We start from the raw sequence: 57,671 nt of genomic DNA on the forward strand, positions 1-57,671 counted from the left end.
CCACGGGGTTACTGCCCGGCTTTATTTCGCTTAACTGACTGGCATTAGTCCAAGGATGTCTTTTTTGTGCCTGAAATCCAGGCAATCAAAGCTTCAGCATGCCCCAGGCAAGCGATGCTGATTATTTCTGCGCGGCCAACGCCCTACGCGCCGCCTTTTCATTTTTCATGGCCGCGATTTCCCGCTCACAAGCATCCACATCGAAAGAATTGTCCCACTTGGCAATGGCGAGGGTGCCGATGCCATTGCCGATCAGGTTGGTCACCGCCCGCGCTTCGTTCAGGAAACGGTCAATACCCAGGAGCAGGACCAGGCCGACCAGCGGAATGGAGTGGATGGTGGTCAGCGTTGCTGCAAGGGTGACGAACCCGGCCCCCGCGACACCCGCCGAACCTTTCGAAGTCAGCAGGAAGACGCCCAACAGAATCATCTGATCCATAAACGTCAGCGGTGTGTTGGTGGCCTGGGCGATGAAGATCGCGGCCATGGTCAGATAGATGCAGGTGCCATCGGCATTGAAGGTGTAGCCAGTCGGCAGCACCATTCCTACCACTGACTTTTTGCAGCCCAACTTCTCCAGCTTGACCATCATCCGCGGCAGCACAGCCTCGGTCGAGCAAGTCCCGAGGGTAATCAGAATTTCGTCCTTGAAGTAACGGAGGAACTGCAGCAGCGGCATGCCCGACCATCGAGCAACGGTGCCCAGCACAACCACAATGAACACCAGGGTGGTGACGTAGAGCGCTACCAGCAGTTGGCCGAGGGACAGTAGCGTACCGATGCCATACTTGCCGATCGTGAACGCCATGCCCGCGCCAGCGCCAATCGGAGCCAGCCGCATGACCATGGCCACAATCTTGAACAGCCCTTGCAGAAACAGATCGATGGTATTGATCAGCGGTTTGCTGGTCTCACCCATTTGAACCAGCGCCACCCCCATCAAGACAGAAAGCAGAATGACTTGCAGCATGACGCCATTGGAAAACGCACCGACAAAGGTTGGCGGGATGATGTTCATGAAGAAATCAATTGTGCCGCCCTGGGCAGAAGCGGCCTGGCTGTACTTGGCGATAGCACCGCCATCGAGTGTCTCGACATGGATGTTCATCCCCACGCCGGGCTTGGCGATGTTGACCACGACAAGGCCGATCACCAGCGCGATGGTTGAAAGAATCTCGAAATAGATCAGCGATTTTACGCCAATTCTTCCAACCTCTTTGATGTTGCCCATCTTGGCAATACCGACCACCACGGTGCCAAAAATAATCGGGGCCAACAGCATTTTGATCAGCCTGATAAAACCATCGGCAAAGGGTTGAAGCTTGGCGCCGAACTGCGGTTCGAAGTGACCAATTGCGGCGCCGACCACGATGCCGATCAGCACCTGCACATACAGCTGGCTATACCAGCGGGACTTGGAGATTTCCACGGGAGCACCTCATTTTATTGTTGTGATGGGCGTGTGGTGTGGCGTCAGTGGGTGACGCCTGATAACGGCGGCCTCAGGCGAAGAGGCCGCCGTTCGGGCTATCAGCCCTCGCCCAGTTCGCGCATGACGGCGTACAAGGCGGACTTGGCTTCGAAGCCGACGCCTGGAATATCCGGCAGCGCCACATAGCTGTTTTCGACGCGAATCCCGTCAGCAAAACCGCCAAACGGCTGGAACACATCCGGGTAGGATTCGTTACCACCCAGGTGCAGGCCCGCGGCGATATTCAGGGACATCTGATGGCCCCCGTGGGGAACGACACGACGCGAAGACCAGCCCATGTCTTCCATCACTTCCAGCGTGCGCATGTACTCGACCAGACCGTAGGACAGCGCGCAGTCGAACTGGACGTAGTCACGATCGGAACGCATGCCGCCATGGCGCAGCAGGTTGCGGGCGTCTTGATGGGAAAACAGGTTTTCGCCGGTAGCCATCGGCAGGTCGTAGTGCTTGGCCAACTCAGCCTGCAAGGCGTAGTCGAGAGGGTCGCCGGCTTCTTCGTACCAGAACAGGTTGTAGGGCTTCAAAGCCTCTGCATAAGCAATGGCCGTGTCTTGGTCAAAGCGACCGTTGGCATCCACTGCCAGGCGACGCCCGTCACCGACCACCTTGAGTACCGATTCGATGCGACGAATATCCTCAGCCAGAGGCGCCGCGCCGATCTTCATCTTGACCACGTCGTAGCCGCGATCCAGATAGCTGCGCATTTCGTCCTGAAGCTTGGCGTCGTCCTTGCCTGGGTAGTAATAACCACCAGCGGCGTAGACCCAGACCTTGTCGTCGGCCACGCCGCTGCGGTAACGGTCAGCCAACAGGCGATACAACGGCTTGCCTTCGATCTTGGCGACGGCGTCCCAGACGGCCATGTCGATGGTGCCCACGGCCACCGAACGTTCACCATGGCCACCGGGTTTTTCGTTGGTCATCAGGGTTTTCCAGATGGCGAACGGATCGAGGTTATTGTGCTCTTTATCGATCAGCGACTCGGGGTCGGCTTCGGTGATGCGCGCCAGGAAGCGGTCACGCATCAAAGCGCCTTGGCCATAACGACCGTTGGAGTTGAAACCGTAGCCGATGACCGGTTTACCCTCGCGAATCATATCCGTGACGACAGCGACGACCGAGCAGGTCATTTTGGAAAAATCGATGTAGGCGTTGGCAATTGGCGAGGCAATGGAAACGGTTTTTTCACGGATGTCGACGATACGCATGATGGGGTCCTCTTGTTGTAGGTGACCCCACGTTATGCTTTGCGATGACACCCGCCCAATGCTAATAATGCCGCGCCCCATGCACAGGAGGCATTGCCCTTGGAACTCGTTTGGCTAGAAGATTTTTCAGCGCTGGCAGAGTACGGCAGCTTTGTACGTGCCGCTGAAGCACGCCACGTGACCCAACCGGCTTTCAGTCGCAGAGTCCGCGCATTGGAAAACTGGATGGGTGTCGAACTGTTCGTTCGCACGCCACAAGGCGCCACGCTGACCGAGGCGGGGAAGCAGATTTTGCCAAGCGCCCAAGAGACGGCCAGGCGCTTGTACCGAATGCGCAGCGAAGCCCAGGAAGTGGCGGGCATGGCGATCAAGACGCTGCAATTCGCGGCCACCCATTCGCTGTCGTTCACGTTTTTCCCAAGATGGCTGCGGAGCACGGAAAACGGCGCCCCCATCGAGGCGGTACGACTGCATTCCGATAGCATGGCGGCCTGTGAGCAAATGCTGATTCAAGGCCACGTGCAGTTCCTGCTTTGCCATCGTCATCCGGATGTTCCACCGCTGTTGGCCCCTGATCAGTTCATCGGCAAAAAAGTGGGCGAGGATGTGCTCGTTCCGCTGGCGAGCGCTTCTGCCAACTTCGCAAATGCGCCCGCATCGCTGCCCTACTTGGCGTACACCCAGGAGTCCGGTCTGGGACGCATCGTCGCTCATCGACTTCAGGGCAAGGAAGAGTTCCTGCACCTCAAGCCGCTGTTCAGCAGCCACCTCGCAGCGGTGCTCATGTCCATGGCGCTGGAAAACAAAGGGGTGGCCTGGCTGCCAAGAAGCCTGACCGAGCAGGAAGTCGCCGACGGACGTCTTGTGCGGGCGCTCGATGAAAGCTGGGATATCCCGTTGGACATTCATCTCACTCGCCCAACGGGTGCCATTAGCCAATCGGCGGAGGAGTTTTGGGCGAAGTTAAAGGATTGCTGAAGTTGCTTCGCAGGCGTCGGGCCATTGCGCCTCGACAGCCATGTCAGGTGTGATCGCGCCTTGTCTGGGGCGCCAACGGCCCCGAAAACGTAGAAATCGTAGATTTATCACTGAGGTGAGTCATGTTTAAGAATGGCATAAGGCCCGTACACCCTGGAGAAATTCTCAAGGAAGAGTACCTGGAACCGCTTGGCCTGACGGCTGCTGCGCTTGCAAGGGCTTTGCACGTGTCTGCCCCCACCGTAAATGACATCGTATTGATGCGCCGTAGCGTCAGTGCGGATGTGGCTTTGCGCCTGGCAGCTGCATTGGACACGTCGGCGCAGTTTTGGCTGAATTTGCAGACTGCGTATGATTTACGTACAGCCGAGATTGCAAAAGGGGAGCAAATTTATAAAGAAGTAGAGAGGATTCCTCACTGCGCATAGCATTTACAAAAAAGGCATTTAGTGATTATCGCAAGTGCCTTTTTTGTGCTTGGAGAATTGGCTCTCCCCTAATGCGACGAAACATAAACAGACGGCTCAGCAGGCGCCGGCAACGCATGATTGCTGAAGTTGCTTCGCAAGCGTCGGGCCATTGCGCCTCGACAGCCATGTCAGGCGTGATCACGCCTCATCTCTGCCCATTCGATCAACGCCTGGATCGACGGCCCGAGTGCATGCCCCATGGGCGTGAGCTTGTACTCCACTTTAGGTGGCACTTGTGGGTACACGGTCCGCTGCACAATGCCGTCCTTTTCCAACTGTTTTAGCTGTTGGATCAGCATCTTCTGGTTAATCCCTTCAATCAACTTCTCCAGGTCCGAGAAACGCAGCGCGCCCTTCGCCGCGAAAAGCTGGCACAAGATAATGATCTTCCACTTCCCTTCCAGTACGCGAAGCGTTTCGGTTGTTGCCTCGGCCCATTTCCGACGATTTTGCGGATCGCCGCAATCCCATTCCCGTTCCATTTCTTCCTCGATGGTGAGTTACACACCTTTTGGTAGGTACTTACCATTATCACACCAGCCTCCTAGAATCGGTGCAAGACAAATGACTCAGGAGGCTTAGCCATGAAAATCGGCATCATCGGAACCGGTAACATCGGAGGCACCCTCGCTCGCAAATTCAAGGCAGCCGGTCACGACATACGTGTTGCGAACTCTCGAGGCATCAACGGCGTTCGCGCATTCGCCGAAGAGATTGGAGCCAAACCGGTGGACATTCGCGGCGCAGTCGATGGCGCGGATGTGATCGTGCTATCCATACCGCTACCGGCGTTGAGCGCACTGCCTGCTGATCTGTTTGCCGCAGTACCCGACAGCGTCCCGGTGGTGGACACGAGTAACTACTACCCTGGCCTACGTGACCCTAACATTCCTGAAATTGATCAAGGGATGACGGAAAGCGTTTGGGTTTCTAAGCAGATTGGGCGACCTGTCATCAAGGCCTTCAACAATATTCTGGCCTATACCTTGGCGGAGTTGGGCAGTGCCCAAGGCACTCCAGGTCGCTTGGCCGCAGCAGTGGCCGGCGACGATCCCAAGGCTAAGGAAACGGTGATGTCCCTGGTCAACCAAGCGGGCTTTGATCCGGTCGACGGAGGTTCCCTGGAAGAGTCCTGGAGACAACAACCTTGTACGCCAGGCTATTGCTGTGACTACGACGCCGAGACTCTGCGCGACGCACTATTGGCCGCCTCCAAAGGGCAAGCCGCTGCGAAGCGAGAGGAGTTTCCTAAACACTTTGAGCGGCTCGGGCCCAACCCTGGCCATGCCGACATTGTCGCCATGAACCGCTCCTTCAACGCACTGGATTGACGCAGTCCGAGGCTAATGCCTGTCAGTTACGTGGATACCACGGGCAAACACACAAACCGTGGCGAGGGAGCTTGCTCCCGCTGGGCCAGTCCGACGCTTCGGGCGAAGCGGCTCCAAGATTTTGCGGTCGCTGTGCAACCGAGCGGGAGCAAGCTCCCTCGCCACAGTTCTCTCTCTAGCCGTGACGATGCGTCGAATGGACGGCTGGCTCAAACTCGTTGATATCTGCAAACCAAATGTAGGGAAATGCAGTCGCTAAAAGGCCAAAGCTCCTACATAAAGCTAGGAAAGCGGTGTCTTGTGACGCTTGAGCGGGACGGCCTATAGTTCCTTGTCGCCTCAATGGCGACTCGGGTTTGGCGACCCGACAACGAGGTAGCTCCTTTCAACTGAATGAGGTCCTACCAATGAATCGATACATGCCCATCACCGGCATCGACTGCACCCCCGCTACCCTGCTGATCGACACCGAAGCCCCGCTTGATGTCCTCTTCGAAACCGCTGACTACCGCATCCGCACCGTGACCCAACTGCTGGAAAACATCGCGTTCCGTTCGGAGATCAGTTCCGACACGCTGGTGCTTTCCGATTTTTGCAAAATGCTAACGATCGCGTTGCGCGACGGGTGTGATGTGATGGATGTGATTGGCATACGATTGCGGGCGCAGGCGGCGGAGTAAGTGATGACGGGCGCCTATGGCCATAACGTAGCCCCCACCGTCGGGAGCGACTACATCTATCTACTCCGATGAGCTGTGGCGCAGTTCGTCAAGAACTGCGCCACAATCGCGCCAAAATCTTCTCAAACAGCGCCAACACACTCATGCCTTCGACCACCGACATATAACAGTATCCTGGCATCCAGGAGTGGGCGAGCCTCTCAGAGCTCTTGGCCTGGCACCCTGAAATTTCCCGGCGAACGGCGCAGCGCATCCTTGCAAACCTGGCCGAAAGCAGCCAAATCACTGCACAGGGAGAAGGCAGGGCACGGCGTTATTTCGCAATAGGACACCCGGCTGAGACCCACACCCTGCCCTATTTTCAGCCTTTTACCGACATCAATAAACGCACCTCCCGACTGGCAGCGAATCTCCCCTTGTTCCGTGCCAATCTTTGCCCGCTGACCTTTCTGGATGTACCGGAGCAGGCCTACAGCCGAGCCACATTGGGTGTGTACGAAATGACCCGGGTAGAGCTGCTTCGCGACCTGTATATCTGGGCCTACGAACGCTCAACACTGGAATATCTGGCAATCAAGCAAGACCTTGCGGAACCGGACCCTTTACGCCTGGCATGGCGAGACCTCATCAAGAAGACCATTCGGGAAATCGTCACTCACCCAGAGCTTGACCCGTTGTTCTGTATTCAACGCTCGGTAGCGGGATATGTTTCAGAAAGAGAACAGCCGGAAGTGCAAGCACTGATCGTCGAAAAACTCCGTCGCCTGCACGAAGGGGTGCTCGCGCGCTATGGGTTACGGCCATCAGAGTTCATGTCATGGAAGTCGCGCCATGGTCACTGATGGGAGATCACTGAGATGATATTTGCCCTCTGCGTCGTCGCGTTGAACGCCACCATCGGTGTACTCATCAAAGTGTTGATTAACACCTTCACGATAGACAAGCTGACGGCCCTTGGGCCAGTCACCTATCCAGCCACACGGCCATCCACCTCTTAAATAGATGGAAAATATTTCCTTTTTCAGATGGAGCATGAGTTTTGTACAAGAAATTTACAGGGATCGTTTTTCTGCTATTGAGCGGCTGCTCACTGCATCCGTATACCAAGGACGAACTGCTGAACACTGGCGTAACCAGCCCCGAGTACTGCCTGACACAGGAGCGAGCGGAGGTGGAAAAACGGGTACAAAGCTATCTGAACCACTGCTTTCACCCACAAGTGACCGAGCTCACGACGGGTGGGAGACTCGTCAATACCATCCAATTGAAAGTCGACAGCAATGCCGACAGAAGCGACATGGTGCTATGGGCGCCGACAATCTACGGCAGCCAGTTCTATATGAACGTGATCGTCTCGGAAAAGAACCCTGCCTGCAAAACCACCATGACTGCCGTGGCCTCAGGCTGGGCCTTTGAGCGAAACTTTCCGAAGATCCTGGAAAGCGCGAAGGGGGAAGACCCGTGGTGCCCGCTGTAACCACAAAAGAAGGGGATAGCAAAATAAAACTGCGCCATGGGCGAGCGATCAACAATCCGGCTTCTGTGGCGAGGGAGCTTGCTCCCGCTGGGCTGCGAAGCAGCCCTTAGAAAAAGAGAGAAAAAGGGGACGGATTTATTTAATAACTGAGCAAGCAAATAAATCCGCCCCCTTTCTCCTACATGAATTACTACTCATTAGGTATATAGATACAGAATTAGCAACGAAAACAAACGAAAATATTATGGAGGACCACATCCTCATATAAACGCATCTCAAATCTTAAGTCAGAAACTGAAACGGTCCTGAAATACTGTCTGCTCCCCTATTCTGACGACACATTGCCGTGCCACCTCGACGGGTACTACCTTGCCTAAAACCGGCATCATGGCCTTGTAGAACACCTTGTCACAGGCTTCATCTTTACTAAACGGTTGGGCTCTGCCCTCAGCGTCCGCAGTAATGTGGCAGCCCGCTACTAAATCAGCAGGCAGGTCTTTAAAGGCGACAGGCTTTTGAGTAGTGCCCGCCTGCGCCTCGATCATTTCATTGCAACCACCGGTTACGGCCCCTTCCTTAACGGTTTTTACAAAAGCAACGCGCTCGTAATCGGTACCGCTGAAAACAGTCTGATCGTTGACGCTAACGCGATACTGCGAAGGCTGGAGCATGATGGACTTGATGCAAAACTGTGTTGTGACCGGCTGATTATTCACCGAGGCCGTTGCCGACTTGCAGCCCGGGACGGCGTTGGCGAAGCCACCGTTTTGCGCGCTATCTACGACAGGAATACGCTCCTGAGGCTGCGTGATGTCATAGGCATGCAGTTCACAGCCTCCACCCACAAACTGGAGTTCCGCCAGATAAACCTTACCCTTCTCCGGTGTGAAAATGGTGCTGATCGGACCGCAACGATAGCCGCGGTTGATACTTTCGCCAGTGGCGTAACCCGATACCTCGAATGGCTGATCGGGATCAGCTTGCACTTCCAACTGAGGGAAATGCTTCAAGGTCGCGCTGTGGGCCGTTTCGTTGAGCTTGGCAATCCAGCCGAACACTTTGCCGCGACCGGAATCCACCACTGTCCCCTGCACATCCATACGCCGGTCTGGGTCCGTCGCTCGCCTGATTGCAAATTCCACAGGGACGACATTGCCCGTCGCTTTCATGATCACCTTGGCGTGCTGCGCATCGACGACAACCTTTTTCTGCTGGAATTGGATACCGTCGCGAAGCAGGTTAGGAGAAGAGTCCCGGACGTTGGATTTGCAGCCGGATAACGTCAGAATCAAGCCAAAAATTAGCAGTGTTGTTTTCTTCATGAATGCTCCAAACGCGTCATTGACGCTTAAAAAGAAAAATAGAAAAAATTCTTATGCATCAGCACGATAAATAAACTCAGCTTATTGGATCAGGGGAGTACTGACCCAGTCGACTCAGAAGACATAATTTTGATGACCGAATCTAAGACTTTTGCAGAGTATCCGATCTCAACGCCTCACACTTCCCGACTGGCAAACAAAACAACGCCAAACGTACGTATAAATAGCAAAACAACAAATCTGCCGCCATTTTTTACCACCTTTTAATAACATACTACGACCTATCCTCACTATGTCTCTCTACCAAACCTAGCAAATACTCTTCCATCACATCAAAACGAATTGCGGTTGCATATAAGCGTTTCGGGTCTTGCCGGGAGCTCCCCCTAATTAAAGCTGGGACATCGTCACTCAACCACAATTCCTTGTGAGGATAGATCGCATATAAATCCCCCTCAATATCCTCCACAACCATATGCCCATGCCAAGGATCTTCATACAACTTTCCAGAAATCGATTTAACAAACAAAAGAGCCTGCTCACCAACCTTAAGGGCTACATCCCCCCACGTACCACCAGATCGAATGAACTCAATTTCCGAATTAAGAAAACCGCGAACAATTCCTTCCCCTGTAGAATATATCCGCCCAATTTTCGCCCGCAAGACCTGCGGGCGTGGAGCGCCAGTCACATGAACAAAAACAAGATCATGCCTCAACACCTTATCAAGTAAAAAATCTGACTGCTTGTTCATTTCACTGGTCTCCACGAAAAAAAAGAGGTCAGATTTATTTATAATCCGAGCAAAGCCAACAAATGTGCCCCTCTGCGTTTCACAAAATAAATCTGTCCCTTTTTGCTTCAAGTCTTACCCCATGTTGATGAAAACACGTCGATCAGCAAGGGCTGAGATCAGGAAGAATGGACACCCGAAGAAGGTTAAGTAAGTGCCATTCAAACCTGTCCCCTTTTTTGCTTCATCATCGTTTTGAGTAACGATCTTCTAATCTTTCAGCAGACCTTAGAACACCATCCCCCTCATCAGGAAAGAAAGCAGAGTAAACATCAGCTGCAATTTTCATCAGGGAAACGTAGTCGGGCACTGGAATACTTGAAGTTTCCACTTCGCCCAAAAAGAAACTCACCTCACTGAAAGCGTCTGGATCGTCCCAGTCCTGATCAAGTGAGTAAAAAAATCCTTCACTCACAGAGAAACCAACTCCCCGCGAAGCGTCATAGATAAACGCTGGAAAATTACTCCTCCCTCTTACTATAGAGGCCTCTATCAATTCGTAAAGGTCTTCATAATCCAAGCCAGTTGAAGCAAATGATTCCTTGAGGCTCTCAAGCCATGTCAAGCTAGCCATCAGTTTGTCCTCGGCGGCATAGTGATGAAGGAATTTGTTATTTCTCCAGTCTTACTATTACGTGTCACTTGGAAGTGATAGCCATCAACTTTAATACTAGCTTCTCTCAAAGCTGGATTGGCTTTAAACAAAGACTCAGCTTGGACTGCCGCTCGACTAGACATATCAGCCACTTTAGTATCCAGCAGAACCTTTGGATCGTAAGTCGTTTTTGTGGATGTAGGCTTATACCCACCTATCAATTCGCCCTTAGTGTTAGTTCTAGGTAACTGATAGCTATACTCAACAAGGCCAGGATAGCGGACATCCGTAATTTTGTTGGATATTTTCGCGCCAGTTATTTCAACCGATTCTAGGAAGGCATCGCTGTTGTGAGCGCCAGAAATCGTCCCCGCCTTACTATTTCGCACGCCAATCTGGGTGTTATGACCGAGAACTGACTCGCCAAAGCCCTTTGGAAATGTAGAAACTGCTTGATCTCCAACCGTGGCTGTTCCTTTTTCCCCGCTTAGAAGCTCATCTGCTGTACCACCCAGATTGGGAGTAGCGCCACCTTTCAAAGCAGAGGAGAGTTCTCCGGATAGTGCCTTACCCCCAACGTGCGCGGCTAGCAGCTCTGCCAGCGACTGAGCAGCCTTATAGCCGAGATCCCCGGTCGGGCTCGCTTCTCCGGGATACTGAGCAGGATCAAATGAAGCGAGAACTCGCTCACCCTCTGCTGAGATATAAGGAGCATTGGTCTGGTCGAAAGATTCAGCTGCGCTTGCAAACGCGAGAGTTCCCACCGATCCCAAGGCGAATGGTGCCGCGCAACCTACAACGCTTACGCAGGCAGGGGCGGAGCCGACCATACCCATATAAGAGAGCGCGCCCGCTCCCGCCTCCACGGCCGCACTCCCCGTCCACCCTAGGTCGTTAATTAACTCATCATGAGCACTGAGGGTGTCGTCTATCCGATCTCCAAAGCCATAATCAAACTGTCCTGTGCTTTTAAGTAACGCGAGTTCCTCAGTAAACCCTTGCCCTAGCGTTTCCAGTTTCACGAGCTCATCGTAGTGTTTATCACTCGACGGAACGGACTTACTGCAGTGGGTCAATGCACATGCAGCTGCATCGAGGCGGGCTTTGTTATCAGGGTTGCGTCGACGCTGCTCATCCAATGCAACGGTTTGCATTTCATGCAACGAATGGTTGTACTGCGTAGCGTTTCTCGCCACCCAGGCACCTTTCTCTAGCTTGCTGGCATCTCCATCCGCCTGCGAAGCTGCCGCAAGCAACCCAACCATCTGGGAGCTCATGCTCAGCAGGTTTTGATCACCTTTAACCAGATCGTAGAGATGCCCAACTAGCGCCTCGTTAGCCCCCGCTGCCAAGGCTCCGATTTTGAAATCACCGCCAGTAGCTTCGGCGAGAAGCCCGCCCACCATTGAATGAATCACAATTTTCTGTGGCGTACCGGTGGCGAACACACCCTTCGTGTAGTCGCCCACCGCGTTGAAGCTTGCTGCCGCCAAGGTGTTGAACAGCGCGCTTTTCAACGCATCGCTGGCACTCCCTCCCTGTCCAAGCGCCTTGCTCAGCAACATGGAGGTTCCGTTCTGCAACGTTTGGTTGGCGGCAAATTGACCGACGCCTTTCCAAGTGCTCAGTGAGCTCGACGTGCTTACTTTGTCGATTGCCGTATTCGTTTCAGTGCCAGTCCAACCATCAAAATATGCAGCCGTCAGCCCTGCTGTAACGCCAGCGATGGCATACCCCTTCATGGCATCTGAAGAAGTCACGTCCTTGAACACGGCGCCAAGATTGCCGCGATTATTGACAACGCTGACGGTCGCGTTTGTTGCAGCTCCCGCTGCAACGGCGCCTGCCGCGGCTGAAATACCTGCAGCCGTCTCCGCCGTAATTGTTCCGGCGGCAACCATCCCTCCAGTCGCGGTTCCCATTGCGCCTGCCGCTAACGGTCCAACGACCGCTGCCATCACAATCGCAATGATGATCTGCGAAGCCGGCCCCAAGCCGGAGTTGCTGTACTTGAAGCTGTCGTGGATCTCTTTGACTTGACGCCAGTCCACATCACCGCGTTTTTCCGCGTCCTTGAGCCATGCCAATTGCGGATCAGCCTTGACCATCGCATCGATGGATTGGCTGACGGTTTGCTGATTGACCTGGTTGATATCGATCTTCAAACCGTTGACGGCTTTGATCGCAACACTGCCCTCAGCAATAAACTGGCTTTGACGCAAGGTTTCGTCGGTCTTGCCCTTACCCTTGGACGAGACCCAGAACGCGTTGTTGTCAGTCTTCTCGTGGCTCTCCTGATGTAGATCCTTCACGCCTTCGAAGGTAATGGAACCGCTACTGTCCAGCGTGATGTCCTTGCCGCTCTGCAGTTTCGCCACCTGATACAGCTGGTCGCCGCCGCTGACCAATCGCAGGTCGCCCCCGGTAGTGATTTCACTGCCGATGTTTTTCACATCGGTCACTTCATCCCGCTGAGTCTTCTTACTCCCCCAACCACCTTTCTTCTTCATGTCATACAGCGAATAGTCGCGGTTCTGCGCAGCCAGCAGCTCAAGCTTGCCACCCGCCACGAAGTAGGCCTGGTTTGCAGCGTTGACCTTGCTGGCGATCATCGCCAAATCCTGCCCCGCGCTCATTACAACGTTGCGCCCCGCATTAACCGTCGAGGCCACCTGACTGACGTGGTCCTCTTGGCGGGTGACCTTCTTGCTCTTGCTGTAGGAATGCTGCTCATCCGCCGCCGAGGCGAAGGTCAAGTTTCCTTGGGCGGCCATGGCAACGTCGCGCTTGGCATCAATCTGAGTGCCGACAACGGTGAGGTTGCGACCAGCGTTGACGGTCAGGTCGCGGCCGCTGTCGAGGCTGGAGCCGTATTGCTTGATGTCTTGGTCGCGATGCCTGCCGCGAGTGCCGCTGGTGATGCGTTCGGCGGCGATGAGATTGACATCGCGCGTGGCGTTTAGGGTGGTGTCGGCGCCACTTTTCAGCACGCCGCCGACGCTGTTGATGTCACGCCCTGCGCTGATGGTCAGGTTGTTGCCGGCTTCGATACGAGCGGCGCTGTCGATGAAGTCGGTGCGTTCGCTGCGGTAGCCGCTGTCGCTTTCGTGGGTGGTAACGGTACGCTCGTTAGTCACGTCGCCAGTCAGAGCAACAACACTGACATCCCGCCCAGCAATAACCCCACCCGCCCTGTTAGTCAGGTTATTACTCGCCAACGCATCCAGCCGACCACCCGCTTCCATCAACCCACTGTTGACCAAGCTGTCGCCCGCCGTCGCCCTCAGGTTGCTGGACGCACGCAAGGTGCCCGCATTGTTCAGGTTCTTACCCGCAATCAGGCTGACGTCTGAGCCCTGAATCAGCGCACCATTCGGCGCCAGACGGTGGTTGGCCTGGGCCAGATAAAGCACCGGCACCAGCACCTGTTGACTATTCACCGTCCGGTTTTCCATCCAGACGATGTCATGGGTCAGGGCCGCAACCTGTTCGGCGGTCAGGCTGACGCCCAGGGACAGGTTGAGGCTGTCCTTGCTGGCGATGGCGTTGTTCATCAGGTACTTGAACATGCCGTCGTCGGAGTTCTGGCCGTCGAGGAAGCGTTGGCCGGTGCGGGCGATCACCGCCTGTTGGATCAAGCGTTGTTCGTAGAAGCCGTCGCCCAGGCGCTTGGCGGCGGTGTCCGGCTCGTAGCCCAGGTTTGTCAGCAGGTAATCGGAGCTCATGAACCGGCGCATGTCGGTCAGCGCCGGGTTGGTCTCGATCAGGTATTTTTGCGGGTTGGCCTGGAACGAACGGTCCGGCAGGCCACGCACTTGCGTCAGGCCCGTGCTCTGGGTCGGTGTGGCCGAGCCGTCGCCGCTCATGCGGAACAGGCCGTTTTGCCCGGTGGGCAAGTCAAAACCCGGCAAGGCCAGCGGATCGACTTGTTGCTGGGTCAGGTTCGGGGGTAGCTGTCGATTGACGCTGATGCGGGTCGAGAAGGCGTTGTCGGCCTGGGTGTCGGTGCGTGGGCCGGCGCCAACGTAGTTGTAGCCGCCACGCACGACGCCGCTGTTGAGGTCGCCCTGGGTTGGAATGTCGAGGGCACCACCGGCCTGGATAATCGCGGCATAGGTTTGGCTGTCGGTGGTGGCTGTCTGAGTACGGAACTGCGTCAGCTCACGTTCGGTTCTGCCGATAAAATGGCTCATCGCCGCTTCAAGACCGCTCAGGTCATTGGTGTTGTAGCCTGGGCTCTGCAACCAGTATTTGTTGGTGAAGTCATTGGCCTCTGCGCGCCAGCTACCCGGGCGGCGCGTGCGTTGGGACCTGAAGGTGCGCGAGGTTTCAATCTCGCCGGTCTCGATGCCGATGTTGTTCAGGCTGACGAGGTTGGCGGTCAATGCACCGCCGACGCCGATGCTGCTGCTCCGGTTGGTCAGAGTGTCGCCCTGGATATTCAGGTTGCCGCCGGTGGTGATGCTGGAGGCGGCGCTGGCCGCGGTGACTTCGAACTTATCGCGCTGGACGATCTGCCAGACGTGGTTTTGCTTGGGGCCGTCGCAATCACCTGGTACGCAGGCCACTTCCCTGATCGAGGCGGTGTAGATGCCAGCATCGTTGGTGGCCAAGACCTCACGGACGTTGTCGATGGTGCTGGCCGCCAAGCGCATGTTGCCGTCGCTCTGCAGCGTGCCGGAGCTGTTGAGGATGCGGCTGGCACGGGTGCCGAGGCCGTCGCGATCGATGTTCAGATCACCGATGCTATAGATATCGGCATAGCGGTTGGTCAGGCTGTTCACGCGCAGGCTGGTATTGCCGCCGCTGAAGATCAATCCGCGTTCGTTGAGCAGGTCGCCGGTCGTTACACCCAGCGCCCCGGCGCTGCCCAGGGTGCCGTAGTTGTTGAGGGTGGCGGCAGTGACGTTCATGTCCGCCGCCGAGGTCAGGCGACCGTAGCTGTTGAGGACGCCATCGACCACGACGGTTGTGTTGCCACCGCCAGCGATGCTGCCGTTTTGCTCCAGATTGATCAGTGCCGCCTTGAGGCCCAGGGTACCGAGACTGCTCAAGCGACCGTTGCCGGTATAGGCGCCGGTCAGTTGCAGGTCGATGGCTCCATCACTGCCGATCAGGCCGTCGACGCGCCAGTTGCTGCCTCGGCCCACCATACTATTGGTGCTGAGCAACTGGCCGGTGGCGGTCTGGGTCAACTGGTCGACATCCACGACCAGGTGCCCGGCCTGGATTGCCGTGTTGTTGGTCCAGCGATCAGCCGTCACCGTCAGGTTGCCGTAGGTCACCAACTGACCGCCTGCCTGCCCCAGGTTGGCTTGGCTGATGCCGAACAATCCCAGGCCAGTGTGCAGCAGCTTGCCGCCCACGTTCTGGACGCTGCCGGTGTTGAAGCCCACATCATTACTGGCGGTTTCCAGGGTGCCGTCGTTGTTATCAAACAGACCACCGATCTTGAACACCGTGGTGCTGTTCTGGCCCAGGGTGCGCAGTTGGCCTTTCTGGTTGCTCAGGCTGGCGGCCAGAATATCCAGGCTGTCCTGGCTTTCGATGATGCCGGCGTTGTTGTTCAGCGCCCCCGAAAGATCGAAGTCGATGCGATTGGCGCTGACCTGCCCGCCACCGCTGTTGTCCATGCCCCGGCCAGTGACCCAGACCTTGCCCGTGGCGTATATCCCGCCGTTGCGATTGTTGATATCCGCCGCCGCGTTGGTGACCACGACATCGCCGGCTTGCGCAGCGATGCGTCCGCCGTCGTTGAACAGCCCAGCCAAGGCTTGGATGCTGAGTCCTTGGGCCTGGATCGTGCCGCCCTGGCGGTTCACGTCGTAGCCGTTTTTCAGCACGCCGGTGGTGCGTGCTTCCAGCGCGGCCTTGACGCTGGACAGCACGCCGCCACGGTTGTCCAGGTTGGCCGCTTCGATGTTCAGGTCGGCGTCTTGAGCGATAATCGTGCCGCCCTGATTATCAATATCGCCCGTCACAACCACGGTCACCGGGCCCGTGCCTTGCAGCGTGCCCTTGGCGTTGTCCAGGCGGGCGGCCTTGAGCTCGACGCCGGCACTGCGGCTGGCGATCAGGCCTTGGTCAGCGTTGTTGACCTGGCCGGTCGCCGTAACCAGCAGCTTGCCATTGGCGGCGACGGTGCCTTTGTTGCTGTTGTCCAGGCTGGCGGTGCGCACGGTCACGCTGCCTTGGCTGGACAACTCGCCGCCCTGGTTGTTGATCGCGCCCGCGTTGGTGATGTCGAGGTTCTTGCCGGCCATGACCAGGCCGGTCAGGTTGTCCAGGCTGCCGAGGATCAGGGTCGCGCTGTTCAGGCTGGACAGTTCGCCTGCGCTGTTGTCCAGGTAGCCCAGGTTGGCAGTTAAAATGCCTTGGCTATTGATCAGGCCGCCCTGGGCGTTCAGCACCTGATTGGCCTTCAGGTGCAGTTCGCTGTTGCCAAGGATTCGGCCTTTGTTGCGGTTATCCACAGTATCGGCTGTGACCGTGGCCTTGCGCTGCCCGCTGAGCGTACCGCCCTGGTTGTTCAGCGCTGCGGTGGTCGTGACATTCAGGTCGCGACTGGCAATGACGGTTTTGCCGCCATTGCTCAGCTGTTTTGCCGTGAGGGTGACATCGCCCGCCGTGTTGCGGCTGTTGTCGGGATTGACCCCGGCTTCGATGATCGCGTTGTTGCTCAGCGTACCGCCGCTGTCGAGGTGAATGCTGTCACGCGCCACCAGGTTTTTCTGGTTGTTCAGGTCGCCCTGGGTCTTCACGTCCAGGCGGCTACCGGCGTACACCTGGCCACGGGTTTCCAGACTTTTGGCTTCGATGTCGATGGCTCCAGCGGCGGCCGTCTGCGCCAAACTCAGATGCCCATTGGCATCGAGCTGTATATCCCCGCCACTGGCAACCATCTTGCCATCCAGCTTCACCCCGACACCCGCTTCGGTGCCCACCAACTTGATCGCCCCGGCATACATGCCGCCCAACGCGGAGGAGTCGATCGCCAGTTCGGGCTTGGCGCTGCCGTCATCGGCCCGAGCGGTGGCATTCAGGGTGTTGGCGTTGACATCATTGCGCCCGGCCACGATGGTCAGGTTCTTGGCCTGGATCTCGGCGTTGATCTTGGCGCTGCGAGTAATGATTTCGAAGCGGTCAACGTTGTTGGCGTTCAGGCCCGCGCCTTCAATGGCGACGCTGCCCTGGTCCACCTGATAGCGACCCACCTGGCCGTTTTCGATGATCGGCTTGCCCGTGGTCAGGGTCGCCTTGGGCGTATTGATAAACCCGCAACCGTTACAGGTAATGCCATAGGGGTTGGCGACGATGACATGGGCCGACTGCCCCGCCACTTCGGTGTAGCCACGCAGCTGGCTCGGGTTGCCGCCGTTGACTTCGTTGAGGATGACCTTCGCGGCCGTACCCTTGAGGTTCGGGTTGCCAAGAATAATCCCGCCCAGTTGCGTGGACTGGGCGGGGTTGGTGGCGTTGTTGAGGATCACGCCGTTGCTGCCGACGTTGTAGTCCTTGAACTGGTTATGGGACAGGCCACTGCCATTGGGCTTGGCGATGTTGACCACCGGCACGCCATTGCCGGCCTGGCCAACGCTGGTGCCCGGCGCGCTGACCACGATGCCGCCCGCCTGGGCCCACATCGGTTGCCAGAACATGACGTTGGCCAATAGGAACGCCAGGCCACGCTTGGGCATGCCCCAGAAGGCGTCGCGGGTTTTCAGGGCAGCAGAAGGCTGGCGGGCCAGGAAGGCGTATTGGCGGTCGTCCATGATCAGGTCTCGTTGCAGCAAAAATTAGATGGATACATCCAAGCGGAAGTAGATCGGCGCTTCGCGCTCGGTCAGGGCATCCGGGCGTTCCAGGGAATGGGCGAAGGTGACGCTGGCGTTCAGGTGTTCACCACGGGCGAACAACTCCAGCGAATTGCTCGACATGCGCCCGTGCTCGTCGCCGTTGTAGCGATTACCGCGAATCACGCCCTGGTCATAACCGAGGCTGGTGCCGTATTCAGCGAACACCGGGCGCATCCACTCCAGTGTCACCGGACGACTCCAACGCAAGTCGTTGCGCCAGTAGCCGCCGCTGTCGCCGGACAGCGTCTGGTCCTTGTAACCGCGAACCGACGACAGGCCGCCCAGGCTCATGCGCTGCGGGCTGAACAGCACGTCTTCGCTGCGCTGGCCGGTCATCAGGCTGCTGAAGCTGAAGGATTCGCCACCCAGCTCAAAAGGTTGCAGGTAGCTGAGGGTGGCGGTGTATTTGCGATAGCGTGCATCCGGCAGCCCAGGCCCCGGCTCGTGATCGCCCTGGGCATCGAGGGCGCCAATACCTTGTTGCAGGCCCAGGTCGAGGTTGACGAAGGCATTGCCAATCCGCCGTCCATGGTTGATGCCGAACTGCGCCTCGCTGATGCGATTGCTGCTCTCGGCGAGCTTGCTGTCTTCAATGAAGTTGTTGGTACGCAGGTACGCCAGGCCCGTGTTGAGGGAGGTCTTGCTCACCGCGTCGCGATGGACCACCCGTTCCAGGCGCACCTGGTGGTTCTGGCTGTCGCCGCTCTGCTTGAAGTTGAAGCCGTTGGCCTGGCCCACGGCGCGGTACTCGCTCTGGCTGTAGGTGTAGCTCAGGTTCCACCAGCCAAACGGCAGGTTGTAATAGAGCATGCCGTTGCGCGAGGTTTTCTGGTGATCGCTGACGGCATCGTGGCCGCCGCGCAAGGCCAGTTGGTCAGCCAGGCCCAGGGGACTGTCCCAGTCCAGGGAGGCGCCCCATTGCTGCTCGCCGGTGCTTTTCTGCCCATCGTTATGCCGTGACAGGCCGGCGCGCCAAGGTTTTTGCGGGGTGTTATTGACCCGCACTTCGCTGCCGCCGATGTTCTGCCCCGGCGTCAGTTCCATTTGTGCACGGTTGGACGGCAAGCGGTTCAGTTGATCGACCATCTGCTCCATCTCACGCAGGTTGAGCAGTTCGCCGGTTTTGCCGGGAAACGCCATCGCCAACTCGCGCTCCGACAGCTTACTGTTCTCGGCACCTTTCAATCCTTCCAGGCGCCCCTCGACCACCAGCACTTGCAGGTGACCGCTGGACAGGTCCTGTTGCGGCAAGTAGGCGCGACTGGTGACCAGGCCTTTTTCCAGGTAGTAATCGGTGATGACTTTGAGCAACTGGTTAAGCTGCGGCACGCCCAGGCACTGGTTGAGAAAGGGCTTGAGCAGGCGCTGGCGCTCGCTTTCGGAGAGGGCGTCGGCGCCCTTGAGCTCTATGGTCTTGATCGGGAAACAACGGGTATCGACAGGTGCCGTGGGCTGGGCCGGCTTCGCCTCCTTGCCAGGCAGGTCCTTGAGTTCTTCAAGACGTCGGCGCTGCTCTTCGAGCAGCCGGTCCTGACGCTCACGGATCAGGTCCGTATCGCCGGGGGTTGGCGCGGCGACGGCAATGTTCATCGCTAAAAAACACAGCGACGCGACGACTAGCCTCGTCCCTAAGGCAAATACGGACATGTTCGATCCCTCGATACAGAAATGACAGCAGGCATGCACAGCCATGCGCGCACACCAGACCCTGCATATCGCCTTCGGTTCAAGAGAGCGGAAACTTTCTACGCAAAAAAGAGACGCGTCTCACAGACAGCGTCGACAATCACAGGGGAAAAAGACTTCTGTAAGGCACGAGCAGGTTCGCAACACTGTTCATTTAAAGCAGTGAAAATCCGTGGTGAGGGAGCTTGCTCCCGCTCGGTTGCGCAGCGACCGCAACATTGTGGGGCCCCTTCGCGGCCCAGCGGGAGCAAGCTCCCTCGCCACGGGTTCATCACTTTCTTAAGTGAATGGCTTCGACCTTGGTACGCACAGTGATGCGTTTTATCGGTTGACCGTTCCCATCATCTGCCTCACCGCTTGGCCTCGTTAAAAGATTGACCCTATCGAGCGTTAATACTGCGCCTATTAGCTATCTGGCAAAGGGGAACTAGCCTGAATTCAGGCTGGTGCAATCCGGCCGGTGAAACCTGACAAAGAGATACGAAGCGCTCAGAAACGTATTGGGCTTGCCGTGGGCCATTGCACTGGCAACTAGCGCACGTAGCCGTGTCGCCACACACAATCAGTTGAGCGAACTGTGAGCCCTGCGCCCTGTGTCATTTATTTCGCCTGTCGCTATCCGAAGCCCGGCCGGGCTGGATAGCTGGATGAATACGACCAAAGGTAGCTTCCCATGGCAAACGAATCGAAATGCCCGTTCAATCACGCCGCTGGCGGTGGCACGACGAACCGCGACTGGTGGCCGAACCAACTGAATCTGAAGATCCTGCACCAGCATTCCTCGCTGTCCGACCCCATGGGCGAGGACTTCAACTATGCCCAAGCGTTCAAGCGCCTGGACTTCCAGGCCTTGAAACAAGACCTCAATGCGCTGATGACCGACTCGCAAGACTGGTGGCCGGCGGACTTCGGCCACTATGGGCCGCTGTTTGTCCGCATGGCCTGGCACAGTGCAGGCACCTACCGCACCGGTGACGGGCGCGGTGGGGCGGGTTCCGGCCAGCAGCGGTTTGCGCCGCTCAACAGCTGGCCCGACAACGTCAGCCTCGACAAGGCACGCCGGCTGCTGTGGCCGATCAAGCAGAAGTATGGTCGCAACATTTCCTGGGCCGACCTGATCGTCCTCACCGGTAACGTCGCGCTGGAGTCCATGGGCTTCAAGACCTTCGGTTTTTCCGGTGGCCGCGCCGATGTCTGGGAGCCCGAGGAAGACGTCTACTGGGGTTCCGAAAACAAATGGCTGGGGGGCGATGTTCGCTACGGCAAGCCCGACAAAGCCGCCATGCAGGATCCCGGCGAAGGCCAATTGGTCGCCGAGCCTGGCAACGAAGAAAGCCGCACTGACGACGGACGCAATCTGGAGAACCCGCTGGCCGCCGTGCAGATGGGGCTGATCTACGTCAACCCGGAGGGCCCCGAGGGCCAGCCGGACCCGGTCGCCGCCGGGCTGGACATCCGAGAAACCTTCGGCCGCATGGCGATGAACGACGAAGAAACCGTGGCACTGATTGCCGGCGGCCACGCCTTCGGCAAGACCCACGGCGCGGGACCTGCGGACAATGTCGGTGCCGAGCCCGAAGCCGCCGGCCTGGAGCTGCAAGGCCTGGGCTGGAAGAGCACCTTCGGCACCGGCAAGGGCGCCGACACCATCACCAGTGGCCTGGAAGTCACCTGGACCACCACGCCTACCCGCTGGAGCAACAACTACCTGGAGAACCTGTTCGGCTTCGAGTGGGAACTGACCAAGAGCCCGGCCGGCGCGCACCAATGGACGCCGAAAAACGGTGCGGGCGCGGGGATCATTCCCGATGCCCACGACCCGGCCAAACGGCGCAACCCAACGATGCTGACCACCGACCTGGCACTGCGCTTCGACCCGATCTACGAAAAAATCTCCCGGCGCTTCCTGGAAAACCCGGAGCAACTGTCCGACGCCTTTGCCCGCGCCTGGTTCAAGCTGATCCACCGCGACATGGGCCCGCTCTCACGCTACCTCGGCCCGGAACTGCCCAACGAAGAACTGCTATGGCAAGACCCTATTCCAGCGGTCAACCATCCGCTGGTCGACGACAGCGACGTCGCCGCCCTGAAAGGCAAGCTGTTGGCCTCGGGTCTCACGGTTTCACAGCTGGTGTCTACGGCATGGGCCGCGGCCTCCACCTTCCGCGGCTCCGACAAACGCGGCGGCGCCAATGGTGGCCGCCTACGCCTGGCCCCGCAGAAGGATTGGCCGGTCAACCAGCCTGAGCAACTGGCTCAAGTGCTGGCGATCCTCGACAAGGTCCGGAGCGCGTTCAACGCCGCTCAATCCGACGGAAAGAAAATCTCCCTGGCGGACCTGATCGTGCTGGCCGGCAGCGCCGGTATTGAACAGGCGGCGAAAAATGCCGGGCTCAGCGTGACGGTTCCGTTCGCACCGGGGCGCATGGACGCGAGCCAGGAGCAGACGGACGTCGAGTCGTTCGGTTTTCTCGAGCCCATCGCCGATGGTTTTCGCAACTACCTCAAGGGGCGGTACCGCGTGTCTGCCGAGGCGCTGCTGATCGACAAGGCACAACTGCTGACCCTCAGCGCCCCGCAAATGACGGCGCTGATCGGCGGTCTGCGGGTACTGGATACTAACGTCGGCCATACGGCGCACGGTGTCTTTACCCAACGGCCAGGGACGTTGAGCAATGACTTTTTCGTCAACCTGCTGGACATGGGGGTGGAATGGAAACCACTCTCCGACACTCAGGAAACCTTTGAGGCCCGCGACCGCAAGACCGGCCAGGTCAAATGGACCGGCACCCGTGTCGACCTGGTCTTCGGCGCCAACGCCCAGCTACGGGCCTTGGCCGAAGTCTATGCCAGCGCGGATGCGCAAGAGCAGTTCGTCAACGACTTCATCGCGGCGTGGGTCAAGGTGATGAACCTGGATCGGTTTGATCTCAGGTGAAAAGTGTCCGAGGACATGGGGTCGTGCAAGGCGCCGGCCCCATGAACTTTTCTTCACCCCACGCCCCCGCGTGATTCGGTAAAGTCGCCTCGCTCATTCAAGAAACTAAGGTTTTAGCCCGCGCTCCCAGCGGGCTTTTTTTTGCCTGGCGTTCAGGCTGACGAAGGGCGTTGCCCGACACCGGTTGTTCCAAGGCCGCTCGCCCATAAAACAGCAACGCCATCAGCCAACAGCTCAACCAGACAAAGATCCCCGCCCAGAAGGTGTGGGACATGTAGTGCCAGCCCTGTAGGACTCGCGTCGTGCCATAGACAAACCCCAAGGCCAGCGCCCCATACATCACGGCTTTGGAGTGCCGCCAGCGGTAGCGCCGGGCGATGAAATACAGCGCCAACATCGTGAAGCCGCCGGATGCATGACCGCCGGGCCAGCAGCGACCGCCGCCGGCGACCTTCAGCAGGTCGAAATTCTGGAACCATTCCCTGTGCTCGATCTTGCCGGCGTATTGGGTGGTTTCCACCGGGCAATACACGCTGGTGTGGCCCTTGAGGTAATGGATGACGCCGGTGCTGAGGGAAAAGGCGAAGACCACATAGAGAAAATCGCGACGGTGCCTGTGGGCAAAACGCAGCGGTTTGGTCAACCTGGCCTTGTCCAGCACACGAAGCAATGCGGGGTGTTTCTCCGGCTTGAACAACGGCCAGATAAACGACAGCAGTGCACCGACAATCGCCGCCTCGCCCGTCCAGTTCGGAATGATCCTCGCCCACTTGTGGGTGATTTGCTCAAACAGGCGCTCGTGCTGCAACGCAAAGACCTGGTGCAACGGGTCGTAGAAAAGATCGCTGATGGCGATGTCGATACGGGTCAGGTCGAACAGCAGGAACACCACGGTGGCACAGGCCAGGGGAATTCCGAGGTTGAGCCCGTAGAAACGGGCGCGAGCAGACGTCAGCATGAGCGGTCCTGATCGAGGGGAAAATTTATTGGAATGTCACCGAGCGCCAATCGGAGGCTTCGATAAAACCGAGCAATCGTGGTGCTTGTGGCTGGGCGCTGGAAACGAACAACGAAGCCCCATAGCCGAACGAGGAAGTCGGGCGCTGGAGCGCGGTTTCCATCGCCTGCATGCATTCGCTGTGGGTGACCAGGATCAGGTTGCGCCCGGCCACCTTGTGGGCCAAGGCATTGCGCAGCAGATCATGTCGGCAGTTGAACAGCCAATCGTCACCGGCACTCACCTTGTTGAACATGTACCCCGCCGTCTGCGCCGTGCGCACCCGTGGGCTGTTGTAGAGGTCGACGTTGTCCAGGCCCAGTTGTTCGAAGCGGGCACCGAGGCCCACCGCAACGGCGCGGGCGCGGTCGGTGATGCCTTCGCGGTCATTCAGGCACGCAGCCTTGGAGTGGTCGCAGCGCTCGACATGGCGCACCAGCACAATCATCTCGCCCTTGGCCCAGCCCTCGGCCAAGGCCCGGGCGCCAGCGACGTTGCCATGGGCCAGGTCCGGCACCGCCGCCGGGCTGAGTAGCCAGAAGACCAGCGGGATGACCAGCAGCGCCGATGCCAGCACGACCATCGTGTTTTGGTAACGGGCGAAGCGACTCGTATCGATCGAGCGCGTCAGGCCGAAAAAACTCAGTCTCAGTTCCACATCAAGCCGCCCCGACGGCATCCACCCAGTGATTCGATGGCGCGACAGTAGAGAGGCCGACGTAGGCAGGCAGTGAAAGCGATGTGAAAAAAAACTTGGCGTGGGAGCAAAGCTTGCTCCCACAGATACTCGGAAAAAAACTTTCAGATCCAGGACCAGCGGCCGATACAGGCCTGCACACGTTTTTGCTGGCTCTTAACAACAACAATCTTCCAGCGTACCGACGATCAAGCAGCACAACGTTCCTGGAGGAATTGATGAATAGCTGGTTTGGCAACATTAGCGTCAACATGAAATTGGGCCTGGGCTTTGGCCTGGTGCTGGTACTGACCTGCCTGCTGGCCCTGACCAGCTGGACCAGCCTCGGCGGGCTGATCGATCGCAGTAACTGGATGAGCGACATCACCCAGCTCAACGCCGGCCTGACCAAGCTGCGCGTCGTTCGCCTGCAATACATGCTGGCCAACGGTGACGAGACCGTCGCACAAAATGTGCAGACCACCCTCGATGGTTTCGTGGCGCAACAGAACGCCTTGCTCAGCAGCTTCAAGAGCCCGGCAAACGTCAAGCTGCTCAAGGAGCAGAGCGCAGTCATCGGCGCCTATCAGGTGTCCCTGAATAAAATGCGCAGCGCCTACCGCACCGGCAACAGCGCCCGCGATGTCATGGGCACCAACGCCGAGGTCGCCCACAAGCTGATCGAGACCATCGACGCCGACGTGCGCCAGATGGCCCTCAGCGATGAACGTTTCGCCCAGTTCCAGGCCATCACCGAGGCCAAGCAGGCCTTCATGCTGGCCCGCTATGAAGTGCGCGGCTACACCGCCAACAGCAACGCCGACACTGAACGCAAGGCCGTCGCCCAACTGGACGCCGCCATCGCTTCGCTCAAGCCACTGAATGAACTTTTCTCCAGCACCCGCCAGGATGAACTGCGCCAGCTGGAAAACGCCCTGACCCAATACCGTAGCGCCGTGCAGGCTTTCAAAGCGGCCACCGCCGATGTGGTGCAGGCCCGCAAGGAAATGACCGACCAGGGCGCGACCATCGTGGCCCTGAGCGAGCAGCTGTACCAGATCCAACTCGACCGCCGCGACGCAGAAAGCGCCGAGGCCCGCACCCTGCAATTGATCAGCACCCTCCTGGCGCTGCTGGTCGGTGTCATTGCCGCTGTGATCATTACGCGTCAGATCACCGGCCCACTGCGCGAAACCCTGGCCGTGGTCGAACGCATTGCCAGCGGCGACCTGTCGCAGAACGTCAACGTCACCCGCCGCGATGAATTGGGTGTGCTGCAACAAGGCATCGCCCGCATGGGCGTGACCCTGCGTGACCTGATCAGCGGCATCCGCGATGGCGTGACCCAGATCGCCAGCGCCGCCGAAGAACTGTCCGCCGTGACCGAGCAGACCAGCGCCGGGGTCAACAGCCAGAAAGTCGAGACCGACCAGGTCGCGACCGCCATGCACGAGATGACCGCTACCGTCCAGGAAGTGGCGCGCAACGCCGAGGAAGCCTCCCAAGCCGCGGCCGCCGCCGACGGTGAAGCCCGCGCCGGCGATCAGGTGGTCAGCGAAGCCATCGCCCAGATCGAGCGCCTGGCCAGCGAGGTGGTGCGTTCTACCGATGCGATGACCGTGTTGCAACAGGAAAGCGACAAAATCGGCGCGGTGATGGACGTGATCAAGGCCGTGGCCGAACAGACCAACCTGCTGGCGCTCAACGCCGCCATCGAAGCCGCCCGCGCCGGTGAAGCAGGCCGTGGCTTCGCGGTCGTCGCCGACGAAGTCCGTGGCCTGGCCCAGCGCACGCAGAAATCCACCGAGGAAATCGAAGGCCTGGTGGCCGGCCTGCAGAACGGCACCCAGCAAGTGGCTGCGGTGATGAACAACAGCCGCAACCTCACCGACAGCAGCGTAGCGCTGACTCGCAAGGCCGGTGTGTCACTGGAGAACATCACCCGCACGGTGTCGAACATCCAGTCGATGAACCAGCAGATCGCGGCCGCCGCCGAGCAGCAAAGCGCCGTGGCTGAAGAGATCAGCCGCAGCATCATCAACGTGCGCGACGTCTCCGAACAGACCGCCGCCGCCAGCGAAGAGACCGCTGCCTCCAGTGTGGAACTGGCGCGGTTGGGCAATCAGTTGCAGATGATGGTGAGCCACTTCCGGGTCTAACACCCTACGCACTGTGGGAGCGGGCTTGCTCGCGAAAGCGGTGGGTCAGTCAACTTCAATGCTGGCTGCCCCACCGCTTTCGCGAGCAAGCCCGCTCCCACAGGGTTTGCATCAGCACGCCCCACGAATCGCTCTTTCGTACAAATCTCCCGCCCCCGGTCCTACCGCCTTTTTTTGCCCGCTCCTGTACGGTTTTCGCTTGGACAAGCACATTCCGTTCGCACAGGAGATGGCAATACATGGACGTAAGCAACAACTTACTGTTGCATAGGCTCGTTGGCTCCCACGACGGTGAGGACGCCACGAAAACCGCTTTGAAAACCGCCCTGGAACAAATGGGCGTGACATCGGTGTTCGACATTGTGCGCATGACCAAGGCGCAGTTCGTCCAGGAAGTCGCCAGGTACTGCGATGCGAATGCCGAGCAGGCCTACGACAACGCGCAGAGCCATGCCCGAAGGATCAGTCGCTTGTACCTGGAGCATCAACTCTCCTCCAGCGACGCCAAGCCCCGTGTCCGACGCAGCCTGGATTCAGACCCAACATCAGAGCCGATCAGCTATCAAGGGCTGTTTCAGGAAAACTGGGATCAATTCTGCAAGGACGGTGACATCGCCGCGATCGACTCGCCCGTGGCCTACCTGCGTGCACTGTACCTGTTCGCCAGGCGGCTGGAAGGCAGCTCCACGGATGGCCGCAAGATATCCCTGGCATCACGTCGAGCGGATCTCGACATACTGATGCTCGATCCACAGAGTGCCTTGGTTCCACGCCCCATGCTCAACATTGTCAACGACACGTTGCGCAGCCATATCGAGGCCAGTCTCGATAAGGGGACGACAGTCCATCAGGCATTGGCCAGCGCGCACTATCCCTTTTCATTGCCCTATGACCTGCACCATCATCAATGCCTGCTTGGGTTGGGCTCAGGCAAACCAACCTTGGGCGAAGTGGATTACCGGATCAGTCTCAAGCTTCCGTTTTGCCAGGACGGCTCAACGTACGGGGAAGTTTCGCAATCACGTATCGAAGCTCAAAAACTGCTTTCAGGGCTCAGTCCGCAGCAGCAGAAAATCTTGCTCGCACCGCTCGCTTCGCAAACCGATTTCGAAGTCCTGGAAATATCCTACGGCACTGAAGAAGTTGGGCGCCTGGGCGATCTCGAATTCTTCAAGGAACGCACCGGGCTTACGACGGAACAGGTCGAGCAACTACTGGGGCATGGCCGGTACAGCCCTCATGTCTCGTCCAACAGCCCGCCCTCGACTCGTAGCCGCCAGGACGCTACTTACATCAATGGCCCCTACTCGTCCCCGGCCCTACAGCTTGAAACCCAAACGACCCGACAAGGGTTCAGTCACAAGTCCTTCGAACGTTTCGACCGCATGCAGCGAATGATCCGCCTGCAGCAATGGACGGGTATTTCCTTTGCCGAACTGGATACTTTGCTCATCAATATCATGTATTCGGAAGGCAACACCGCGATGACACTCAGCGCCAATACCTTGCGAGCGCTTGGGGTCTATCAGTACATGACGCGGCGCCATGGCATCACAGCAGACGAGTTTGCCTCGCTCATCAGCGAAATGCCGGCTCGCGCTAGCGCAGAGCGTGTTTCGTTGTTTGACCAGGTATTCAATCGCACCCGCCTGCTCGAAAGCCCTGCGTGGGAAGGGCAGGCGACGGATCTCGAAACCACCGACCTAAAGATGCTCAGCTATCTCGGCGCGGGCCTGGGACTTGCCATCACTGAAGATGCGTTGTTGCTGCTTGTGAAACAGACTAAAAAATACCTGCCATTGAAACAGGATTTGCCGACGATCTCCTCGCTCTACCGTCAGGCCCGTATCGCACGGATGTTCGGACTATCGCCTCTTGAGTGCACGGAACTGGCTCGGTTACTCGGTGGGGATAAGTTCTGTCGGGCGTTGGTGACGGGGGCACTGGACACTACGTCCCCCGACATTCTCGACGTACTGATGGCGATGGATTGGGCAGTGGACTGGCTCAAGCAAAACCATCTCGATGTGCTGGCGTGGTGTCGCCTGTTCGACACTTCCCGAGATGACTTACCGTTGAATCAAAATCTGCAAAACCGACTGGCCGCACTTCGAGAGCACGCCAAGCTCACCAGAGACGACCAACGCCTGGTAGAAACACTGCTGCACGATAGCGATGACTTGTCCGCCGAGTATTCCCCCTTCGTGATGAAAATGGCCGAGACGAATGCCGAGGAAATTGTCGAGGCCATCATCGCACCTGACGGCGAAGTCTCCCCGTTGCTGGCACGCGTGCTTCGCACCGCGCAAGCCTGCCAGAACTTACATCTGAGCAGCGGCACGCTACAGACATTGATGGACCACCCCACGTGGTTAGCCTCGAACAGTTCGGGAACGCTTAAACCCCAAACGTTGTATTTACTCGAACGGTTCAGTCATTGCGCAAGACATCAGGCGCAGTCAGAAGAAAACCTGTTGCATTACTTCCAACTCGCCAATCAAGACCTGTCACAACATTCAGCGGAGACAGCCAACGGACTGTTGGCCCACCTGCTGGGCTGGAACGTTGAGCAAGTGAGTTGCCTGACAGCCCAACTGCCTTCAGGACGCGCCACCACCATGCAAGATGTGGATTGGGTCATGCGCTGCCAGGCGTGTTGCATGAGTACTGGCCTGTCGGCAAGCCTGCTGCTCAAGACCGCCGCACTCAATAACGACAGCCTGGTGCAGGACTGGAAAATAGTCGGTGAAGGCCTGATCGCTGCGAGCCATTGAAGTGCACATTTTTTATTCAAGGATTGAATATGACCGTTGCCATGAAAAAGCAGCTGGATGAAAGCCTGCGCGATGCGCAGTTGGCGTTCTACCTACACAAAATCGCGCCGGGCAAAAGCTTGCCAGGAACAGTGCGACTCAAGACTGCCCGAGACCTTTATGAATACTGGCTGCTGGACGTGCTGGTCAGTCAGGATGTGCCCACCACGCCTGTGGCCTGCGCCATTGCCAGCCTTCAGCAATACATCAATCGCATCCTGATGAATATGGAGCCTGGCTACGACCAGGCAAACATCACGCCCGAGCAGATGCAAACGTGGCGCAACGAGATGCATCAATATCCCGTTTGGGCGGCTCATCAAAAGCTGCTCTATTTCCCTGCAAGTTACCTGGACCCTGTCCTGAGAAATAACAAGAGCGACAATTTCCAGCAGTTGGAAAACGAGCTCAACCAGAACCGGATCCAGACCGACGCGGTTCAATCGGCGGTCATGGCCTACCTGACCCGATTCGAAGAAATCGCCAACCTGAATATTCTCAATGGCTACATCGACGGTGCAGATTTTGCCAACAGCACCTATTACTTTATCGCCAAGTCCCGCACTGAAAGCACCTACTTCTGGCGCTCGTTGAACATGGGGCAACGTCCGCTGGACGGTACGTTACCGCCGCCCCCTGCAGTCGCCGCCAAACTGGACCAGCCGGATCCGAACGCTTGGTCGGACTGGGAAAAAACCGATGTGCCCATTTCCGAAAGCGCCGTCGAACACTCGATTCGTCCTGTTTGGTTCAACAATCGTCTGTTCGTTATCTGGGCGGAATGTATCCACCAGGATCAGTCGGCTTCCAACGCCTCTTCAGCCGCCGAAGCCACGCCCCACCATGTGAGTCATCCGCTACTGCGCTTGTGCTATTGCTTTAAAAAACAAGATGGAAGTTGGAGTACACCGCGCGTAGGCCTGCAAGGTTATTGCAACGACGATACGCTTGCAGACAAGGACATGGATACGATCAAGTCATTGGTAAATACTGTTGCGGTACCGCATCGCAAAGACGCGAGCGACGTGCTCTTTCTCTCCTTGTGTGCCTATGAGCCAAAAGCCGAAACACAATCTTCTCACACCGATAATTTAATTTTTATTGGCACAACCTGTATCTGCAGAAACTTGCTGAGCCTTCCCGTTCGTTTAGCCACGACAAAGGGAACAGCCCAAGACAAATACAACGCCTACTCTACTGAGGAAAAATCCCATATCGACTCCAGCACCCGTCGATTCCAAACAAGAGCGGCCTCACAAGAAAAAATTATAATTTCGGATGCTACCCAACCCAGGAACATGAAGCTTTCCAAGTCGGATATTTTTTCTTACCAGAAGCAAATAACCTTCACGACTCCTTCTTTTCGAACGCTACGTATAGCTACAAATCGTCGCCTTACCCCCCCCGTCCATAGTGAGCCTTATGGTAAAACGATCACTTTCTCTATTACTTCATCGGCTTTTCGTACTCCCAGAGTTACGCTTGAACTGAACATCCCTGCCGAACGCCTTGCCGAAACACCTTATATAAGGCTTAGTCTGGGTTCGAGGCTCCATATAGTCCACGACAATTTGCTCGATGAGCGAACCCATACATTGTCGCTCGGGGACCTAACCGACGTCCTCAAAGATAATAAAAACTCACCAGGCTTCAAATTATCCAACAGCAATAAAAGTCTTTATGGGCGATTCATTTCGACAGCCGCATTACGATACTTGATGAGCTTGGTCGACAGCGGCGTTGATGATCGTCAGGGCAGCACACATATAGAAGGCATCAAATTACAGGAAAAAACATCCGAACCTTACGATTTTGGCAAAATATCCCTATCACTCTCTGAGCAGCTACTGATTCAATATGTAATTCTTCGTCCCGACTCTACGCCTGAAACAACGCATACGAAGCTAACCGTGAAAGCGGAGTCTTCCGCAGGCCGAGAGCTGCCGAATGCTTTCGAATACACTTGGAACGAAGGAGACATTTCGGATAATGATATTGTCTATTGCGGAATAGCACTGATTCGCCCAAGCGAACCCGAAAAAAAAATCTACTCCGCCCTTAAAGCTATCAAAATCAAGCTGGCCCCTACGACCTCTAAATCTCCGGATATCAAATCGACCTCCAGCCTAGGGACTATCCAGTACATTGACTTTGCCAACTCTAGCATTGAAAAAAACGACACAGAAAAACAAAAGCGTCAGCCGATCAGGTTGAACACCGTGTTCGTCACGGAACTGATCAGTCGCACCGAAAGCAGCCTGAACGAATTGTTCGACTACACAACACAACTCCTGCCTGAACCTGCCATACCCGGCGAAACCAACAACGAAATGGACTTCCACGGCCCTTACGGCCGTTACTTCACCGAACTTTTCCTCTACTTGCCATGGCTGGTCGCCCATCGCTTGAACGCCGAACAGCGCTACGAGGAGGCTGAGCGCTGGTTGCGCCGCGTCTTCGATCCAGGTCTCGGCCAAGAACGCTGCTGGAGAGCCGTTCCATTAATCAATAGCAGTACTCCTTCATATGTAGACCAGGCGCCCCATGACCCTCATCAGATCGCGCTCAGTCATCCAGCGCACTTTCGCAAGGCGCTGTACTTCCTGTACCTCGACATCCTGATCAATCGAGGCGACGCCGCCTACCGCGAACTAACCCCTGACAGCCTCAGCGAGGCAAAGCTGTGGTACGTGCGGGTGCTGGATCTGTTGGGACCACGCCCAATCGTTCAAACGGTCGATCATTGGACTGTCCTCAGCCTACAAGCGTTGAGCGAAGAGACCAGTGGCGACTTACGTGACTTTGAAAAATCATCTGCCCATTCTCAACCGTCAGGGTCGGTTCATGAGGGCACTTCACACCCGTCCTTGCCAACCATCGACAGCCCGCATTTGCGCCTGCCGTTTCACCCGCAGTTGCTCCGGTGCTGGGACATTGCAGAAAGCCGCCTGTACAACCTGCGGCACAACCTCGACATTGCTGGCAAACCGCTGCATCTGCCGATATTCGCAGCGCCTCTGGACCCTCGCGTATTGCTCAGCCCCGCGGTCTTGAATACTTTGAACAATACGGTTCGACGGTTGCCGGGCACAGCTATCCCGCACTATCGGTTCTCGGTCATGCACAACCAGGCCTTGAGCGCAGTAGAAAGCCTCAGCCAATTTGGCGCCACGCTGCTGTCGCTGATCGAGCGCAAGGAGCAGGCACAGCTACAAGAGCTACAGCAGCAGCAAGCCTGGAACCTGGCGAAAATTTCGGTCGACCTGCAACGCCAAGCAGTGAATATCGATTGTCAAAATCGCCAGGCGCTGCTCGCCAGCCAGGCAATTGCTCAAAACCGCTTAACCCATTACAAAAAACTGCTGGACGATGGCCTAAGTCGCAAGGAAATGGACGTCAGTGTGTACTCCATATCCAGCGGTTCGTTTGAGGCTGCTGCATTGGCCTTCCAAGTCGCGGCGGGGTATACGATGCTGGCTCCAAACATGGTGGGGATTGGTTGTGTTGGCGGCAGCCGTTGGGAGGGGCCGTTGCTCTCCGCCTCTGCGGCCGCCCATAGCGCCGCGATCATAAACCGCACGATCGCGGCCGACCTCGACCGTCAGGCCATATTCGATCGCCGCCGGGAGGATTGGAGTCACGCCTATGATCAATCACAGCTCGAACTGGCCCAGATTGACGCACAACTGGCGCAATTCACCGAGCAGGAAACCGCCACTCGCCTGCAACTGCGCCTGGCCGAAACAACCCTGAGCCAAACCAAGGCCAACTACGACTTTCTAAGCAAGCGCTTTACCAAAGCACAGTTGTACCAATGGCTGAACAGCCAGTTTGCCGCCCTCTATCGCCTGGCCTACGACACCACGCTGGCCCTGTGCTTCGCCACCGAGAATTGCTGGCAATACGAAATTGCCGATTTCACCAGGCGATTCATCCAACCCGACACATGGAATACCACCTATCGAGGACTTGGAGCAGGCGAGCAACTGAAACTCAGCCTGTTGAACATGCAGGTCGAATATTTGCGCCGCAGCGAGCGAGAGTTGGAGATCCGCAAGACGATTTCACTGCGTCAATTGCAGAGCCGGAGCACGGATTCGGCGATAAACAAACAGTGGGCAGACATTCAAGCCAATCTGCTGAAGACCGGTAAATGCGATTTCGAGCTGACCCACAAGCTATTCGAAGACGATTACAAAGAACAGAAACATTATCTACGTCGCATCAAAACCATCAGCGTTTCCTTGCCAGCCGTGGTCGGTCCGTACGAAAACATCCGGGCCACGCTGACCCAGGTCTCCAGCAAAGTATTCATGTCCCCTGATGACTCGAGCAATGTCATGAAGGACCTACGCGCCAACCAACAGATCGCCCTCTCCACCGGTGTCGACGACAACGGCCTGTTCACCCTGAACTTCAACGATGAACGCTACCTGCCGTTCGAATACACCGGCGCGATCTCCAAGTGGCAACTGACCTTCCCCAATCCTGAAGCACAAAAAGACCTGCTGGAATCATTGACCGACATCATCGTGCACGTGAGCTATACGGCCAGGGCCGGGGGTGCGCAATGAACGAGCAACCCGCATTGCCGGTTACCGCGCCGGCCCTGCCCAAAGGCGGCGGTGCCATCCACAGCATTGGCAGGGGGTGGGGAAACGTCGGCGCCCACGGCACCGCGTCCTATGAGATTGCATTGCCGATTTCGCCAGGACGAGGCTTTGCTCCGTCCTTGTCCTTAAGTTACGGCAGCTCGGCCGGCAACGGCGTGTTCGGTATCGGCTGGGGACTGTCGCTGCCCAGCGTGGCGCGACGCACCAGCAAGGGCGTGCCCACCTATAGCGATGATGACGAGATCGTCGGCCCCAGCGGCGTGGTCTGGTTGCCCGAACACGGCATCAGTCCAACTCAAGTCAATCGCTACAACGACCTGGACCTGGGCACGACCTACACAGTAACGCGTCACCTGCCAAGAATAGCAAGCAGTTTCGACCGGATTGAACATTGGGCATCGGAGGGGGATAAACCAGGGTACTGGCTTGTGCACGGGGCCGATGGCAGTCTCCATGTCTACGGGAAAACTCCGCAGTCGCGACGGACCGATCCCCAGGACGCAAGCCGCGTAGGCGAGTGGCTGCTGGAGGAAAGCCTGAATACACATGGCGAGCACATTCAATATGTGTACGCGGGAAATGGCGGGAGCCAACGCTATTTGAGCCATGTGCGCTATGGCAATGTGAAGGCCGACGCCAGCCTTTATGCTTGGAAAACAGATCCGCCCACACAGGAGCAATGGCACTTCGAGTTGGTGTTCGACTACGGTGAGCGAAGCACCGAATACAAGACAAAACCACGCTATGAAGCACTGCAACCGCAAAAACGTAGCGATGCGTTTTCCACCTTTGCCTACGGTTTCGAACTACGTACCGATCGCCTATGTCGCCAGGTATTGATGTTTCATCGCTTCCCCAAGTTGAGCGCCGATCCTGTTCTCGTACGGCGTGTGCTGCTTGAGTACCGCCAGACCTCCCTCGGATATAACCTCCTGAGTGCAGCGCACGACCAAGCGTTCGGCGACGAAGCAGCGCCTCAAAGTCGTCCTCCCATGGAATTTCGCTACAGCGAGTTCAACGGCCTGACCGATGTGGGCGCCTGGAAACGTTTTGAGGGCGTGCCAGGGCTCGACGGCGAACAGGGTTTTCAACTGGTGGATTTGTACGGTGAAGGGTTGCCCGGCGTGCTCCATCGACGCGCGGCAGGCTGGTATTACCGTGAACCCATGCGCGCTAAAGCCAAGACTGATGAAGTGGCTTACGGTCAGTGGCAAGAGCTGCCCAAGACGCCTGTCACCGACACAGCGAAAACGCTGCGCCAAACATTGAGTGACCTCACAGGCGACGGCCGCCTGGACTGGATCATTGCCCAACCGGGGTTCAGCGGTTTCTTTTCGCTCGGAGCGGATCGCAAGTGGTCGAACTTCGCGACCTTCCAGGCGTTTCCTAGCGAATTCTTCAGTCCGAAAGGGAATCTGGCCGACCTGATGGGTGAAGGCCTCAGCGACCTTGCCCTGATAGGCCCACGCAGCGTTCGCTTGTATGCCAACCAGCGCGAGGGTGGTTTCGCCACGGCGCGGGAAGTTCCTCGCGACGACGATGACGATGCCCTGCCGGTATTCAACGGGTCACCTTCCGAGCTGGTGGCGTTCAGTGATCTACTCGGCAGTGGCCAGCAACACCTGGTGCGCATTCGCCACAACGAGGTGAAGTGCTGGCCAAACCTGGGCCATGGGCGATTCGGCAAAGGCATCGTGTTGGATTTTCCGGGCCTCGCCTACTCCACCTTCGATGCCTCGCGCATCCGTCTCGCGGACCTGGATGGTTCCGGCGCCGCCGACCTGATCTATCTGCAAGCGGATCGAATGCTGATCTTCATGAACCGCTGTGGCAATGGCTTCGCTCCCGCAGTTGAGCTGCCCTGGCCGGCCGGCCTGCGCTACGACAATTTATGCCAGGTAAGCGTCGTCGACCTGCAAGGGCTGGGTTGCTCCAGCTTGGTGTTGAGCATGCCGCATCTGACCCCTGCGCAACATTGGCACTACGGTTTTGTCGACGAAAAACCCTATCTGTTGACCGTCACTTACAACAACATGGGCGCCGCCAACCGCATCACTTATCGCAGCTCGGCCCAGGAATGGCTGGACGAGAAAGCCTCGAGGGTCATAGCCAAAAAGTCACTGGCCTGCCATGTACCGATGCCCCTGCATCTGGTATCGCGCCTGGTCCAGAGGGACGAGATCACCGGTAATCGCCTGACCCAGCGCTTTGCCTATCGCCAAGGTTATTACGATGGCGCCGAACGGGAGTTCCGCGGCTTCGGCTTGCTGATACAAACCGACAATGAAACCTATCCCAACGATGCCGATTCGCCAGGTTTCACAGAGCCTTGCTTGAAAAAAAGCTGGTTTCATACCGGCCAGGCATTGGACATGGACCGACGCGACTATCACGGTGCCGATTCGCAAGCCAAGGCGTTAGGTAAAGCGTTACTGTGCCGATACAAAGATGAAGAAAATGCCGACGCATTGGTTGACGCGCCGGACGAAGCGACCAGGCTTGAGATGTGCCGCGCCCTGAGCGGTCATTTACTGCGCAGCGAGACATACGCAGGGAGCGATCCCAAGACGCTGTACTCGATTCAGGAAAATCGTTATCGGGTTCGCCTGCAACAGCCCCCCCAAGGCCCGCGGCGCTATGCTTCCCTGTTGCCACTGCTGCTGGAATCCATCAGCTACCAATACGAAGGCCAGAGCGACGATCCACAATGCCAGCACCTGATCAATTTGCAGCATGACCCGTACGGTGCGGTCACTCACAGCGTGAACGTCCACTACGCCCGACGCAAAACGGCTGATGATGCCGCACCATTCAGCGACCCGGACCAGCAACAATGGTGGCAGGACGCTCATGACCCCGCGCAACAGTTCTACTACCTGACGCAAACTCGCGCCGAATTCATCAACCTGCAAGCACCTCAAGGATGGCGCCTGGGTTTGCCTTATCACCAGCGGACCAACGCGTTGAAACTATCCAAGACACCTGATGACGGAGGGCGGGCATCGAAGGATATTACTTATGAGAGACTTATCGAATGCGTCAGGAAACGAAGCTGGGCTGCCCAGGCCGTTCTCACCGGTCTGTCCGTAACACGCTACAAAAAGACATCTGCCAACGAAACACTGCCGGACGGCAACGCCAGCTTCGAAGCCCTGGTCGACCATCTGGAAACCGCCGAGCTGGACGAAACCGCCCTACAAGCCTTCCATCTAGAACCGCCCGTATCTCAACCCGACGACAAAATGCTCACGGAGCTTGGCTATCAATCCATGGCTGAGTTCCTGGCCACAGCCAGACCAGTTGGCAAGCTCTGGTCAGTCAAAAGTGGCTTCTCGACCTACGCCGGCTTGGAAGGTTTCTACAAAACCAAGACCGTGCAGTCGAGCAACAGCCACGGCGTGACCAAGATCAGCTACGACCCATACACTTGCTTTGTGACCGGGTTCGAACTGCCCGATGGCTGCACGACCAAGGCGCAATACGATTACCGTAGTCTCCTGCCCCAATGGGTCAAAGACCCCAACGGTAACGTGCAGGAATGCCTTGCCGATGCCTTCGGCCAGATACTGGCCAGTACCTTTTACGGCGACGAGAACAACAACCCCGTTGGTTTCAAACCGATCGCGGCGTTCAAGCATTCGCCTAAAAGCCCGGCAGAAGCGATCACGCAGAGCAAGGACGCGCTGCAGGACGCCGCCACCGCCATCTATTACGCACCATTCAGTTGGATGGGAAACCTATCGGCGACAGCCCTGAAAGACACCGACTGGCTAGCGCGATGTGTGACCAAAGGCGACGTACTACCAACCGGGCAAATCCGCGCTTCGGCTCGCGCGCGGCTGTCGAAACTCAAGGTACTTTCTGCCGACGATAAAAAACTGAAACACGAAATTCGTACGTCGAAACGTGAGCCGATCCACATCGCCACACTCGTTGCCGATCGTTACCCCGATGACGACCAGAAACAAATCCGTATCGCCATGACGTGCTTCGATGGCTTTGGTCGCCTGTTGCAAAGTAAGCAGCGGGTCGAACCAGGCATCGCTTACATCGTGGATGCCAAGGGCGAACTGACACTCAACGAGGACGGCAAACCGCTGGAACAGATCACCGCAACGCGCTGGCACGTCAGCGAACGGGTGGAATACAACAGCAAGGGCTTGGCGATCCGGGTTTACCGTCCCTATTTTGCTGATCAGCACCACTACATCAACGACAAATCCTTTCGGCAGTTCGGCCATTGCGACCAGCAGTTCTACGACGCATTGGGCCGCCCTACCCACACCCGTCTCGCCAAACAGAATGGTCTTAGCTGGATGCGCCGACAGACCCGTCACCCTTGGTACACGATGGAAGAGGACGAAAACGACACGCTGGAAGAAGTCATGGCCGAACATGCCCGGACTGCTGGAGGTGAGGCATGAGCGCACGCCTTCATCGCAAGACGCCCTCCATCAACGCCGTCGATGGCCGCGGCCTGCCGGTGCGCCAGGTCGCTTACTGCCGAGGCAAGGAAGGCGAAAAACCCCAGATGCGCGCCAGCCGGCAAGAGTACGACGTCGCCGGGCGGCTGATTGCCCAGCGCGACCCTCGGCTTGCCAACGCAACTGACGCCAACCTTGCGACCGTCTACAGCCTGTCCGGCAAACCATTGCGAGTAAACAGCGTCGACGCCGGATGGCGCCTGAACCTGCCCGGCGACGCCGGACAGATTTTGCGCAGTTGGGATCAGCGAGGAAACCACTGGCAATCGACTTACGACAACCAACTGAGACTGATCACAGTCGAGGAGCAAGCTGCGGGTAAAGAGCTGCGTAAAGTCGAGTGCCTGAGCTATGGCGACAGCTCGCAGGAATCGGCGGCGCTCAATCAATGCGGCGCGCTCATTCGCCACGACGACAGCGCGGGCACGTTGATCGTCGACGAATATGCGTTATGCGGTAAACCGCTTGGCCAGACAAGGCACATGCTGATCGAGGCTGCACAACCTGACTGGCCAACCGACTTGAACGATCGTGGTGGTCTTCTCGAAAAGGGCGAAGGCTACAAAACGAGTTGGTCCTATGACGCACTGGGACACATCATCCAGCAGACCGATGCCGCTCGACACGAACAGCACTACACCTTCGATGTCGCGGGCCAACTCAAATCCGCGAGCCTGAAAATAAAAGGCACCGAGGCTAAAAAAACGATCGTCGAGAACCTCGTCTACAACGCATTCGGCCAAGTCGAATCGCAAACCGCCGGCAATGGTGTAACGAGTCGCGCGATGTTCGATCCAGCCAACGGGCGACTGACGTCGCTCAGCGCATCGGCGCCTGGCAAAACCTTACAAGACCTCCACTACACCTACGACGCCGTGGGGAACGTGTTGCAAATTACCGACAACGTCCAACCGGAGCGTTTCAACAGCAATCAACGGGTAAAACCCGTCAGCACCTTTACTTATGACAGTCTTTACCAACTGACCAGCGCCACGGGGCGTGAGGCCGCCGGACTGATTCACCCTCCCGCCCTTCCTACCGCCGGTACGACTCCATTCGACCCCACGCAACTGTTCAACTTTACCGAGCTATACACGTACGACGATGGCGGCAACCTGACCGAACTGCGTCATGTTCGCGAGGGGAATAACTACACCCGCACATTGAACGTGGCCGCCGCCAGCAATCGCCTCATGTCTTGGAGCCAGGGCGACGACGCAACCCAAACAGCGATGGACTTCGATGCCAACGGCAACCTGCAGGCCCTATGCCCAGGCCAGCCATTGGCGTGGAATAGCCGCAACCAACTAGATTGCGTGGTGCTGGTCAAGCGTGAAAACCGTGCCGACGACACCGAGCATTATGCCTATGACAGCAGCGGCCAACGCGTGCGCAAGATCAAGACAACCCATACCGCGGCGATGTCCCACACAGAGGAAGCCCGTTATCTGCCGGGCCTCGAAATCCGTACCCGTCATAACGAGCGCCTGGAGGTCATCACCCTGCAAGCCGGGCGCTGCAGCGTGCGTTACCTGCATTGGACCGAAGGCCGACCGTCCGGGATCGCGGCCAATCAACTGCGCTATAGCCTCGATGATCATCTGGGTTCCAGCTCACTGGAACTCGACGACAAGGCCGACCTGATCAGCCAGGAAAGTTACCTGCCCTATGGAGGAACCGCTTGGGTGGCATCCCGCTCGGCCGTGGAAGCCGATTACCGGACTATTCGTTACTCCGGCAAGGAACGCGATGCCAGCGGGTTGTATTATTACGGGCATCGGTACTATGCGCCTTGGTTGCAACGCTGGATCAGTCCCGATCCGGCCGGGGCGGTGGATGGATTGAACCTGTACTGCATGGTGGGAAACAATCCCGTGAGATTCAGCGATCATCAGGGCTTGATCAAAGTTGAGAAAACGCTCGATAAAAAAGGCAAGCCTCGACCGATGGAAAAGTTCAGGCAATCAGGTAGGGAGCACTCTGAAGAAATATTGCGTAGCGTCTCACTGAACAGCAAACCCAAGGCAGGAGGGCTAAGCAGAAAGAGCGAGCTGAAGAACGCCAAATCTGAGAGCAATCTAGTCGCACATTCTTATGGCTTTATCAAAAGCGATAACATTGCAATCAGCGAAGCTTACAACCTACCGAAACCTTCGGGCAGCATCAGGGGTTATAGCAGCGCGACGGTGGAACTTCGAGGATCCAGTTTGGCTAACGATGAAGATCGCAAGTACTACTTGGACTATGGAACTTTCTCAATCAAAGACACGCAGGCATACCTAAACGAAATAGCAATTCAATACGACGGCGCGTCAAGCCCTCACAACGTGACAGTCTCCGACCATTTGCTGATGGACTCCCCCCTCCTGAGCAGAACCGCCGAAAACGCCCACCAGCTACAGGTTCGCACGAAAGAGATGATCGCAAGCCATATCGACAACATGGGCGGAATCCTGCCAGCACGTGCGAGTGCGCCCGGGACCCATGCCGAGGTTCGAGTAGTCAACACGATCGTCGCACTCTGGCCGGACCGCGCTGAACGGATGCTTTCTGACACCGTTATATACACCGATAAATTGAGAGGCACCGCAGAAGACTTCATAGCCTGCATCAACTGCTCCGGCATCATTCCCAGTGAGGTGTCGATACCCAGTAAGCGGATGGTTTTCGAATACGATCAATACAAAACGCAGCTCAGAAGTTACCTCGACCGAAATCCGCACCCGTCAACAGCCCCACGGCCAGGAAGTAGTCAAGCCAGAAAATAGCGCGACTCAGACACTGATGCCGTTGGTAAACACCAACCGTTTTCCGAACGGATTACTGATCGCCATGTCCTGGCTACCCCAGGGCATGGCCTGCCTGAACGATCAGATCAAACTCTCTATTCAGCCTGTCAGGGATTGATTACCTCAACCCCGGAAAACTCAAAATCCCGCAGATCGAAGCGCCATGAGCTCGGCAAATAGCGGCGATCTGCGCATCGGCCATCGACACGCCTCGCCCCCTTGCTTCGCAGTTCGCCACCAGCGTCGCGTACTCAACGGCGGCATAAGCGTCAAACGGAAATATTCGCCCAACGAAGTCTTCTTCGAACATCGCCATCGCATGGGCTTCAAGTTTTCGAATGGTGATGCTGGCCATGATGCCCCCTGCAATCCATGAAATCATTGAAATCATTGAAATCATTGAAATCATTGATCGAGGCTAACACACCTTGGGTCAGCAGGATCCAGAGAGTCGCTAACGGCTCAGACGTTAATCGCATTGGTAAACACCAACCGATTCCCGAACGGATCACTGATCGCCATGTCCTGGCTGCCCCAGGGCATGGCCTGGATCTGTGGGTGGGCGTAGCGGTATTGTTTGGCAAGCAGCTGCTGCTGGAAGGCTTCCAGCTCATCGGTCTCGATCCGCAGCGCCGAGCCCGGCGTGCAATCGCCATGGTGCTCGGACAGGTGCAGCACGCAGTCCCCGCGGGAGACTTGCAGGTAGAGGGGAAAGTTGTCACCGAAGCGGTGTTGCCAGTCAACGGTAAAGCCCAGGAAGTCGACATAGAACGCCATCGCCTTGGCTTCATCGAAGATTCGCAGGATCGGGGTGGTTTTACCGAAGCTCATGGGGTGCTCCCTGGCTGAAAAGACCCAGTGTAGATGGGTTGACTCCAATGCTTCGGCTTTAAACCCGGCTTCTTTAGTGTCGCAATGCCATTATTGTGACGCCAATTAACACACTACCAGCCATTTACACGCCATTCGATGGACCAAAGCCTCGACGCAGATCGCCTTCGCGCGCCAGGAAGCGCCCTTCCCGGCGGCCATTCGCCTGGCCGTCGCGATAGCTCAGGGCACCGTTGACCCACACACCCTCAATGCCTTCGGCCGCCCGCTGAGGTTCATTGAAATCGGCGACGTCACGAATGGTGTGGGGATTGAACAACACCAGGTCCGCCCAATGACCTTCACGGATTTCACCCCGGTGCTTGAGGCCGAAACGCGCTGAGGAAAGGCCAGTCATTTTGTGCACGGCGGTGTGCAACGGGAAAAGCCCGACGTCACGACTGAAATGTCCCAGCACCCGTGGGAAAGCGCCCCACAAGCGAGGATGGGGAAACGGATCTTCGGGCAAACCGTCAGAGCCGACCATGGACAACGGATGGGCGAGGATCCGTCGTACGTCGCCTTCATCCATGCCGTAGTACACCGCGCCTGCCGGTTGCAGGCGCCGCGCCGCCTCCAACAGCGACACCTCCCAATCGCGTGCGATGTCGATAAGGTCACGTCCGCCCATCGACGGGTGCGGTGTCGACCAGGTGATGGTGATGCGATGGGCATCGGTCACTTGCTTGAGGTCCAAGGTCGAGGAGCTGGCCGCGTAGGGGTAGCAGTCGCAACCGACCGGATGGGTTTTCGCCGCGTTTTCCAACGCCGCGAGCACCTGCGGGCTTCGTCCCCAATTGCCGGCGCCCGCGCATTTGAGGTGGGAAATGATCACCGGACTCTGCGCATGACGGCCGATCTGGAACGCCTCGTCCATGGCTTCGAGCACCGGTTCGAATTCGCTGCGCAGGTGGGTGGTGTAGACCGCGCCGAATGCGCTCAATTCTTCGGTCAGTTGCATGACTTCGTCGGTGGACGCTGCAAAGGCGTTGGCGTAGGCCAGGCCGGTGGACAACCCTAAGGCACCGGCCTCCAGACTTTCGCGCAATTGCCGACGCATGGCGGCGATTTCTCCTACCGAGGCCGTGCGCAACAAATCGTCCATGTGGTTGCTGCGCAACGCTGTGTGCCCGACCAACGCAGCCACGTTGACCGCTGGTGTCGCCGCTTCTACCGCTACGCGATAATCGGCAAAGCGTGGGTAGGCAAACGCCTGGGCCGTGCCGAGCAGGTTCATCGGGTCTGGCGGATCGCCCCGCAGGCTCACCGGCGCGGCGCTGATGCCGCAGTTGCCAACGATCACGGTGGTCACGCCCTGGCTGAGCTTGGGCAGCATCTGCGGTTGGCGAATGACCACCGTATCGTCGTGGGTGTGCACATCGATGAAGCCTGGCGCCAGCACGCGGCCGGCGGCGTCGATGTCTTCCATGGCCCGGGCATCGCGCAGTTCGCCGATGCGTTGGATGCGACCGCCGTGGATCGCTACGTCGGCGTGGTAGCCGGGCGTGTCGCTGCCGTCGATGACCAGCGCATTGCGGATAAGCGTGTCGTACAGCATGTCAGTCTCCCAGCGGCAAATGATCGTCGCCACCGCGGTAATCGTCCAGGGCGAGTTTGACTCGCCGCAGGCGCTCTTGATTGTCTTCGGGGTGGGCCAGCGCCAGCTCGGTGGCGAGCACGTCGATGGCCAGCAGCATCCCGTAGCGCGCCGCCGTGGGTTTGTAGATGAAGGAAGTCTCGGCGCTTTGCAGGGGCAGCACGCAATCGGCCACTTCGGCCAGTGGCGAGTCGGCGCGGGTGATGGCGAGGATCGCCGCACCGTAGCCGCGGGCCAGTTCAACCGCACTCAACAGCTCCGGCGTGATACCGGTCAGTGAGCAGGCGATGACCAGATGCTGGTCGCTCAGCGAGGTGGCGGTGATGCGCATCATCACCGGGTCGCGGCAGGCGGCAATCGGGTAGCCAAAACGCACCAGCCGCACTTGCAACTCCTCGCCGCACAGCGCCGACCAGCCACCCAGGCCGAACGCATGGATCATCCGTGCCTTGCCGATCATCCTCACGGCATCGCCAAACCGCGACTCTTCGAACCCTGACAGATGTTGGCGCAGGGTCGCTTCGATATCGCCGACGATCTGTCCATAAAACGCCGACTGCTCCGGCGCGCCGGCCGGGTCGAGGAAACGGCTGCCGACGCCGCTGGCCTGGGCCAGTTGCAGGCGTAGGTCTCGCAGGTCTCGGCAACCGACGGTGCGGGCGAAGCGCGACAAGGTGGCGCTGCTGACTTCCGCCCGTTGGGCCAGTTCATCGAGGCTGGCGGAGGCTGCGAAGCCTACGTCTTCGAGCATCAGCCGGGCGATTCTTCCTTCGCCGGCGCTGAAGGAATCCTGACGGGCACGGATCTGGTAGAGGATGTCCATGACGGCTCCTTGCAGTGGCGGTCAAAGCACGCGCGCAAGCCCGAGGGTCAGGGCGAACGCGACCAGGGATATCAGTGTTTCAAGCACCGTCCAGGTCTTGAAGGTCTGCGTGACGGTCATATTGAAGTATTCCTTGATCAGCCAGAAGCCGCCGTCGTTGACGTGGGAAAAGATAACCGACCCGGCGCCGGTCGCCAGCACCAGCAGCTCGGGATGGGGATAACCCAGGCCAATCGCCACCGGCGCAACGATCCCCGAGGCCGTGGTCATCGCCACCGTGGCCGAACCCGTGGCAACCCGCATCAGCGCAGCGAACAGCCAGCCCATGACCAGCGGTGACAACTGGAATTCCTCGGCCAGGCCGACGATCTGCTGCGTGACCCCGGCGTCCACCAGGATCCGGTTCAAACCACCACCGGCGCCCACCAGCAAGGTGATGCTGGCGGTCGGCGCCAGGCATTCGTTGGTGAACTTGAGGATCGATTCGCGGTTGAATCCCTGGGCCAGGCCGAGGGTCCAGAAACTGAGGATGGTCGCCAACAGCAAGGCGATCACCGAGTTGCCGATGAACAGCAGGAACTGGTTGAAACCGCTGCCCGGCGTGGAGATGAGGTTGGCCCAGCCGCCGATCAACATCAGGATCACCGGCAGCAGGATGGTCCCCAATGTCACGCCGAAACCCGGCAGCTTGGCCCGCGGTTCACGGTCGAGGAATTGTCGCTCCAGCGGATTTTCGGCCGGCAGCTGGATGCGCGGCACGATGAATTTGGCGTACAGCGGGCCGGCGATAATCGCGGTGGGAATGCCGATCAGGATCGCGTACAGCAAGGTCTGCCCCACCGAAGCCTGGAACGCCTGCACCGCCAGCATCGCCGCCGGATGCGGCGGCACTAGCGCATGGACCACCGAAAGCCCGGCGACCATCGGCAGCCCCACCATCAGGATCGACACGCCCACACGCCGGGCGATAGTGAATGCGATGGGCACCAGCAGCACAAAACCGACCTCGAAGAACAACGGCAACCCCACGAGGAAGGCAATGCACACCATCGCCCAGTGGGCGTTGCGCTCGCCGAAACGTTCGATCAACGTCTGCGCCATGCGCTCGGCCCCGCCGGACTCGGCCATCATCTTGCCGAGCATGGTGCCCAGGGCCACCACCAGCGCGATGTGCCCCAGCGTCTTGCCGACACCCGCCTCGTACGCCCCCACCACACCCGACGGCGGCATCCCGGCCAGCAACGCCAGGCCAATGGAGACCAGGGTAATCACGATGAACGGATTGAGCCGGTAGCGCGCGATCAGGACGATCAGCGCGATGATAGCGATGGCCGCGTAGACCAATAGCCAATAACCGAAAGCAGGTGCCATGCGTTACTCCTCGAATGGGGTCACGTCGATGTGTTGTGAAACTCATAAATCATTTCGACGACGAATCTTCAAACCCGTTGAAAGTAATTTTCGCGCAGAGGTAAAACTTGTCGCTGACGGACAACGCGACACGGCGTTGATGAAAATCCGGCGCAAGATTTTCATCGTCCCTGTGGCGAGGGGATTTATCCCCGCTGGGCTGCGAAGCGGCCCTAAACCAACAGCCTCAGTTTTACTGACACAACGAGTTGCCTGGTTTGGGGCTGCTGCGCAGCCCAACGGGGATAAATCCCCTCGCCACAGACGGCTGGCCGCCCCGCACTCAATTCCGTACCATCCGCACCTGCTTTTTGCACCACTCCCCGGCAGCCGACGGTCCACCGGCGCCCAGTCAGGTAAATCATGAAACCAGCACGTCTTCGCGCCGACGCCCTCGCCGGCCTCACCACCTCTTTCGCCTTGCTCCCAGAGTGCATCGCCTTCGCCCTGGTGGCCCACCTCAATCCGCTGATGGGGCTGTACGGCGCGTTCATCCTCTGTACGCTGACCGCGTTATTCGGCGGTCGCCCCGGGATGGTGTCAGGCGCGGCGGGGTCGATGGCCGTGGTGATCGTCGCGCTGGTGGTGCAGCACGGGGTGCAGTACCTGTTGGCGACCGTGCTGCTGGGCGGGTTGATCATGATGGCGTTCGGGCTGTTGCGGCTGGGCAAGCTGGTGCGCATGGTGCCGCACCCGGTGATGCTTGGTTTCGTCAATGGCTTGGCCATTGTGATTGCGCTGGCGCAACTGGAGCATTTCAAGAATGACGGCGTCTGGCTGAGCGGCACCCCGCTCTATCTGATGGCCGGGCTGGTGGCGTTGACCATGGCCATCGTCTACCTGTTGCCGCGCCTGACCCGTAGCGTACCGCCGGCCTTGGTGGCGATCCTCGGCGTTGGCCTGGCGGTTTATCTGCTCGGTCTGCCGACCCGGACCCTGGGTGACATGGCCCACATCGCCGGCGGCTTGCCGACGTTTGCCCTGCCGGACATTCCCTGGAACCTGGAAACCCTGCAAATCGTCGCGCCCTATGCGGTGATCATGGCGATGGTCGGTTTGCTGGAAACCCTGCTGACCCTGAACCTGACCGATGAAATCACCGAGAGCCGCGGCTACCCGGATCGTGAGTGCGTGGCATTGGGCGCGGCCAACATGGCCTCTGGATTGCTGGGCGGCATGGGCGGTTGCGCCATGATCGGCCAGACGATGATCAACCTCAGTTCCGGCGGACGCGGGCGGTTATCGGGCGTGGTGGCCGGGGTGATGGTGTTGCTGTTCGTGTTGTTCCTGTCGCCGTTGATCGAGCGCATTCCGCTGGCGGCGTTGGTGGGCGTGATGTTCGTGGTGGCGCAGCAGACGTTCGCCTGGGCCTCGTTGCGGGTGGTCAACAAAGTGCCGGCCAACGATGTGCTGGTCATCATCGCAGTGACGGTCATCACGGTGTTCACCGACCTGGCCGTGGCCGTGCTCTGCGGGATCATCATCGCGGCGCTCAACTTCGCCTGGCAACAGGCCCGGGAGCTGTATGCCGACACCCATGAGGAGTCCGACGGCAGCAAGCTGTATCGCCTGCACGGCACGCTGTTTTTCGCCTCGTCGACGCCGTTTCTCAACCAGTTCGACCCGGCCAACGACCCGGCCCTGGTGACCCTCGATTGCCGTCACTTGCGCTTCGTCGACTACTCGGCCGTCGCCGCGCTCAAGACCTTGCGTGAGCGCTACAGCAAAGCGGGCAAGCACCTGCGCGTGTATCACCTGTCCGAGCGCTGCAAACAAATGCTCAAGCGCGCGGGCGTGCAGCACGACTGAAGCAACACCCACAGGGGGTTATAGGACTGATGAAGATAGAGTGATCACTGGCGATCAAATGTGGGAGCGGGCTTGCTCGCGAATGCGGTGTGTCAGTCTGCGCCAATGTTGCCTGACACACCGCTTTCGCGAGCAAGCCCGCTCCCACAGGTCCGATGTTTTACTGACGGATCACACCATCTCTTCAAGAATCCATGCCACCACCGACGTCCGCTTCGGTGCCCACCCCAGCCGCTCACGGGCGTTGTTGCCGCGCACACTCATTGCCCAAATCACTCATGTCTTGAAGTCACGAATCAACCCTTGAACTCCCGCGAGGCGTAGTCGGCGAGCTTGCCCTGGATGAAGTCCAGGAAACACTGGATCCGCAGGGCCAGTTGCGAATTGCGGTAGTACACCGCGTTGATCGGCTGGCGGTAGCCGCTGTTGGCATCGGCCAGCAGCACCTTCAGCCGGCCGGCGTGAATGTCGTCGCGGGTCATGAAGTCTGACAGGCAGGCAATGCCCTGTCCTTGCAGCGCCAAGTGACGCACGGTCTCGCCGCTGGACGCGCTGATGGCTGGCTGGATCGCCCAGCGATCACCGTGCGGGTGACGCAGCGGCCACTGGTTGAGGCCATCGTTCTGGGCAAACCCCAGCAGCGCATGCTCCGACAGTTCGGCAACGCTTGTGGGAGTGCCGTGCTGCTTCAAATAGGCCGGGCTGGCGAGGATGTGCAACGGGCTGCAACCCAGGGAGCGGGCGTGGAGCGTCGAGTCGATAAGGGTGCCGATGCGGATGGCGATGTCAGTGCTTTGCTCCAACAGGTCGATGATCAGGTCGTTGCTGTTGAGTTCGAGCTGGATGCCTGGGTAAAGGCGGCGGAATTCTTCGATGTGCGGCACGATGGCGTGCAGCATGAACGGCGAGGCCGCGTTGATCCGCAAGCGTCCTGAAGGATTTTTCTGGCGAGACGACAGGCGCTCTTCCAGCTCATCCATCTGGTCGAGGATGCCTTTGGCCTGTTCGAAGAAATACTTGCCCTCTTCGGTGAGGTCCATGCGCCGCGTGGTGCGGTTGATCAGCGTGGTATCGAGCTTGGCCTCCAGCCGCGACAACGTGCGGCTGACCGCCGACGGCGTCTGCCCGACTTGCTCGGCGGCGGCGGAGATGGATCCGCATTCGATCACGCAGACGAAAATCTGCAACTCGTCGGATCTGGCTTTCACAGACATCCTCTCGTGGAATGCACATCCGGTGTGAAGGATGCTTTTGTGGCGAGGGAGCTTGCTCCCGCTCGGCCGGGCCGGCGCTCCAGCGCGCAGCGGCCGCTTTTTGGGGGGGCTGCTGCGCAGCCCAGCGGGAGCAAGCTCCCTCGCCACAGAAGCCCGCTCGCCTTGGGTGCAGGATTGCGTTCGGGTAAGTCCCGATAGTATCTGGATTACCGCGAAAGGCCGAACACCTCGATCAAATGCCGCTCATACCGCGCCACATCTTCTTCGATGTTCGGGCGCTTCATCACATCCACGCACAGGAAGGTCGGCAGGCCGGTCATGCCGAGGAATTGATTGGCCTTGTGGAACGGGAAGTACACCGCGTCCACACCCTTGGCTTCGAAGAAATCGCTCGGGTCGTCGAAGGCTTGCTGCGGGGCGTTCCAGGTCAGCGACAACATGTACTGCTTGCCTTGGATCAGGCCGCCGCTGCCGTATTTCTGTGAGGCATCGGAACGGGTCCGACCGTCACTGGCGTAAAGGCTGCCGTGGCCTTCGGTGAAGACTTCGTCGATGTACTTCTTCACGGTCCACGGCGCGCCCATCCACCAACCTGGCATCTGGTAAATGATCACGTCGGCCCAGAGGAACTTGGCGACTTCCTCCTGGAGGTCGTAGCCGCCATCGATGAAAGTGGTTTTCACATCAAACCCGCCACGGTCCAGCACGCTGAGCGCCGTCTCGTGGAGGGTGGCGTTGTAGCGACCGTCGGAATGGGCGAATTGTTTGCCGCCGTTGAGCAACAGGATTTTTTTCATGGTGAGCCTCATCGGGTTCCACGGCGGGGGCCGTTGGCTGGCCGCCGCATGGAAAGATTGAAATTGATGGCGGCAGAGTACCGACGAGCTTCGCGCGGAATAAGCACCGCAACGGCAAAAGTGATTTGACCTATACGCAAGAATGAACGGTCGATTGTTGCCGTAAGCTTCGGCACTTCTTTTATTTCAGGAGCCCTCTCCATGAGCGAACTGCACGGTTTCATCCTGCACGCCAAGACCCGCCCGGAAAAAGCCGAGGCCTTCGAGGCGCTGTTCCGCGCCTACGTCGAACCAAGCCGTGCCGAGCCCGGCTGCATCGAATATCACATGCTGCGGGACCAACAGGATCCAACGCTGTTTATCTTCTATGAGATCTGGGCATCCCAGGCACACCTGGAGGTGCATTCGAACCTGCCGCATATGAAGCAGTTCTTCGAGCGACGCATGGACTATCTGGAGCGCGACTTCGACATCCGTCGCGTCGACATGCTCAGCCCGTCCTCGGCTAGCCGCTGACCAGCAGATGGCCGCCGAGCACACCGAGGCCGATGAAAAATACCCGTTTGAACAACACGGCGCTGATCCGCTGGCGCAGCCATTGCCCCAGCCACATCCCCAGCAGCGCCGGGGCCAGCGCCAGCAACGAAGCGCTCAATTCGCCCCCGCCCAGCTCGCCGCGCCACAACAGGCCGGCGGCCAGGGCCAGGGTCGAAACGGTGAATGACAGGCCCAGGGCCTGCACCAGTTCATCCTTGCTCAAGCCCAGCGCTTGCAGATAAGGCACTGCCGGAATGACGAACACACCGGTAGCGGAAGTGACGAGGCCAGTCAGCAACCCGCAGAGCGGAGCGATCCACGGCTCGGCATCGGGACCGACCCGCAACGTTGGCAGCCACAGGCCGCTCAGCGCATACAGCACCAACGCCCCGCCCAAGGCCCGCACCACCCAGGCCCCGCCTGTCATGCCGATCCACAGCGTACCGAGCCCGGTGCCAATAAAAATCGCGAGTAACAGCGGCCACAAGCGCCGGATCAATGTTTGCAGATGGCCACCGAACGCCAGTTGCCAAAGATTGGTCAGGGTCGCCGGAATGATCAGCAGCGCCGCAGCCTGCGCCGGCGCCATAGCCAGACCGAGCAAGCCCATGGAGATGGTCGGCAGGCCGAGGCCGATCACGCCCTTGATGGTGCCGGCCAGCAGGAAGGTGCCGATGACCAGTAAGGAAAGGGCCAGGCCTAGGTTTTGATAGAAAGCAATGAGTGTGTTCATGGGGCTATCGTGCGCCCCGGGGCTTGGCTTGAAAATCTGCCATATACTGAGGGTGCCTCTCTTTCAGCAAGAGGCTGGAAATTTTGTGCATGCTACTGGCGGCTTCGCGAGCAAGCCCGCTCCCACAGTTTGAAATGCATTCTCCCTGTGGGAGCGGGCTTGCTCGCGAAGGCGGCACACCAAACACCGCAGCACTTGAGACAGGATTCCCGCCCATGCACTTCGACCTCACCGACCTGCGCCTCTACCTGCACATCCTCGACACCGGCAACATCACCGCCGGTGCGGCCCGCAGCCACTTGTCCCTGGCCGCGGCCAGTGCGCGAGTCCGGGCCATGGAAGGGTCCCTGGGCATCGACCTGCTTGAACGCGGACGACGTGGCGTATCGCCCACGCCGGCTGGCAAGGCGTTGGCCGAACACGCCCGGCTCCTGCTGCAACAGGCCGAACGCCTGCAACAGGACCTGGCCGAATACGCCAAGGGGGTCAAAGGCCGGGTACGGCTGCTGTGCAACACCAGCGCCATGACCGAATACCTGCCCGAACTGCTGGCCGGCTTTCTCAAGACCCATCCCAACCTCGACATCGACTTGCAGGAGTTGCCCAGCTCACGGATCACCCATGCGCTGCGCGAGGGCGCGGCGGACCTGGGGATCGTTTCCGACGCGGTGGACACCGATGGCCTTCAGGCCTGGCCGTTTCGCGACGATCCGCTGGTATTGATCCTACCGAACGGACATCCCCTGGCTGACGGTCGAACCGTGCGTTTCAGCGAAACCCTCAGCCACGACTACGTCGGCCTGAACGCCGCCAGTGCCCTGGCGATCCACCTGGAAGAACAGGCCCTGCACATTGGCTCGCGCATGCAAATCCGCATTCGCGCCGAGGGTTTCGACGGGATGATTCGCATGGTGACCCATGGCGCAGGCATTGCCATCGTGCCGAAGGCGGCCGTCGATCGGCGACCGACCGAGCTATCGTACCAATGCGTCCCACTGCAAGAGGCCTGGACCCACCGGGCGCTGCTGCTGTGCGCCCGCAACTTCGAAGGTTTGCCCACCTACGCCAAGGCCCTGGCACGGCATCTGGCCGATTGATGCGCGTTTCTGGATAGCCCGATGTCGACTACAGACATCTATACGCCCATGCCGCGCGTTAGGGTGCCTGTTCTCTTCCGCCCCTTTCGGAGCTCACATGACCGCCCCCATCACCGTCCTGCGCGACACCCATCCGCTGCCCGTACTCGATGCCTGCAAATGGGAAAAACTCGAAGGCGACCCGCACACCGTCAACCTCAACGCCTACACCAGCGAAGACGGCAGCAAGATCATGGGCACCTGGATCTGCACACCGGGCAAATGGTATGTGGAATACGTGAAGTGGGAGTACTGCCATTTCCAGGAAGGCTACTGCATCATCACCCCAGAGGGCCTGGAGCCGATTCATCTGCGCGCCGGTGATATTTTCGTCATCGAACCTGGCATGAAAGGCACCTGGGAAGTGGTCGAGACCGTGCGTAAATATTTCGTCTTCGCCTGAAACAAAAAACCGAGAGACCACCCGACGTGGTCTCTCGGAAAACAACCGTGAAAATTTCACCGCTTCAGCACTGCCCTGTGGCGAGGGAGCTTGCTCCCGCTCGGTTGCGCAGCAACCGCCAACAAACAGGGCTGCTACGCAGCCCAGCGGGAGCAAGCTCCCTCGCCACACAAGCCTCTCGATTCACAGGTTTACTGCGGCTTGCGATAGCTGTTCACAATCGCCGAAAAGTCCTTGCCGCCCTCGCCCCGCTGGCTCATCGCCTGGTACAACTGTTGCGCCACAGCCCCCAGCACCACCGGCTGATGGGCCTGCCGCGCGGCTTCGGTCGCCAGGCCCAGGTCCTTGAGCATCAGGTCGGCGCCAAAGCCACCCGTATAGCCTCGGGACGCCGGGGCCGTTTCGATCACACCCGGCCATGGGTTGTAGGTGTCCGAACTCCAGCAGCGGCCCGTTGAGCTATTGATGATGCCGGCCAGCACTTGGGTGTCGATCCCCAAGGCATCGCCCAGGGCCATGGCTTCGCTGACGCCCACCATGGAAATTCCCAGCAGCAGGTTGTTGCAGATCTTGGCGATCTGCCCGGTACCGACTTCACCACAATGCACAATGTTACGACCCATTTGCGCCAGCACCGGCTGCAAGGTGGCAAACAACTCAGCCGTGGCGCCGACCATGAAGGTCAACGTGCCCGCCGCCGCGCCGCCAGTGCCGCCCGAGACCGGCGCGTCGGCCATCGCCACGCCTTGTTTCGCCGCGGCAGCCGCTACGTCACGGGCGGTTTGCGGATCGATGGTGCTGCAATCCACTGCCGGCGTGCCGGCGGCGATGCCGGCCAGCACACCGTCTTCACCCAGCCAGACACTGCGCACATGGGCGGCGGCCGGCAGCATGGTGATGACCAGTGCCGCGCCCTGGGCCGCGTCGCGCGGCGAGGCGCTGATGGTACCGCCCAATGCTGCCAGTTCGGCCAGTACCGCCTGGTTCAGGTCAAACAGGTTCAGCGAATGGCCGGCCTTGAGCAGGTTGCGCGCCATGGGGGCACCCATGTTGCCCAGGCCGATAAATGCGATGTTCATGTCCGGCTCCTTAACGCAAATTGATCGTGGTGTTCACACCGTCATTGACGCTGTCGTCATCGAACCAGCGCGCGGTCACGGTCTTGGTCTGAGTGTAGAACTGCACCACTTGTTTGCCGTACGGGCCGAGGTCGCCGAGTTTCGAACCGCGGGAACCGGTGAAGCTGAAGAACGGCACCGGCACCGGAATCGGGATGTTGATGCCCACCTGGCCGACGTCGATTTCGCTCTGGAATTTGCGCGCCGCCGCACCGCTCTGGGTGAACAGGCCCGTGCCGTTGCCGAATGGGTTGGCGTTGACCAGGGCAATCGCCTGGTCGAGGGTGTCGACTTCCAACACCACCAGCACCGGCCCGAAGATTTCTTCGGTGTAGATGCGCATGTCGGTGGTCACGCCGGAAAACAGGGTCGGACCGACAAAGTTGCCCTGCTCGAAGCCCGGCACGCTGATGCCACGGCCATCGAGCTCCAGCTTCGCCCCTTCCTTCACGCCACTCTCGATCAACTCGAGGATCCGCGCCTTGGCCCGCTTGGAAATCACCGGGCCGACATCCGTGCCCGGCTCGCTGCCGGCGTTGACCTTGAGCTTCTGCGCCAAGGCCTTGAGCTCCGGCAACCACTGCTTGGCCGCGCCCACCATCACCACCACGGAGGTGGCCATGCAACGTTGGCCCGCCGCGCCGAAACCAGCACCCACCAAAGCATTGAGGGTTTGTTCACGATTGGCATCGGGCAGCACCACGGCGTGGTTCTTGGCGCCCATCATCGACTGCACGCGCTTGCCGTGGCGACCCGCCAGGTCATACACGTGGGTACCCACCGCCGTCGAGCCGACGAACGAAACCGCCTTGATGTCCTTGTGGGTGCAGAGCGCATCCACCACATCCTTGCCGCCGTGCACCACGTTGAGCACACCCGCCGGTACACCGGCCTCGATGGCCAGCTCCACCAGCAGCATGGTCGACAGCGGATCCTGTTCCGACGGCTTGAGCACGAACGTGTTGCCGCAGGCGATGGCCATCGGGAACATCCACAGCGGAATCATCGCCGGGAAGTTGAACGGCGTAATGCCCGCACACACGCCGATCGGCTGGCGCAGCGTGTAAGTGTCCACGCCACCGGCGACGTTCTCGGCGAACTCGCCCATTTGCAGGGTACCGATGGAGCAGGCGTGCTCGACCACTTCCAGGCCGCGGAAAATATCGCCCTCGGCGTCAGCGATGGTCTTGCCCTGTTCGGCGCTGAGCACTGCGGCGATGCGCTTGGAATGCTCGCGAATCAATGCCTGGAGCTTGAGCATGATGCGCATCCGCGCGCCGATGGGCGTCAGTTTCCAGGTCTGGAACGCACGCTGGGCAGCGGCAATGGCGGCATCGACTTCCGCGGCCGTGGCGAACGGAACCTTCGCCAACACCTGCTGGGTGGCCGGGTTGACGATGTCGTGCCATTCGCTGGATTGGGATTCGACCCACTCGCCATCGATCAGCAGTCTGACGGTTTGCAGGGTGGTATCGCTGGGCGTAAGGGAAACGTTCATGCTGGCCTCCGGGATTGTTCTTATGAGAGAGCGCTGGTTCAGCAAAGACCAAGGTGCGCGAGCACGGTTGGTGATGAGACGGTTTTTGGAGTATAGATGTGCAAACTTCTAATAAGAATGCACATAAAAGCCGGTCCATCATGCAAAAAAACATCACCTCCCTGGGGTCGCTGAATTGGGACGACCTCAAGTTTTTCCTCGAAGTGGCCCGCACCCGCAAGGCCAGCACGGCCGCCAAGCGCCTGGCCGTCGACTACACCACGGTGTCGCGACGCATCAGCTCGCTGGAAGCCTCGTTGGGCACGCTGCTGTTCGAGAAATCCCGGACCAACGGTTTTGTCCTGACGGCCGAAGGCCAGCGCCTGCTGGGTTATGCCGAATCGATCGAAAGCACTTTGCACATGGCCTGCGAGCAGGTCTCGGGCTCTGGCGTCGCGTTGTCCGGCCACGTCCGCATGGGCTGCACCGAAGGCTTCGGCAGCTTCTTCATCACCCCGCAGTTGAGCCACTTCGTCGACGCCTACCCAGCCATCTCGGTGGACATCCTGCCGCTGCCACACTTCATCAGCCTGTCCAAGCGCGAGGCCGACATCGTCATCGCCCTCGAACGCCCCGAACACGGCCCGTATGTATGCTGCAAATTGTGCGACTACCGGCTGCAGCTCTACGCCACCCAGCCTTACCTGGACAATCACCCACCGATCCAGCGCCCGGCCGACCTGGCCAGGCACTCATTCATCAGCTACGTGGATGACCTGGCGTTCAGTTCCGAGTTGCTCTACCTGGCCAACGTCCTGCCCGGCGCCAATGCCCACCTGCGCAGCACCAGTGTGATCGCGCAATTCGTGGCAGCGCAGCAAGGCCGCTCGCTGGCGATCCTGCCCTGCTTCCTCGCCGCCCAGGATCCACGGCTGTTGCCGGTGCTGCCGGAGGAAATCAACGTCACCCGGCAGTTCTGGATGTACTGCCGGGAGGACCTGCGCAAGCTCAAGCGAATTACGCTGTTGTGGGATTACATCCGCGAGGTGACTGAACAGAACCGGCCACTGCTGATGGGCGACAGCCGGGAGATGGTATTCGCCGACTAGTCGGCGATGACCACGATGGCGACGCGGCGGTTTTCGGTGCGGCCGCTGGCGGTGTCGTTGGAGGCGACCGGTTTGCTGCTGCCCAGGCCACGCAATTGAACATTCTCTTCGCGCATGCCAACGCTGGTCAGCACCTTGCTCACGCTCGCGGCCCGACGCTTCGACAGTTCTTCGTTGTAGGCCTGTGAGCCCGATGCGTCGGTATGACCATCGACGCGTACCCGCTCGATGCCCGCCCCCAGCAGCGCCTTGCCGATGCGCTCGACGATTTCGGTACTGGCGGGATTGAGGTTTTCCACATCGCTGCCAAACAGCACCTTGCCCGACAAACCGAAGGCCCAGCCATCGTCGGTCAATTCGAAACCTTGCTGCTTGAGTACGGCAATCTGCGCCGGGGTCAGGCCTTTCGGCGGTGCCGTCTGGCAACCGCTCAGGGCCACGACGGCAAGCAGGAAAAGCGCCGCGAACCAGCGCAGGGAAAATGAGGGATATGAACGCACGAGTCAGCTCCTGGTTTGAAGATCAGCGACGGAGTGATCCGACCCCGCCGTATGTTGACCGCCTCGGGCGAGGCGTTTGACTTGATACATGGCCGCATCGGCGGCGTGGAGCAGGGTGCCCGGTGTGGCACCATCATCGGGGTAAACGGCAATGCCAATACTGAGGGAGGTCAACACGGAGGCGTTGCCGGGCAATTGAATCGGCATTTCCATGCTGGCGATGATCTTTTCAGCGATCCGCTCGGCGTCCTCGGCCTTGTGCAAGGGCGCCAGCAGCACGGCGAATTCGTCGCCCCCCAAGCGCGCGACCAAGTCATCCTCGCGCAACTGCGCCCGGACCCGGGTCGCCACGGCCGTCAGCACCGCGTCGCCGGCGGCGTGGCCGAAATTGTCATTGATGCCCTTGAACCGATCACTGTCCAGGTACAGCACGGCCACTTGTTCATTGAGCTTGCTGGCATTGCGCAAGGCGCGAATCAGCCGGCCCTCGAAAAATGCCCGGTTCGGCAAGCCGGTCAAGCTGTCGTGGCTGGCCTGGTGGGCCAGGGTTTCGTTTTCGCTTTGCAGGTGGGTCTGCCAGGATTCCAGTTCATCGAGCAGTGCGTTGAAGTCATTGGCCAGATTATCCAGTTCGGCGATGGCGGCCGGCGGCACGCGTCGGTCCAAGGCTCGTTCACTGCGGGCCGCATGGGCCACCTCGGCCAGGCTGCGCAGCGGCCCGGTGATCGCCCGCAACTGCCGCCGCGCCAGGTAAAGCGCCACCCAGGCACTCACCGCCGTG

Annotated in this window: 38 protein-coding genes and 3 pseudogenes (1 of these 41 running past the window's edge); 18 read left to right on the forward strand and 23 right to left on the reverse strand. The window is 58.7% G+C overall.

The features are described from left to right. Positions 1 to 121: 121 nt before the first annotated feature. Entirely contained in the window at positions 122 to 1,429 is a 1,308-nt protein-coding gene (gene dctA / locus HU715_RS25985) for a C4-dicarboxylate transporter DctA (RefSeq protein WP_186705960.1), read from the reverse strand. A 101-nt stretch (positions 1,430 to 1,530) separates the two neighbouring features. Next, positions 1,531 to 2,700: a mandelate racemase/muconate lactonizing enzyme family protein gene (locus tag HU715_RS25990; protein WP_186705959.1), complete on the reverse strand. Its 1,170-nt coding sequence runs from the start codon at positions 2,698 to 2,700 to the stop codon at positions 1,531 to 1,533. 99 nt (positions 2,701 to 2,799) lie between these two features. On the opposite strand from HU715_RS25990, the gene HU715_RS25995 reads away from it, so the two are divergent. Together HU715_RS25995 and HU715_RS26000 are read left to right on the forward strand one after the other, a co-directional pair. Further along, positions 2,800 to 3,678: a LysR family transcriptional regulator gene (locus HU715_RS25995; RefSeq protein WP_186705958.1), complete on the forward strand. Its 879-nt coding sequence runs from the start codon at positions 2,800 to 2,802 to the stop codon at positions 3,676 to 3,678. Positions 3,679 to 3,800: 122 nt separating this feature from the next. Then, positions 3,801 to 4,106, forward strand: coding sequence for a HigA family addiction module antitoxin (locus tag HU715_RS26000; protein ID WP_186705957.1), 306 nt, complete (start codon positions 3,801 to 3,803; stop codon positions 4,104 to 4,106). 170 nt (positions 4,107 to 4,276) lie between these two features. Here the strand turns inward: HU715_RS26000 and HU715_RS26005 are convergent, their stop codons facing one another. Beyond that, the gene (locus HU715_RS26005; RefSeq protein WP_202892778.1) at positions 4,277 to 4,630 is read right to left on the reverse strand and encodes a winged helix-turn-helix transcriptional regulator; all 354 of its coding nucleotides are present in this window, start codon (positions 4,628 to 4,630) and stop codon (positions 4,277 to 4,279) included. A gap of 102 nt (positions 4,631 to 4,732) precedes the next feature. Between HU715_RS26005 and HU715_RS26010 the strand changes: the two genes are divergently transcribed. From HU715_RS26010 to HU715_RS26025, 4 genes are all read left to right on the forward strand, one after another. After that, complete coding sequence (locus HU715_RS26010; RefSeq protein WP_186705956.1) at positions 4,733 to 5,479, forward strand: NADPH-dependent F420 reductase; 747 nt, start codon at positions 4,733 to 4,735, stop codon at positions 5,477 to 5,479. 407 nt (positions 5,480 to 5,886) lie between these two features. After that, on the forward strand, positions 5,887 to 6,159 hold the full coding sequence (locus HU715_RS26015) for a hypothetical protein (protein WP_186705955.1): 273 nt from the start codon (positions 5,887 to 5,889) through the stop codon (positions 6,157 to 6,159). Between the two features lie 209 nt (positions 6,160 to 6,368). After that, complete coding sequence (locus tag HU715_RS26020) at positions 6,369 to 7,001, forward strand: Fic family protein (protein WP_225917699.1); 633 nt, start codon at positions 6,369 to 6,371, stop codon at positions 6,999 to 7,001. Positions 7,002 to 7,198: 197 nt separating this feature from the next. Next, the gene (locus tag HU715_RS26025) at positions 7,199 to 7,636 is read left to right on the forward strand and encodes a hypothetical protein (RefSeq protein ID WP_079301723.1); all 438 of its coding nucleotides are present in this window, start codon (positions 7,199 to 7,201) and stop codon (positions 7,634 to 7,636) included. Between the two features lie 287 nt (positions 7,637 to 7,923). Here the strand turns inward: HU715_RS26025 and HU715_RS26030 are convergent, their stop codons facing one another. From HU715_RS26030 to HU715_RS26050, 5 genes are all read right to left on the reverse strand, one after another. Next, on the reverse strand, positions 7,924 to 8,958 hold the full coding sequence (locus HU715_RS26030) for a hypothetical protein (RefSeq protein ID WP_186705954.1): 1,035 nt from the start codon (positions 8,956 to 8,958) through the stop codon (positions 7,924 to 7,926). Positions 8,959 to 9,232: 274 nt separating this feature from the next. Continuing rightward, complete coding sequence (locus HU715_RS26035) at positions 9,233 to 9,712, reverse strand: hypothetical protein (protein ID WP_186705953.1); 480 nt, start codon at positions 9,710 to 9,712, stop codon at positions 9,233 to 9,235. A gap of 226 nt (positions 9,713 to 9,938) precedes the next feature. Further along, positions 9,939 to 10,325: a hypothetical protein gene (locus HU715_RS26040; protein ID WP_186705952.1), complete on the reverse strand. Its 387-nt coding sequence runs from the start codon at positions 10,323 to 10,325 to the stop codon at positions 9,939 to 9,941. Beyond that, positions 10,325 to 18,118, reverse strand: a complete 7,794-nt coding sequence (locus tag HU715_RS26045) for a two-partner secretion domain-containing protein (RefSeq protein ID WP_225917700.1) — start codon at positions 18,116 to 18,118, stop codon at positions 10,325 to 10,327. The genes HU715_RS26040 and HU715_RS26045 overlap by 1 nt, the downstream gene beginning before the upstream one ends. Before the next feature lie 24 nt (positions 18,119 to 18,142). Beyond that, positions 18,143 to 19,849 (reverse strand): ShlB/FhaC/HecB family hemolysin secretion/activation protein, encoded by a 1,707-nt coding sequence (locus HU715_RS26050; protein WP_186705951.1) that lies wholly within the window; start codon positions 19,847 to 19,849, stop codon positions 18,143 to 18,145. 712 nt (positions 19,850 to 20,561) lie between these two features. Here HU715_RS26050 and katG point away from each other — a divergent pair. Continuing rightward, positions 20,562 to 22,826, forward strand: a complete 2,265-nt coding sequence (katG, locus tag HU715_RS26055; RefSeq protein WP_186705950.1) for a catalase/peroxidase HPI — start codon at positions 20,562 to 20,564, stop codon at positions 22,824 to 22,826. A 97-nt stretch (positions 22,827 to 22,923) separates the two neighbouring features. Here the strand turns inward: katG and HU715_RS26060 are convergent, their stop codons facing one another. Together HU715_RS26060 and pmrG are read right to left on the reverse strand one after the other, a co-directional pair. After that, complete coding sequence (locus tag HU715_RS26060; protein ID WP_186705949.1) at positions 22,924 to 23,784, reverse strand: phosphatase PAP2 family protein; 861 nt, start codon at positions 23,782 to 23,784, stop codon at positions 22,924 to 22,926. A 25-nt stretch (positions 23,785 to 23,809) separates the two neighbouring features. Further along, positions 23,810 to 24,502, reverse strand: a complete 693-nt coding sequence (pmrG, locus tag HU715_RS26065) for a lipopolysaccharide core heptose(II)-phosphate phosphatase PmrG (RefSeq protein ID WP_186705948.1) — start codon at positions 24,500 to 24,502, stop codon at positions 23,810 to 23,812. A gap of 371 nt (positions 24,503 to 24,873) precedes the next feature. Between pmrG and HU715_RS27750 the strand changes: the two are divergent. The 6 genes and pseudogenes from HU715_RS27750 to HU715_RS26090 all read left to right on the forward strand — a co-directional run. After that, positions 24,874 to 25,752 (forward strand): annotated as a pseudogene (locus HU715_RS27750) (methyl-accepting chemotaxis protein); the annotation flags it as partial. Between the two features lie 201 nt (positions 25,753 to 25,953). Next, the gene (locus tag HU715_RS27755) at positions 25,954 to 26,658 is read left to right on the forward strand and encodes a methyl-accepting chemotaxis protein (RefSeq protein WP_434576621.1); all 705 of its coding nucleotides are present in this window, start codon (positions 25,954 to 25,956) and stop codon (positions 26,656 to 26,658) included. Positions 26,659 to 26,897: 239 nt separating this feature from the next. Then, positions 26,898 to 29,432, forward strand: coding sequence for a Tc toxin subunit A (locus HU715_RS26075; RefSeq protein WP_186705946.1), 2,535 nt, complete (start codon positions 26,898 to 26,900; stop codon positions 29,430 to 29,432). A 29-nt stretch (positions 29,433 to 29,461) separates the two neighbouring features. Beyond that, the gene (locus HU715_RS26080; protein WP_186705945.1) at positions 29,462 to 34,045 is read left to right on the forward strand and encodes a Tc toxin subunit A-related protein; all 4,584 of its coding nucleotides are present in this window, start codon (positions 29,462 to 29,464) and stop codon (positions 34,043 to 34,045) included. Next, a complete protein-coding gene (locus HU715_RS26085; RefSeq protein WP_186705944.1) occupies positions 34,042 to 38,508 on the forward strand; it encodes a SpvB/TcaC N-terminal domain-containing protein in 4,467 nt (1,488 codons plus the stop codon). Before HU715_RS26080 ends, HU715_RS26085 begins: the two co-directional genes overlap by 4 nt. Continuing rightward, a complete protein-coding gene (locus HU715_RS26090) occupies positions 38,505 to 41,336 on the forward strand; it encodes an RHS repeat-associated core domain-containing protein (protein WP_186705943.1) in 2,832 nt (943 codons plus the stop codon). The genes HU715_RS26085 and HU715_RS26090 overlap by 4 nt, the downstream gene beginning before the upstream one ends. Positions 41,337 to 41,342: 6 nt before the next feature. On the opposite strand, the pseudogene HU715_RS26095 reads toward HU715_RS26090, so the two are convergent. The 6 genes and pseudogenes from HU715_RS26095 to HU715_RS26120 all read right to left on the reverse strand — a co-directional run. Next, positions 41,343 to 41,429 (reverse strand): annotated as a pseudogene (locus HU715_RS26095) (VOC family protein); the annotation flags it as partial. Between the two features lie 35 nt (positions 41,430 to 41,464). Then, a pseudogene (locus tag HU715_RS26100) lies at positions 41,465 to 41,694 on the reverse strand (PIN domain-containing protein); the annotation flags it as partial. Positions 41,695 to 41,819: 125 nt separating this feature from the next. Next, complete coding sequence (locus HU715_RS26105) at positions 41,820 to 42,188, reverse strand: glyoxalase superfamily protein (RefSeq protein WP_186705942.1); 369 nt, start codon at positions 42,186 to 42,188, stop codon at positions 41,820 to 41,822. Positions 42,189 to 42,312: 124 nt separating this feature from the next. Beyond that, the gene (locus HU715_RS26110; protein WP_186705941.1) at positions 42,313 to 43,785 is read right to left on the reverse strand and encodes an N-acyl-D-amino-acid deacylase family protein; all 1,473 of its coding nucleotides are present in this window, start codon (positions 43,783 to 43,785) and stop codon (positions 42,313 to 42,315) included. A gap of 1 nt (position 43,786) precedes the next feature. Further along, entirely contained in the window at positions 43,787 to 44,647 is an 861-nt protein-coding gene (locus tag HU715_RS26115; RefSeq protein WP_186705940.1) for a MurR/RpiR family transcriptional regulator, read from the reverse strand. A gap of 21 nt (positions 44,648 to 44,668) precedes the next feature. Beyond that, the gene (locus HU715_RS26120) at positions 44,669 to 46,018 is read right to left on the reverse strand and encodes a GntT/GntP/DsdX family permease (protein ID WP_186705939.1); all 1,350 of its coding nucleotides are present in this window, start codon (positions 46,016 to 46,018) and stop codon (positions 44,669 to 44,671) included. A 402-nt stretch (positions 46,019 to 46,420) separates the two neighbouring features. Between HU715_RS26120 and HU715_RS26125 the strand changes: the two genes are divergently transcribed. Continuing rightward, positions 46,421 to 47,866, forward strand: coding sequence for a SulP family inorganic anion transporter (locus HU715_RS26125; RefSeq protein ID WP_186705938.1), 1,446 nt, complete (start codon positions 46,421 to 46,423; stop codon positions 47,864 to 47,866). Between the two features lie 296 nt (positions 47,867 to 48,162). Here the strand turns inward: HU715_RS26125 and HU715_RS26130 are convergent, their stop codons facing one another. Further along, a complete protein-coding gene (locus HU715_RS26130) occupies positions 48,163 to 49,074 on the reverse strand; it encodes a LysR substrate-binding domain-containing protein (RefSeq protein WP_186705937.1) in 912 nt (303 codons plus the stop codon). Positions 49,075 to 49,286: 212 nt separating this feature from the next. Then, positions 49,287 to 49,877 (reverse strand): NADPH:quinone oxidoreductase MdaB, encoded by a 591-nt coding sequence (gene mdaB, locus HU715_RS26135; protein WP_186705936.1) that lies wholly within the window; start codon positions 49,875 to 49,877, stop codon positions 49,287 to 49,289. Positions 49,878 to 50,078: 201 nt separating this feature from the next. Here mdaB and HU715_RS26140 point away from each other — a divergent pair, with 201 nt between their 5' ends. After that, positions 50,079 to 50,393 carry a putative quinol monooxygenase gene (locus HU715_RS26140; protein ID WP_186705935.1) on the forward strand — a complete coding sequence of 105 codons (315 nt, stop codon included), beginning with the start codon at positions 50,079 to 50,081 and terminating at the stop codon, positions 50,391 to 50,393. Here HU715_RS26140 and HU715_RS26145 read toward each other — a convergent pair. After that, positions 50,383 to 51,147 (reverse strand): sulfite exporter TauE/SafE family protein, encoded by a 765-nt coding sequence (locus HU715_RS26145; RefSeq protein ID WP_186705934.1) that lies wholly within the window; start codon positions 51,145 to 51,147, stop codon positions 50,383 to 50,385. The two genes, HU715_RS26140 and HU715_RS26145, sit on opposite strands and share 11 nt — an antisense overlap. Before the next feature lie 215 nt (positions 51,148 to 51,362). Here HU715_RS26145 and HU715_RS26150 point away from each other — a divergent pair, with 215 nt between their 5' ends. Continuing rightward, on the forward strand, positions 51,363 to 52,244 hold the full coding sequence (locus tag HU715_RS26150; protein ID WP_186705933.1) for a LysR substrate-binding domain-containing protein: 882 nt from the start codon (positions 51,363 to 51,365) through the stop codon (positions 52,242 to 52,244). Positions 52,245 to 52,341: 97 nt separating this feature from the next. Next, positions 52,342 to 52,686: a cupin domain-containing protein gene (locus HU715_RS26155; protein ID WP_060739285.1), complete on the forward strand. Its 345-nt coding sequence runs from the start codon at positions 52,342 to 52,344 to the stop codon at positions 52,684 to 52,686. A gap of 191 nt (positions 52,687 to 52,877) precedes the next feature. On the opposite strand, the gene mmsB is transcribed toward HU715_RS26155, so the two are convergent. Both mmsB and HU715_RS26165 read right to left on the reverse strand, forming a co-directional pair. Next, positions 52,878 to 53,765 (reverse strand): 3-hydroxyisobutyrate dehydrogenase, encoded by an 888-nt coding sequence (mmsB, locus tag HU715_RS26160; protein ID WP_053118202.1) that lies wholly within the window; start codon positions 53,763 to 53,765, stop codon positions 52,878 to 52,880. Positions 53,766 to 53,775: 10 nt separating this feature from the next. Then, positions 53,776 to 55,302 (reverse strand): CoA-acylating methylmalonate-semialdehyde dehydrogenase, encoded by a 1,527-nt coding sequence (locus HU715_RS26165; protein WP_186705932.1) that lies wholly within the window; start codon positions 55,300 to 55,302, stop codon positions 53,776 to 53,778. A 140-nt stretch (positions 55,303 to 55,442) separates the two neighbouring features. On the opposite strand from HU715_RS26165, the gene HU715_RS26170 reads away from it, so the two are divergent. Then, complete coding sequence (locus tag HU715_RS26170; protein ID WP_186705931.1) at positions 55,443 to 56,390, forward strand: LysR family transcriptional regulator; 948 nt, start codon at positions 55,443 to 55,445, stop codon at positions 56,388 to 56,390. Here HU715_RS26170 and yfiB read toward each other — a convergent pair. Continuing rightward, positions 56,387 to 56,890: an outer membrane lipoprotein YfiB gene (gene yfiB, locus HU715_RS26175; RefSeq protein WP_186705930.1), complete on the reverse strand. Its 504-nt coding sequence runs from the start codon at positions 56,888 to 56,890 to the stop codon at positions 56,387 to 56,389. The two genes, HU715_RS26170 and yfiB, sit on opposite strands and share 4 nt — an antisense overlap. 3 nt (positions 56,891 to 56,893) lie before the next feature. Then, on the reverse strand, positions 56,894 to 57,671 hold the 3' portion of the coding sequence (gene dgcN, locus HU715_RS26180) for a diguanylate cyclase DgcN/YfiN (protein ID WP_186705929.1). The gene runs 491 nt beyond the window's last position; the window shows 778 of its 1,269 coding nt (coding positions 492–1,269); the start codon falls outside the window, past its right edge; its stop codon occupies positions 56,894 to 56,896.

This window comes from Pseudomonas zanjanensis, from assembly GCF_014268745.2.
GTDB classification, from domain to species: Bacteria; Pseudomonadota; Gammaproteobacteria; order Pseudomonadales; family Pseudomonadaceae; genus Aquipseudomonas; species Aquipseudomonas zanjanensis.

Excerpts from the sequence above, each read along its gene's own strand:
- HU715_RS25990 (WP_186705959.1), bottom strand. The coding sequence starts at position 2,700 with ATGCGTATCGTCGACATCCGTGAAAAAACCGTTTCCATTGCCTCGCCA.
- HU715_RS26000 (WP_186705957.1), top strand. The coding sequence starts at position 3,801 with ATGTTTAAGAATGGCATAAGGCCCGTACACCCTGGAGAAATTCTCAAG.
- HU715_RS26005 (WP_202892778.1), bottom strand. The coding sequence starts at position 4,630 with ATGGAACGGGAATGGGATTGCGGCGATCCGCAAAATCGTCGGAAATGG.
- HU715_RS26010 (WP_186705956.1), top strand. The coding sequence starts at position 4,733 with ATGAAAATCGGCATCATCGGAACCGGTAACATCGGAGGCACCCTCGCT.
- HU715_RS26015 (WP_186705955.1), top strand. The coding sequence starts at position 5,887 with ATGAATCGATACATGCCCATCACCGGCATCGACTGCACCCCCGCTACC.
- HU715_RS26030 (WP_186705954.1), bottom strand. The coding sequence starts at position 8,958 with ATGAAGAAAACAACACTGCTAATTTTTGGCTTGATTCTGACGTTATCC.
- HU715_RS26035 (WP_186705953.1), bottom strand. The coding sequence starts at position 9,712 with ATGAACAAGCAGTCAGATTTTTTACTTGATAAGGTGTTGAGGCATGAT.
- HU715_RS26040 (WP_186705952.1), bottom strand. The coding sequence starts at position 10,325 with ATGGCTAGCTTGACATGGCTTGAGAGCCTCAAGGAATCATTTGCTTCA.
- HU715_RS26045 (WP_225917700.1), bottom strand. The coding sequence starts at position 18,118 with ATGGACGACCGCCAATACGCCTTCCTGGCCCGCCAGCCTTCTGCTGCC.
- HU715_RS26050 (WP_186705951.1), bottom strand. The coding sequence starts at position 19,849 with ATGTCCGTATTTGCCTTAGGGACGAGGCTAGTCGTCGCGTCGCTGTGT.
- katG (WP_186705950.1), top strand. The coding sequence starts at position 20,562 with ATGGCAAACGAATCGAAATGCCCGTTCAATCACGCCGCTGGCGGTGGC.
- HU715_RS26060 (WP_186705949.1), bottom strand. The coding sequence starts at position 23,784 with ATGCTGACGTCTGCTCGCGCCCGTTTCTACGGGCTCAACCTCGGAATT.
- pmrG (WP_186705948.1), bottom strand. The coding sequence starts at position 24,502 with ATGCCGTCGGGGCGGCTTGATGTGGAACTGAGACTGAGTTTTTTCGGC.
- HU715_RS27755 (WP_434576621.1), top strand. The coding sequence starts at position 25,954 with ATGACCGCTACCGTCCAGGAAGTGGCGCGCAACGCCGAGGAAGCCTCC.
- HU715_RS26075 (WP_186705946.1), top strand. The coding sequence starts at position 26,898 with ATGGACGTAAGCAACAACTTACTGTTGCATAGGCTCGTTGGCTCCCAC.
- HU715_RS26080 (WP_186705945.1), top strand. The coding sequence starts at position 29,462 with ATGACCGTTGCCATGAAAAAGCAGCTGGATGAAAGCCTGCGCGATGCG.
- HU715_RS26085 (WP_186705944.1), top strand. The coding sequence starts at position 34,042 with ATGAACGAGCAACCCGCATTGCCGGTTACCGCGCCGGCCCTGCCCAAA.
- HU715_RS26090 (WP_186705943.1), top strand. The coding sequence starts at position 38,505 with ATGAGCGCACGCCTTCATCGCAAGACGCCCTCCATCAACGCCGTCGAT.
- HU715_RS26105 (WP_186705942.1), bottom strand. The coding sequence starts at position 42,188 with ATGAGCTTCGGTAAAACCACCCCGATCCTGCGAATCTTCGATGAAGCC.
- HU715_RS26110 (WP_186705941.1), bottom strand. The coding sequence starts at position 43,785 with ATGCTGTACGACACGCTTATCCGCAATGCGCTGGTCATCGACGGCAGC.
- HU715_RS26115 (WP_186705940.1), bottom strand. The coding sequence starts at position 44,647 with ATGGACATCCTCTACCAGATCCGTGCCCGTCAGGATTCCTTCAGCGCC.
- HU715_RS26120 (WP_186705939.1), bottom strand. The coding sequence starts at position 46,018 with ATGGCACCTGCTTTCGGTTATTGGCTATTGGTCTACGCGGCCATCGCT.
- HU715_RS26125 (WP_186705938.1), top strand. The coding sequence starts at position 46,421 with ATGAAACCAGCACGTCTTCGCGCCGACGCCCTCGCCGGCCTCACCACC.
- mdaB (WP_186705936.1), bottom strand. The coding sequence starts at position 49,877 with ATGAAAAAAATCCTGTTGCTCAACGGCGGCAAACAATTCGCCCATTCC.
- HU715_RS26140 (WP_186705935.1), top strand. The coding sequence starts at position 50,079 with ATGAGCGAACTGCACGGTTTCATCCTGCACGCCAAGACCCGCCCGGAA.
- HU715_RS26145 (WP_186705934.1), bottom strand. The coding sequence starts at position 51,147 with ATGAACACACTCATTGCTTTCTATCAAAACCTAGGCCTGGCCCTTTCC.
- HU715_RS26150 (WP_186705933.1), top strand. The coding sequence starts at position 51,363 with ATGCACTTCGACCTCACCGACCTGCGCCTCTACCTGCACATCCTCGAC.
- HU715_RS26155 (WP_060739285.1), top strand. The coding sequence starts at position 52,342 with ATGACCGCCCCCATCACCGTCCTGCGCGACACCCATCCGCTGCCCGTA.
- mmsB (WP_053118202.1), bottom strand. The coding sequence starts at position 53,765 with ATGAACATCGCATTTATCGGCCTGGGCAACATGGGTGCCCCCATGGCG.
- HU715_RS26165 (WP_186705932.1), bottom strand. The coding sequence starts at position 55,302 with ATGAACGTTTCCCTTACGCCCAGCGATACCACCCTGCAAACCGTCAGA.
- HU715_RS26170 (WP_186705931.1), top strand. The coding sequence starts at position 55,443 with ATGCAAAAAAACATCACCTCCCTGGGGTCGCTGAATTGGGACGACCTC.